Origin of the sequence: Pseudobutyrivibrio sp. (assembly GCF_015057185.1) — a bacterium.
Taxonomy (GTDB): Bacteria; Bacillota; Clostridia; order Lachnospirales; family Lachnospiraceae; genus Pseudobutyrivibrio.
The window spans coordinates 1-41,600 of sequence record NZ_SVEV01000030.1 but is presented as its reverse complement, the minus strand read 5'-3'; the positions used below and the strand labels follow the sequence as shown (position 1 = coordinate 41,600).

The window sequence follows — 41,600 nt, the reverse complement described above, 5'->3', positions numbered from 1 at the left end:
AGTCTTTAGACTCCAGTGCCGGTAACAAGCCCTTATAGGGCTAGAACAAACCACCGGCTAAGCCGGTGGTTTTGATTGTGCTTTATTTTAGTCATCCTCAAGTTCATCAGATGAAAGCTCAAGTACTGTACGCTTACGAGCCATTTCGTCTGATTCAAGGTACTCATCGTATGTTGTCATCTTATCGATCATCTGTCCGTTAGGAAGAATTTCGATGATACGATTTGCTGTTGTCTGTACGATTTCGTGGTCACGAGAAGAGAAGATGATAACACCTGAGAACTTCTGGAGACCAGTATTAAGTGCTGTGATTGATTCCATATCTAAGTGGTCAGTAGGCTCATCAAGCATGAGAACGTTAGAGTTTTCAATCATCATACGTGAAAGAAGAACACGAACTTTTTCACCACCGGATAATACCTTCATTTTCTTAGCGCCGTCATCACCAGCGAAAAGCATACGGCCAAGGAAACCACGTACATAAGTAGCATCCTTAATCTCAGAGAACTGTGTAAGCCAGTCAACAATAAGAAGATCTGTGTTAAAGATTTCTGTATTGTCCTTAGGGAAGTATGACTGTGAAGTTGTAACGCCCCACTTGTAGCTTCCTTCGTCTGGCTCCATTTCTCCAGCAAGAATCTGGAATAATACTGTCTTTGCCTTTTCGTTTGAACCAACTAAAGCAATTTTATCCTCACGTCCTACATTGAATGAAAGGTGGTCAAGAATTAACTCGCCATCAATTGTCTTTGTAAGGTTTTCAACTGAAAGAACTTCGTTTCCGATTTCACGAGCTGGTCTGAAATCGATGTATGGGTATTTACGGCTAGATGGACGAATGTCATCAAGCTGAATCTTTTCAAGAGCACGCTTACGAGATGTAGCCTGCTTTGACTTAGAAGCGTTAGCAGAGAATCTCTGAATGAACTCCTGTAATTCCTTGATTTGCTCTTCCTTTTTCTTATTAGCTTCCTTACGCTGCTGAATAATGAGCTGTGATGACTGATACCAGAAATCATAGTTACCAGCGTAAAGCTGAATCTTGCCATAATCAATATCTGCTGTATGTGTACAAACCTTATTTAAGAAATAACGGTCATGGGATACAACGATAACTGTATTTTCAAAGTTGATAAGGAACTCCTCTAACCAACCGATAGCGTCTAAATCTAAGTGGTTTGTAGGCTCATCGAGAAGAAGAACATCTGGTGAACCGAAAAGTGCTCTAGCAAGAAGGATTTTGACCTTTAAAGCACCAGGAAGCTCAGACATCTGTGTGTAGTGGTACTCTGTGTCTACGCCGAGTCCGTTAAGAAGAGTAGCAGCATCAGATTCTGCATTCCAACCATCCATCTCTGCAAACTCTGACTCTAACTCAGCAGCACGGATACCGTCCTCATCAGAAAAATCTTCCTTCATATAAATAGCGTCCTTTTCCTTCATGATATCGTAAAGACGCTGGTTACCCATGATAACAGTATCAAGAGCTGTGAACTCATCATATTTAAAGTGATCCTGCTCTAAGAATGAAAGTCTGTTGCCAGGGCTCATTGTAATTTCACCGCTAGTAGGCTCTAACTGACCAGATAAAATCTTTAAGAATGTAGATTTACCAGCACCGTTAGCACCAATGATACCGTAGCAGTTACCCTCAGTAAATTTGATATTAACTTCTTCGAAAAGAGCCTTTTTGCCAAATCGAAGAGTGACGTTATTTGCTTGAATCATTTAACTTCCTTTCTCTATACAAAAAAACAAGTTGGAAAACAAGGCAAGCCAATGAAGTCCAACTAATAATCAAACAGAGTAATGATATCAAAAAAATGTGGTTTTGTACAGACGAAACATAGTCTAGAAAAGCATGTATTTGAAAAATTGCCTATAAATCATGGAATTTAAGTTCATTAGTATTATTGCATTTTCCCCTGTTAAATTATATAATGTTTAATAAAAATTTTATGGGAAAGGCGGTGAAATCATGGCTATTCATACAGAAAATGAATTAGAGCAGCTTGAGAACAAAATTGGCATTGAAAACCATGGTGTTATCGCTACAGCAGATTTTGTTGACCCAGACGAATTATACAGGGAGCTTATTGACAGAGTTCGCAAATATCATCCAAATGCTGATATTTCCATGATTGAAAAGGGATATATGGTTGCCAGAAATGCCCATGAGGGCCAGTGTCGTAAATCTGGAGAGCCTTATATTATCCATCCACTTTGTGTGGCTATTATTCTTGCAGATTTGGAGCTAGACAAAGAGACAATAGTAGCAGGCCTTCTTCATGATGTTGTGGAGGACACCATCTGCACTAAGGAAGAAATTGCCCAGGAGTTCTCAGAAGAAGTAGCAGAGCTTGTTGATGGCGTTACCAAATTGGGACAGTTGAACTATGATGCTGATAAAGTCGAGATTCAGGCTGAGAATTTGCGAAAAATGTTCCTTGCAATGGCAAAGGATATTCGTGTCATTCTTATTAAGCTTGCGGATAGACTTCACAATATGCGTACTTTAAAGTACATGCGACCTGAGAAGCAAAAGGAAAAGGCAAAGGAGACAATGGAGATTTATGCTCCACTTGCTCAGCGTCTTGGTATCAGCAAGGTCAAAATAGAGCTTGATGACTTATCACTTAAGTATTTAGAGCCAGATGCCTATTACGACCTGGTTGAAAAAATAGCACTTAGAAAGAGTCAGCGTACCGAATACATCAATTCATTGGTAACTGACGTTGCAAAGCACATCAAGGCAGCAGAAATCAAAGCTGACGTTTATGGTCGTGCAAAGCATTTCTTTAGCATTTATAAAAAGATGGTCAATCAAAACAAGACCATTGATCAGATATACGATTTGTTTGCAGTTCGTATTATCGTTGATTCCATAAAGGATTGTTATGCAGCCCTTGGCGTTATCCATGAGATGTACACACCTATCCCTGGACGCTTCAAGGACTATATTGCTATGCCAAAGCCTAATATGTATCAGTCTTTGCATACCACAGTTATCGGTCCTAATGGTGCGCCATTTGAGATTCAGATTCGTACCTATGAGATGCACCGCACCAGTGAATACGGTATCGCTGCCCACTGGAAATACAAGGAGAGTGGAGAGGGCTCTACAGTAGTAGGCGAGGAAGAAAAGCTTTCTTGGCTCCGCGAGATACTAGAGTGGCAGCAGGAAATCTCTGATAACAAGGAGTTTTCATCTTTATTAAAATCAGATTTAAATTTATTCTCGGATACAGTATTTTGCTTTACTCCATCCGGTGATGTTAAAAACTTGCCTAATGGTTCCACACCTATCGATTTTGCCTACGCTATTCATTCAGCAGTAGGAAATCGTATGATTGGTGCCAAAGTAAACGGCAAACTCGTGCCTATTGATTATGTCATCCAAAATGGTGACAGAATTGAGATTGTTACATCTCAGAATACAAATGGCCCTAGCCGTGATTGGCTCAGCATTGTCAAATCATCTCAGGCCAAAAACAAAATCAATCAATGGTTCAGATCTCAGTCTAAGGATGAGAATATTGCAAAGGGCAAGGAATTAATTATTAATTCTGCCAAGCAAAAGGGCATTGATATAGGTGAGATTAATAAGCCTCGTTATCAAGAGCTTATCAAGAATAAATATGGTTTCCACAGCTGGGAAGATACTCTTGCAGCCGTTGGACAGGGTGCCATCAAAGAAGGTGCTATAATCAATCGTATGTATGCAGCCTACCAAAAGGATCACCCAGTCAAGGTTACTGACGCAGAGGTTCTTGCAGAGCACTCAGGGAACGGCGAAAAAATCAAACCAAAGTCAAAGAATGGTATTACAGTTAGTGGTTTATACGACGTTTCTGTACGTTTTTCAAAATGCTGTAACCCAGTACCTGGTGACGAAATCGTTGGATTTGTTACAAGAGGACGTGGTGTTTCTATTCACAGAACAGACTGTATTAATATGATAAATCTGCCTGATTTCGAGAAAGAGCGACTTATCGAGGCAGAATGGGCTCAGGATGCTACTGAAGAAGGAAAACGTGGTGGCGTATACCTAACTGAGATTAATATTTATGGAAACAACCGAACAGGACTTTTGGTTGACATCACTAGAATATTTACTGAAAGAGAAATCGATATCGACTCTATTCATTCCAAAACTAGCAAGCAGGGCGTTGCTACCATCACCATCAAATTTGGTACACAGAGTCGCGAGCAGCTTAGATCACTTGTTGAGAAAATCAAGCAGGTTGAGTCAATTATCGATGTAGAAAGACCTAGAGGCTAAAATGAAAGTAATGCATGTACTGTTGCCAGTTTGCGCTATGAACTGTTATCTGGCAATTAATGAAAATACAAATGAATCAATCATTATTGATCCAGGCTCATCACCGGACCGAATCAAAAAGGCTGTTGCCCAGTCAGGCACAAAGCCAGTGGCAATCCTTATCACACATGGCCATTTTGATCATATCGGAGCTGCCGATGAAATCGCCAAAGAATACAAGGTCAAAATCTTTGCATATAAGGGCGAGCGAGAGACTATTGAGAATCCTGGATTGAATTTATCTGGTGATATGATTTTTAAACCAGCTTCATATCACGCAGATGAATATCTTGATGATGAGCAGGAATTGGATTTGGGTGGACTTCACTTCAAATGTTTAGCTACACCAGGTCACACTGCAGGTGGATGCTGCTTCTACTTTGAAAAAGAGGACATTTTGTTCACAGGCGATACACTATTCTGTGGGTCCGTTGGACGCACAGATTTCCCAGGTGGTTCGATGTCTGATTTAATTAACAGCATCAAAACCAAAATTATGATTTTACCAGAGGATACAATTTGTTACCCAGGACACGAGAGTGCCACTACAGTTGGTGACGAGAGGATGTATAATCCCTACTTATAAAAGCTATGATATATATAAAACTTAATGAAAATAATTTTGAGTATGACATATACTCATTGGTTAAAGCCTTCTACCCTAAGCAAGAGGTTAGAATTGGCACAGACGAGGCTCCTTTGGATGAGGAGCTTTTGTTTAGCATGGATGTAGAATATTCCCAGCAAAAATTGACTCTTGATGGCGAGGAAATCGAAATTGATTACTCTAATCGTCCTGACACCAAGAATCGTCTAAAGCTTGCTATTTACAAGAGTCTCCATGAGCGTACAGGCAAGGACCTTCCATGGGGAACACTTACAGGCATTCGCCCTACTAAAATTTCCCTCGGAATGATAGAAGAGGGCGCCAGCGATGAGCAGGTTGCCGAATACATGAAAGATACCTATCTGACATCTCAGGCTAAAATCGATTTGAGTCTTCAGGTTTCCCACAAGGAACACGAGCTGTTATCAAAGATTGATTATGACAATGGCTACTCGGTGTACATTGGCATACCTTTCTGTCCAAGCACATGTCTTTATTGTTCATTTACTTCCTATCCAATAGGGCTTTGGACTAAAAAGCTTGATGACTATATTGATGCATTGGAAAAGGAAATGGCCTTTACCGCCGAAAGCTGCAAAGGCAAGAGCCTTACTACTATTTATATTGGCGGTGGCACACCTACTTCTCTTGATGCAGAGCATTTAGATAGACTTCTTACTTTGATTGATAAATATTTCGATACTCAGTCGTTGCTTGAGTACACTGTGGAGGCGGGACGTCCTGATTCCATTACCCTTGAAAAGCTTCAGGTAATGAAGAAGCATCCAGTTACTCGTATATCCATCAATCCACAGACCATGAATCAAAAAACACTTGATTTGATTGGCCGTTTTCATAAGGTTGAGGATATTCACAAAGTGTATGGTTGGGCGCGAGAACTAGGTTTTGAAAATATAAATATGGATTTAATTTTGGGGCTTCCTGGCGAAACTATAGAGGATGTTCAGTATACATTATCAGAGGTAAAGAAATTAGCTCCTGATAACCTTACAGTTCATTCTCTTGCGCTTAAGCATTCTGCGAGACTCAATTATGACAGAGAATCGTACGAGGATTACTTAATCGAGAATTCTCAGAAGCATATGGATATTTGCCTAGAAGCAGCCAAGGAAATGGGAATGGCTCCATATTATTTGTATCGTCAAAAGAATATGGCGGCTAATCTCGAGAATATTGGATACGCTACACCTGGCAACGAGGGCCTTTATAATATCTTGATAATGGAAGAGAAACAAACTATAATGGCACTTGGTTGCGGCACAGCCTGCAAATTCGTTGCAGACCATGGCAAAACCGTTACAAGATGTGAAAATGTCAAGGATGTACAGCTCTATATGGATCGCATTGACGAAATGATAGATAGAAAAAGAGAGAGACTTAGAGAGGATTTAAAATGGCTTTAAACAAGAAACCAGTTAACGGAATGAAGGACATTCTCCCTTATGAGATGGAGGTTCGTGATTACGTTACATCTATTATCAAAGATACTTATCGTTCATTTGGATTTACACCAATTGAGACACCAGCTATGGAGTCTATTGGCAATCTTTCAAATAAGCAGGGTGGAGAAAACGAAAAGCTTATTTTCAAAGTGATGAAGCGTGGAGAAAAACTCAACATTCCTGAGGCTACTACAGAGGAGCAGGTTGTTGATTTTGGTATGAGATATGACCTCACAGTTCCACTTTGCAGATTCTATTCAAATCATGCTAATGAGCTTTCATCACCTTTTAAGGCTCTTCAGATTGGTTCTGTATGGAGAGCAGATAGACCACAGCGTGGACGTTACAGACAGTTTACACAGTGCGATATCGATATCCTTGGTGAGCCTAGCAACTTAGCAGAAATCGAGCTTATCCTTGCAACAACTACTACACTTGGACGTATCGGATTTAAAAATTTCGAAATTAGAATCAACGAGCGTCGTATTCTTAAGGCTATGGCAGCATATGCTGGCTTTGAAGAAGCAGACTATGATTCTATTTTCATTACACTTGATAAAATGGACAAAATCGGTCTTGAAGGAGTTTCAGCAGAGCTTCTTGAGGCAGGATATTCAAAAGAGTCTATCGATAAATATGTAGGTCTTTTTGCTGCACTTGAAAATGTAAAAGATGTTGCAGCCGGAATGGATGTTTTACTTGAAAAGCTTGGCGAGTTCCTTGATACTGAGGTCGCTGATTGGATGCGTGAAATCGCAGCAGCAGTTAACGCCACAAAGGAAGCTCAGTTCGAGCTTGTATTTGATCCAACACTTGTACGTGGTATGAGCTATTACACAGGTACAATTTTCGAGATTGCTATTCCTGAATTCGGTGGAAGCTGTGGCGGTGGCGGACGCTATGACAAAATGATTGGCAATTTCACAGGCCAAAACACACCAGCTTGTGGATTCTCAATTGGATTTGAGCGTATCATCCTTCTTCTTATGGAGCAGGGCTTCAAGGTTCCTGGAGCTAGTAAAAAGGTTGCATACCTTGTAGAAAAGGGCTATCCAGCAGAGAAGCTAGCCGAGGTTATGTCTCAGGCAAAGGAGGCTCGTGCAGCCGGTCAGACAGTATTAGTTGTTCGCATGAACAAAAACAAGAAGTTCCAAAAGGAACAGCTCACAAACGACGGTTACGAAGAATTTGTAGAGTTCTTCAATCGCTAAAAATTCAATTTAAAAAGTAAAGTTGATTTAAAATAGCCATCTAGTAGTTATCAAGCATAGGTACAGTGTATAACTACTAGGTGGCTTTTGTTGAGTGCAGAGTTTTAGACTTTTTTCACAGAATTTACTCAGATATTGGGTATAATTGCTTTGTTGGTCACACTTGCAAAGTTGAGTATTACGGTCGATCAATTTAGGGAGATATTACTTAACCGTAAGGAGGTTACCTCATGGAAGAAAAAAGCAGAAAGATGTCCCTTAAAATTTTCCTGACCGGCATGGTTATGCTGTCAATGATTTTAGTGGGTGCGGCATCAACTATTGTAGGTATTTGGAATTTGCGTGTTGGTATGGAGGATGAGGTAGAGCAGGGCGTAAAGGCTGCTTGTCAAACATATGCAATGGTATTGAAGTATACCGCCAGCGATGCAGAGTCGGCTGCTAATTTGGAATCTGAGATGAAAGAGTCCACTGGCTATGACTACACATTTTTTGTCGGAGATACTAGAGAACGTTCGAGTATTGAGGGTGTAGTTGGAACAAAAGCTGGTGATGCAGTAATAGAAGAAGTATTAAATAATAAAAATAGTTATCAGGCAAAGGATGTAGTTATCAATGGTGAGAAGTACTATGTTGCTTATGAACCACTCATCAATGAAGAGGATGGTAGCGTTTTTGGAATGGCTTTTGTTGGTCTTCAAAAGAAAAATATTAGTACCTATATCAGCTATCGAATCAGAATTATGATGACTATTGCAGGTATATTTATTATTGTACTTACAATAGCAACCATCCAATATGTGCTCCGTATGGTTAGAGCATTGGATGAGAATGTTAGAGCTGTTCGTCAAATGGCTACTGGTGATTTGGCTATTCAGTTGAGCGAGAAAGTTAGAAATCGTCAGGATGAATTAGGTGAAATGTCCTCTGCTTTATTTGATATGGCTGCAAAAGTTCGCAGTGTAATCGGTAATGCCAGAACCTCTTCCAATGAAGTTGATAATTCTGCAGGTTATTTATATAACACTGTGCAGACGATAACACAAACTGCTGAGAGCGTTACATCATCTGTTGCACAGGTTGCATCCGGTGCTTCTACTCAGGCGGAATCATTGCAGGCAGCAGTAGAGTCAGTTAATGATATTAATGAATCAGTTAATCTCATTACTGTAAATACAGAGGAAATGCAGGGACTTGCAGATTCTATGCAGGAGAATTCCTCAGCCAGCCAGGAGAAGCTTAATGAACTTAGAATGTCCACAAGAGAGAGTATTGCAGCAATTGATGGTATTGTAGAACTCATTGGAAATACAAATACAGCAGTAACGACTATTAGCGAGGCAGTTGCTATTATTGATGCAATTGCAGCTCAGACCAATTTGCTTTCCCTCAACGCTAGCATAGAGGCAGCACGAGCAGGAGAGGCTGGAAAGGGATTTGCAGTAGTAGCTGATGAGATACGTCAGCTGGCTGACCAGTCTGCTGAGGCTGCTAGAAATATTCAAGAGGCTATGAAGGGATTGGCATCTGACTCTAATAAGACAATGGAAGAGGCAGGCACAGTTCAGGAAAAAATCAGCAAACAGCGTAGCACTATTCATAGAACAATCGAACAAGTTGATACTCTTATTGATGAGATTAATAAATCGATTTCTCTTACAAGAGCAATTGTCGAAAATGTTGATAAGACAGAGGCTGCCAGTGCAATAATCTCAGATACAATAAATAATCTATCTGCTATATCTGAAGAAAATGCAGCAAGCTCAGAAGAGACACGTGCTTCGATGCAGGATCTCTCCAATACCATGGAAGACCTTTCCGACAAAGCAAACGGGCTCAACGTCATTGCAAAAGAGTTGGATGACGAGATGGCATTCTTCCACTAAAAGTGCATAGTTCTCGATATTAGAGCAATAGATGTTTATATGCAATAAAATAACCACCTTATAGCTATCAAGCTCTTAGTGTTCCCGAAGGCTCACGTTTCAGTGACCGAAGGGAATATCTAAGGCTTGATAGTGTAACAAGGTGGTTTTTTAATTTAATTTTATCTTGCTCTAATATCGAGAATCTCTCCTATATACATAGTATGGAAGTCATCTAGGTGACGGTTTGTATAGTGCTCGTCTAGAATCTTTGGGTCCAGGATGGTGTTTTCTGTCATAGGTACAGCTGCAATTTTGCGGCAGAAGATAATGAAGTTGGCATCGTCAATGTAAGGACAGTTAAGATCGTGTGTAACTGTAACCTTGCACTGAGCAAGTTTATCTTCGCTACGTCCACTGATTTTATCAAGAATCTTCATAAGCTGTACGTTGTTTTTGTCGTTCATATCAAAGAAGCAAGCTGAGAAATATTCTGACTCATCTATAAGCTCCTTGGTATAGCGAGTATTGCGTAGGAAAGCATATACTACATTTTTGCCCCAAATATGCCCAACGCCGCCATTGTGTGAGGCCATTGCGTTGACCTTTCCGTTTGCTTCGGCAACAATTGCTATACCGTCCTCTGCAAGCTTTTTAATTGGGTTCCACTCTAACATATCGATTGGATAAGGTTGAAAAGTATGCATGTGTATTCTCCTTTACAAATTATGCTGCTGAATGAAACGTAGAAACTCGTGCTCTGGCAATGGCTTTGAAAACAGGAAGCCTTGAATATAGTCAACGCCTAATGCCTTCATTGCATCTAGTGCATCGGTGGTTTCTATTCCTTCTGCAACTATTTTAATACCCATTGAATGGGCCATTTCTATAACAGTTTTAACAATAGCCTCAGCTTTTTCATTTATAAAATATTCATCGGTTAGATGTTTGTCTAATTTTACAATTTTGACAGGCAAATCGATGATGTAGTTCAGATTAGAAGATCCATAACCAAAATCATCAAGAGAGAATGTTAGACCAAAATTCTCTAGCTTTTTCATGTTGGCTAGAAGATTATCGGTATTGCTAAGTAAACTGGTTTCTGTAATTTCTAGATTCAACTGGTTAGGAGATATATTGTGCTCCTTAATCAAGTCAATAAAACGTGATGCAAATAAAGGATGCTCACCTTGTTTTACAGAAAGATTTAACTCGATATGTTTAACGCCGATTCGTTCCATCTTGTAGGATTTCATGAAGGAAAGAACTTTTTTATAAATTGTATCCGAAAGTGGAATGATGCGGCCTGATTCCTCAATAATAGGAATGAATTCATTTGGTAGAACCAAAGTGTCATCGGCAAGTCTGATTCTTACCAAGGCCTCAGCGTAGGAGTAACTATTGTTAGCAATATCAAAAATAGGTTGATAGTGAACTTCTATACGGTTTTCTTCCATAGCTTCAACAACCATTTTCTCCACGATTTTCTTATTGCGAAGCTCTTTCATAATATCTGTATTAAGTACTATTTCATTTCCAGGTAGCTTATTGGTATTGTTTGGAATATAGCCTGATAAAAGGTAAAGCAATTCATCGGCATTTCCTGCAATGCTACTATCTGGAACGATAGTAAAGAACGGACTCATTAATGTGATGGCATTTGAAATATCTGGATTGTCTTCGACAGATTGGAAATATGTGGAAATCCTAAATTTAGTGCTTTCCATGAATACATCTTTTTCAAATACCAGTAAAAAATAACCTTCTGCAGTATCGAAGACCTTAGCAGTATCTATGCTGAAAAGGAAATCTGAGAGCATAGAAATGGTTCGTCTAAGTAATTTGTTTTCATTAGAAGAATCAGCTACGGTTCTAAAAGAAATCATCATTACTGAGAATTTCTTTCTTGTTTTGTATAGATAATCAAAATATTCTCTGATTACAGCAGAACTGAAATGACCAGTTCTTCTAGAAATTGAGCTTTGAGGGTTTTCAAGCTCAAAGTACATAATCAGCGCACCAAGGCATGATGCAAAGCTAACAATCAAAAACTTTGGATAGAAATATTGGAATACTGCAGCTGCAATCCAAATGGACATCCAAACAAGCAGTGCAGAAATTTTCTTGCTTTTGATATGGTTCTTTAGGATCACTGTTGACCCAATGGTGGATGCAATGTAGAGTCCAACAAAGCCGTAGGTAATCAATGTAGCAGGACCATAGGAATAAAGCTTAATTCCATCGTAGTAGGTGTATATCGGAGCATACATGGTGAGAATCAGTCCTATCAAACATACCAGCTGGAAGAATAGACCTATCATTTTCTCATGCTTGCTGCCGAAAGTTTCTAGAATATCGGCTATGGCGTAGGCCAGTGCTAAAAAAGCCACTAGCTGCAAAAATACAAGATAGATTTTGCAAACTAACAATACTAGAATTTCGCTATATCTAGTTGAGTTGACAATAAAATAGCAGGATGCAATATCCGACAATACACACCCCAATATTACATATAAAGTTAATCGAAAATAGCGCTCTGAACCTAGACCCATAGTGGGTTGACGGCTGTAAAAGAATAAGAGGATTGCAATAATTGCTAATCCGCATAATTGAGTGTAAATATTCATATTTATTGACCTTGCTAGATGTATTTGTCTGAATTATAACATTTATCGAAGGATATAGTCCATGCAATTGGCATAGTTCACAAAATATTAAACAAATATACATTTTTTCTTGTAACCGTCAAGGATAATTTAACACACTAAAGTGTTGACGTGCTCACAAAAAAGGTGGATAATGATAGAAATTATTTAAAAACAACAGATTATGTTCGGAGGCTACTATGGAAATCAGATTTGAAAAACGCGAAAAATTAAAGGAAAAGCCAGATTGGAACAACCTTGGTTTTGGAAAGTACATGACTGATTACATGTTTGTTTGTGATTGGGATAGAGAGATTGGATGGCACGATGCTAGAATAGTCCCAGAAGGACCAATCGAACTTGATCCAGCATGCATGACACTTCATTATGCCCAGGAGACATTTGAAGGATTAAAAGCTTATCGTCGTGAAGATGGCAAAATCCAGTTATTTAGACCAGAGATGAATGCCAAGAGAATGATTAATTCTAATGAGAGACTTTGCATGCCAGCATTCCCAGTTGAGGACTTCGTTGCAGCTGTAAAGGCGCTTGTTAAAACAGAAGAAGCTTGGGTTCCATCTGAGAAGGATACATCACTTTATATTAGACCATTTATGTTCGCTACAGAGGCTGCTCTCGGTGTACATATGGCAAAATCTTACAAATTTATGATTCTTTGTTGTCCAGTTGGCGCATATTACGCAACAGGACTTGACCCAGTAAAGATTTTAGTAGAAAATGAATTGGTACGAGCAGTTGCAGGCGGTACAGGATTCACAAAATGCGGTGGTAATTATGCAGGTTCTATCGCAGGTCAGGTTAAGGCAGAAAAGCTTGGATATTCACAGGTTTTATGGCTTGATGGTAATGAGCGCAAATACGTAGAAGAAGTAGGAACTATGAATATCATGTTCAAGATTGACGGGGAAATCTGGACAGCTCCTACAGTTGGAACAGTTCTTCCTGGTGTTACCAGAGATTCAATGATTCATCTTCTTCGTGATTGGGGCTACAAAGTTCGTGAGGAGCGTCTTGCAATTGATGACCTTATGAAGGCAGGCCACAATGGCAAGCTAGAAGAGGTTTTCGGTACAGGAACAGCAGCAGTTATTTCACCAGTTGGTGAACTCCGTTTCAAGGACGATGTTGTTGTAATAAATGGAGGTAAAACCGGAGAGCTTACTCAGAAGCTTTACGATACTCTTACAGGTATTCAATGGGGTAGGCTTGAGGACAAGTATGGATGGACTCAAATAATAGAGTAGCAATCGAATTAGAAGTTAATAATGAGGCAATGCAGTCTTTGCAGGACTCATTTTGTAAAGCCAACAACTTATATCTCATGTGTGTTGGCAAATCTCAGGGTCAACTTACAACCTTCTCAGGCACAAAGCCTGAGGAGAACTTTGTTGACTACAATTTCACTGCAGAGCTACGCAGGGAAATTATAGATTCCTTTGTGGATGGTAATGTTGAAAATGTTATTGAACGTTACGGCACAGAGGAATATTTGTTATATAGAGGTGTAGCTATCCGTGGCGGAGCGGGAGAATGCATTGGAGTTTGGCTATGCTTCGGCGTTGACAAGGAGAAGCTTCCTATTGGAATTCAGCTTCCAGAGGAGATTCGACTTACTACAGCGGATTCTTTTGATAAATCTATTTCTCTCATTGAAAATCTTACAAAGCATTATTTCGCAGAAAAAATTAAAGCACAGGCATTAAAGCTGAAGCTTTCAGATGAAAAACAGGCCGAGATAGAAATTGAATCTCGACTTAAGAAAAATGAGATTATGACAGAAATTCTCAGAGATATGGAGTCTGAGGATTCTTTTGCTGATATTGCTAATAATATCCTTGGGGCAGCTGGACGTTATTTAGAGTGTACAAACACAGCTCTTTTACAAATCAATCCTGACGGTGTGGATGCAGACATGATTTGTGAATGGGTGGTAAAAGGAAGAGAAGCTCTTAGTCCAAAGTTTAAGCAGGTTCCAGTAATAAGCTTGCCATTTATGAATGGAAAGCCATACACCATTTCTTCAGATGCAGTTCTTCCAGAGCTATTTGAAGTATTCTTCATAAAGCATGAGATAAAGGCAGGTATTTTCCTTCCTATCAATGTAAATGATTCAGCAGCCATGTATCTTTGCTTTATCTCAAGAGGACAGGAGCGCAAATGGAGTGTAGAGGATCTTAGATTCGCCAACGACATCAAGCGAATCCTTCACTCTGTTTTACTTAAAAAGATTACTGCAAATTCACTTGCAAGTTCTTATTCTGCTCTTGAGGCAATTCTTCAGAACGCAGGCTATGGAGTTGTGGTAGCTGATTTAGATACCAAGGATTTACTTTATAAAAACGAGACATTCTCACGAATGTTTGACAATGAAATTGACAGACTTGCTATAGAAGAAATCATTTTTGATAAGCGTTATACCTTATCTGAAATCAATGGCTACTCAGCTAATGGTTCAGGAAAATGGTTTGATATTTCTATAGCTGCTATTGAATGGGTAGATGGCAGAGAGGTTAGACTCCTTACCTTCTACGATACAACAGAACTTAGACTCTATCAGAAAAAGGTAGAAAAGCAGGCCCAGGAGGATGTTCTTACTGGTCTTTACAATAGACAGGCATGTGAAAAGGACATTTCTTTAGAGTTCCATGTGGCTAAAAAGCTTAACAAGGAATTTGCAGTTCTTATGCTGGATTTAGATGATTTTGCCAGCGTAAATGAAGGTCTTGGATATCAGATCGGTGATGATTTGCTAGAGTACATTGCCCATAGCATCAACGACATTTCTTATATAAATGGAAAATGCTATCGAGTAGGCGGCGATGAATTTGCGGTAATTGTTGACCACGCAAACTTTAAGAACCTTGATATGATAATAAAGAGAATAATGACTCTCTTTGACAATCCATGGACATTAAACGGCCAGGAATACTATTGCACAGTTAGTATGGGCTGCGTAAAGGGTCCTGGAGACTTAGAGGATTCTTCAGCTATTCTCACTCGCCTAAATATTGCCCTTCATGGTGCAAAGAATCGAGGCAAGAACAGATTCGAATTTTACGATGCCAATTCTGATGCAATAGTAGCAGAAAAGGTTAAATTAGAGCAGGCTCTCCGCAGAGCAGTAGAGGATGGTTGCAAAGAGTTTGAGGTTTACTATCAGCCAATTATGGAGTTTGTAAATAGCATTCCAACATGCTGTGGTGCAGAGGCCTTAATTAGATGGAACTCTTTGGAATATGGTCTTGTTTTGCCTGACCAGTTTATTCCTCAGGCAGAAAAGCTAAAACTCATAAATACTATAGGCCAACATGTTTTGGAAGAGGCCACTAGAAGCTGCAAACATTGGAATGACTTTGGTCATCCAGAGTACAAGGTTAATGTTAACCTTTCTGTTGTACAGCTTACTCAGGTAGATTTCATAGATAAATTGGATGAGGTACTAAAAGAAACTGGAATCAATCCAAACAATCTTACACTTGAGGTCACAGAGTCTCTTGCCATTAATGATATGGATAGGATGGTTGCTATTTTAGAGGGGATTCGTTCCAGAGGCTGCAGAGTTGCTCTTGATGACTTTGGCACTGGCTACTCATCGCTTAATTACATTAGAACAATGCCACTTGATACAATCAAAATTGACAGGGCATTTGTTTCAGATATGAACTCTGATCATTTTTCTGAGCTTTTTGTAAAGACTATTTCAGAGTTAGCAGATTCACTTGATGTGGATGTTTGCGTAGAGGGAGTTGAGTTTGATAAACAAATTGACATGATCGGAAAGTTTTCCGTAAATCTTGCGCAGGGCTTTTTCTTTGACAAGCCACTTTCGAAGGACGACTTCGAGAGTAAATATCTTTAGTGATTACCGAGCAATCGGTTCACATATAGGAACTATAGAAAGAAGTTATAGAAAGGGAAAGTAATGTACACATTAAAGGACATCAAAAACACAGATTCAGAGGTTGCAGAGGCTATTGTAAAGGAGTACAACCGTCAGTCAGAACACATCGAGCTTATTGCCTCAGAAAACTGGGTATCACCAGCCGTTATGTCAGCCATGGGCTCAGTTCTCACAAACAAGTATGCTGAGGGTTATCCAGGAAAGCGTTACTACGGTGGCTGCCAGGAGGTAGACGTAGTAGAAGAGCTTGCTAGAGAGCGTGCCAAGGAATTATTTGGTTGCGAGTATGTTAACGTTCAGCCTCACTCAGGTGCTCAGGCTAACATGGCGGTTCAGTTCGCAGTTCTTCAGCCAGGAGACACAGTAATGGGAATGAATCTTGATCACGGCGGACACCTTACACATGGTTCACCAGCAAACTTCTCTGGAGTTTATTTCAATATCGTACCTTATGGTGTTAATGACGAAGGTGTTATCGATTATGATGACGTTGAGCGTATTGCCCTTGAGTGCAAACCTAAAATGATTATCGCTGGTGCATCAGCATATTGCCGTAAGATTGATTTCAAGAGATTCAGAGAAATCTGTGATAAAGTTGGCGCTGTCCTTTTTGTAGATATGGCTCATATTGCAGGCCTTGTTGCTGCAGGCGTTCATGAGAGCCCAATTCCTTATGCAGATATCGTAACAACAACTACACACAAGACACTTCGTGGTCCTCGTGGTGGTATGATTATGTCTACTGCAGAAGCAAATGAGAAATACAATTTCAACAAAGCAGTATTCCCAGGTATTCAGGGTGGTCCTTTAATGCATGTTATTGCTGGAAAGGCTGTTTGCTTCAAGGAGGCACTTGACCCTTCATTTAAAGAATATGGAAAGCAGATTGTAAAGAATGCTCAGGCACTTTGCAAGGGACTTCAGGATAGAGGCATCAAAATCGTTTCTGGCGGTACAGACAATCACCTTATGCTCATTGACCTTACTCCATTTGAGCTTACAGGTAAGGTTGTTGAGAAGCTTCTTGATGATGCTCACATTACTGCAAACAAAAATACAATTCCTAACGATCCTAAGTCTCCATTTGTTACTTCTGGTATCCGTCTTGGTACACCAGCTGCAACAACTCGTGGTCTCAAGGAAGAGGATTTCGATAAGGTCGCAGAGGCAATCTCAATCGTTATCAAGGAGCAGGAAGCAGGAGTTGAAAAGGCTCGTGCAATCATCAAAACTCTTACAGACAAGTATCCACTTCCAGGTGATGCTGAGTTCAGAGCTGAGATGTAGATTGTATTTTTTATGTATTTAGATATGATTTGATACAATTGAATTACATTAATTTTGGGGAGATGTTCGACGTTGCCGGACATCTCTTTTTTTGTGTAGAACTTTCGCGAAACTGGTTTACTGAATGTCAGTTTTTTGCTATGTTAGTATACGTTGGCTTTCGAGCTGATGGGATATGATATAAATAATTTTGACTGGAAGGATGAGACAATGAAAAAGAAATTCATGGCAATGCTACTGGGCACATTGGTATTGCTAAATACTTTTGGAACTGACTTTGTCTCCTTTGCAGAAGGGGATGTTGAGTCTGTAGATGTTGTTGATTCAGCTGATGAGGAATCAGTGGAAATTGAGTCAGCAGACAGCATTGAGACAAAAGATGAAGCTGAATCAGTTGAGGAAAATGAAGAAGTCGCTGAATCAGGTGAAGAAATTAACGAAGAAACAACTGAGGAGATTACTGAGGCTTCCGAAGAGGCAAAAGAAGTAGTTGATGCTTCTGAAGAGGTAATTGAAGCAGTTGAAGAGACGGTAGCTCTAGAAGAAACCGAAGAAGAAACTGAAGAAGCTGAGGTTTCATTTGAGCAGTCCAAGACAATAAATGGAGTTCAGGTTACTCTTACAGCAGCTGAGGGCGTTTTGCCTGAGGGAGCGTATTTTAATGTAACTGAGCTCATTGATTCAAATACTGTTTCTTCTATAGAAGATGCAGTTGAGAAAAAGCTTTCTGATTCTCAGGAGATTACAAAGGTGCGCGCCTTTGATATCACAATAAGGGATGCAGAGGGTAATGAAATACAACCAGATTCTACAAAGGGAAATGTTACAGTTTCCTTTTCTAACATAGATACATCAGAAGCCAAGAGTGACGACAGTGTAGACATGGATGTTTACCACGTAACTGATGATGCAACGTCTGCCTCAGATATGGGGGCTACTGTTGGAAATGGTGAGGTCAGCTTTGATACCGAGCATTTTTCTACATATGCAGTCGTTTCTATTGAGGACAATGAAGCAGACCCTACTAAAGAAATCAATGAAAATGATTTGATTAAATCAGTAACTGTATCAAAGGTTGATAGTAATGGAAATGAAACTGCATTGACTTCAGATGGAGATAATGTCATTTCAAAGGATGATACAATCAGAGTTAAATATGTATTTAATGATATGAGTATTGTCCTTTCTGGTGACGAAAAATACGCTGCTTATAACTATGTATACCCAGGTAAAAGCTACAAGATTCCTGGCATACCAAGTGAGTGCGTAAGGTCGGATAATGCAGATATTACCGTGACAAATGGAACCACCACATTGGGAATCATCAGTTTTGATTCGGATGGAAATGCTATATTAAAGATAGCTGATTTTACAGAGACTATCGAGTCTGTCACAAATGCAACTGCAGGTTTTGACCTAAAGCTTGATATTTCAAGTGATGGTTCTAATGCCAAATCAAGCTATGATTTATCATTTGGTGGTACTACTATTACAGTTAATGTAGATGAGTACATGGCTAAGGCGCCTACAGTTACAAAGACTGCTAGTGACCCTGATGCTAATGGAGTTGTTACTTGGACAGTTACACTAAAAAATAACAGCAATCCAATCGAATATGTAGATGGTTATTCTTTTACAGATACATTTGGCTCAGGACAGGATTATGTTGCAGGCTCATTTACAGTAAATGGAACAAAAAGCGATATTGCCACAAATGACGGCTCTACATTAACTTGGACTTACAAAGATAATGAGGCGAGCGCAACAAATACATTCACATATCAAACAAAGATAGATGTTATTGCTAAAACTAGTAGCATCAACGAATCTAAAGAGATTAGTGAATCAGTTAGCAACAAGATTGTAGTTACAGCACCAGCTACTGATGATTATGATGCTTTAAATATTTCAGATTCAGCATCATCTACCTTTACTCAAACCATGGTTAAATGGATTGACAAAGAAGGCGGTCAGGTAGATAGCAATGGTGTTGCCAGCTGGACAGTCACAATCCAAAACAATGGATTTGATTTATATGATGTGGTCCTGACAGACAAAGTTATTGCTGATTCAGGTGTTACAATTTCCATTTCAGATGTTAAAGTTGTGGACAGTGATGATAAGGCTGTTACATATGATTATAGCTATAGCGATAACACTCAGACATTCAATTTCGGTAAAATGAGTGGCACAGCTAAATATGTTGTGACTTACCAAACTACAATTGAGGATTTTGATACATATATTAAGGAAAATCACACCATTCCTAAAAATCAGGCAACTATTTCATATAAATATAAAAATGGAAATGGTGAGTATGTATCTGCACCAACTCCACCTACAGTAGGTAAAAGCTTTGTTAACGAAACACTTCTAGTTACAAATGCTGCTATTCAAAAGGAAGCAGGCGGTTATGATGCAACAAATCATACTATTAAATGGAATGTTACAGTTAATAAGAGCAAGCAGTCCCTTACAAATGTAAGGGTGACTGATATATTGCCAGCTGACAATGACTATGTGAGCATTTCAGATGTTAAGTTAGGCGATACCACACTTAGTGGTGAGTCAGATTATTCTATAGATGAATCTACTAATGGAAAAGTTGTATTTGATTTTAGTAAGCAGAACATTGAAGATGTTCTTACATTTACAGTTACAACACGTCTTACTAATAAATCGGTTTGGGCAAGTAATGCTACCCAAAGTTATACAAATCAAGTTAACCTACATTATGGAGATACTGATGCGGTCAAAGCCACACACTCAGCAACTCAAAGCTGCACAAGTAATGTAATCAAAAAGACTGCAGGTTCATACAACTATGCAACTAGAACTATTCCATATACATTAGTTGTGGATACTAATGAGATGCCTATGGATGGTGTTAAAATTACTGATGTTCTCGATAGCAGATTAGAATATGTTGATGGCTCTGCTACAGGTGCAACAGTAGATTATGACACTGCTTCAAATACTTTAACTTTTGATCTTGGCTCTATTACAGGAAAATTTACTATCACATTTACAGCAAAGGTTAAAGATGGCGAGACATTTAAAAATACTGGTGATGTAACTATCAGTAATACTGCATCCCTCGTAAGTACACAGTATGCTACAGCCACAACATCTTCAGCTACTACTAAGTTTACTAACACAGTAATTGCAAAAACAGGTAGTCAGAACGAAGAGGTTATTGATTATACTGTTTCATTGAATCCGGCTCAGCAGACATTGTATTCAGATGATATTGACGAGGTTGTTATTCAAGATACATTAGGAGCGAGTCTTTCATTAGATGAGGATTCGGTTCATTTATATGAGGCTACAGTAGCTCAGACTGGAACGCTTACAGCAAGTACAGAAATCACAGGTGTGACAGTACGTGTTAACACGGTAGACGGCAAAACAGTTCTTGAGGTAGTAGTACCTAAGGGATATGACGGTAAGGCATTTGTGCTGAAATATACAGCCTACATGCTTAATAAAGATGCAGGAGATTTCACTAATGATGTAAAACTTGTTGGTTATGGTTCTGAAGAAACAAATAATGCAGTTGTTTCTTACAGCCAGTCTGATTTTTCTAGCGTAGATTTTACAAAGTATACATATTACTTCGCAGAGTTGAGAGATGACTATGATAGAACAATTCTGTTAAAAGAGGGACATTTTAAATTAGTCGATTTAGAAGGTAAGGTTGTTGCAGAAGCAGATATCGATAGTGATGGGGAAATTATTTTTAAGGGACCATCTATTCAGCCTAATACTGAATATAAAATTATACAGACAACAGCTCCTGATGGATACATTATTCCAGATGAGTATCAGACTGGAAAATCTGTAACAACAGGCGAAAAGGGGCTTACTGCAGCTAGAAAACAAAAAGAGAATAATACTCTTTATAATGCTAAGCCTAAGAAGGAAATCAGTATTTTAAAACAAGATGGCCTTAACAACTATGTGGCAGATGCTGGGCTTGAAATTACTTGGGTTAACTCTGATAGTACTGCTGAGTCAGCAGCTGCATGGACTACAGGTAATAGCAGTTATGAATTTACAGCCAGCGAGGATATCGTATATACGTTAACAGAAACAACAACACCATTTGGTTACAATACTGCAAATAATATCGTGTTCAAGGTGGAAGATGACCAGCTATATCAGAGAAATACTGATAATACATGGGCTGCTGTTGACTCGATTCTTATGATTGATTCTATTAAGGATACTTTTTCATTTACCATTAGCAAAATCTCTGATGGTCAGGGAAATGACCTTATAGGCGCAGAACTTATTCTTAGTGAAGAGAGTGATGTGGATGCAGCAAAGGACAATAACATCTCTTCATGGACTACAGATGGAAGTGCCAAGGAATTCGCTCTTCCAGCAGGAGATTACTATTTACACGAAATCGTAGCCCCAGCAGGATATGATGTGGCAGATTCTATACACATTGTAATTACAACTGATGGTGAGATTGAAGTAGATGATCAGGTTATTGATGATGCTAAAATCACAATGGTTGATTCATATAAAACTAAGACAATCACCGATGATAATGGTGATGAGATAGAAGTGCCAGACAGCACTGCTACATTTACAATCAGCCCAGATACACTTGGTATTGACCCAACTATTTTTGAGGAAATGAAGTTTACTTTATTCACACTTGATCCTATAGCAGGCAAGCTTGTAGAAGTGACACCTACTACAGTAGATGAGGATACATTAGAGTCGGTTTACGATTTGAAATATCAGGAAGAATATATTCTTAAGCCAACTGCTGAGATAGAAGGTTATGATCCAGTAGACCCTATTACAATCAAAATTGTTGGTACTACTAATGAGGATGGCGAGGTAGAAACATCACTTCTTACAAAGCCTATGGGCTCTACCGTATTTACGAATTCAACAATTACTGAGTTGGGCAAGAATGTTACACCAAAACTTACACCTGTCATTGTTCCTGAGGAGCCTACTACAGAGGTAACAGATCCTGTAGATACTCCAACTGAGGAGCCTTCAGAGACACCAGTCAAAGAGGCTACAGAGTCTTCGTCATCAACCAATGGTAGCCACCATTCACACTATGGAGCAGCACCTACTACTGATGTGGCTGATGAAGATTTGACAATTAAGGAGCATGAGATTGTTGCTTTGACAGATGATCAGGATTCAGCACCAACACTTGCAAAAACTGGTGGATTTATCGGAACCTTGATTGCATATCTTGCAGCAGTTATCCTTATTGCATGTGGATTGTTTCTTGTGTTTGGAAAAGAAAAAAGAGTTAAATAAATGAAAAAGCAAGTTATTAAAAAAGTAATTGGACTTGTTCTTATAGCATTGGGGCTAGGCTTATTGCTTAGCTCTATTGCTTTAAATATAAGACAGTACCATGAGAAAGAAAAAACTATATCAGAGTTTAGGGAATACATCGAAAGTGGAGAGGTCTATTCAGATATAGACAATGAGCCAGTAGTTGATGGCGACATGTTATGCATTCTTAGAATCCCATCCATTGACTCAGAAAATCCTGTTCGTGAAGGCGTTACCAGAAATGTTCTTTCTGAGTCCTTAGGACATGACTCCACTACTGTACTTCCAGGAGAGCAGGGTAATTGCGTTATAGCAGGACATCGCAATTACAATTTTGGAAAATATTTCAATCGACTTGATGAAGTAGAAGTGGATGATTTGATTTACGTGGACACAGCCAAAGGAACCTATACATACGCTGTGACAGAAATAAAAGTAGTGGACCCAGAAGACTTGTCAGTCCTAGAATCCACACCCGGCAAGGAGCAGCTTACGCTTTATACCTGCACACCTATTTACGTTGCGACCCACCGTTTAGTAATTGTCGCAGATAGAATACAGTAAGTTCGTAGCTATCATTCTCTGACTCTTACTCAAGCGAAGCATTTTAGCTGAGCGGAGTGAGATGTCAGGATTGAGAGCGTAACGAACGTGATATTTAATTAGTCTACGCAGCTTACAAGCTGTGATGATAACGCTGACCTAGAATGATCGAGAGAGAATTCTAGGTCATTTTTGTTGAAGTAATAGTATGAATTATAGCCTAGTGTTTCGCTGAGGCAATCATCCCAGGTTAAATCTACATTGTAGTATTTGCCATCGATTTGCACGATGTTCCATGCATGATTTTGACCTCTGGATGTTCCCGTGACATAGTAGCAAGGAATGCCTGATTGAAGGCAAGCAATCTGAAAGGCTCTTGCATAACCTGCACATACTGAAGAGCCAGAGGTCAGTGCAGAATAAGCACTCTGATTCATGGCGCTACATTCATTGTAGGTGTTCATAGAGCATATTTTGTCGTATATATATTTTTCTCTGTCCACTGCTGATGAGTATGCAGCAGCTTCTGAAACAATTGTTTTTACTGCATTCTCATAGGACGCCTGCACATTTGTAAAATCAGATTCACTGATTCCAAAATTAAGTTGGATTTTGTGAACCACATTATTTGAATCCACTGCGTATTTATATGCGGTATTCACCCAAAACAGCTCTGGATGATCGTTGAAAAGCGCATTCATAGTGTCTTCCAAATCTGATTCCAAAAGAGGTTCTTCTAATCTAAATAGAGATGAATTGTAATCCAAAATAGCGGAATAAACTTGATTATAAACAGCTATTTCTTGGGCACTTAATAGATTTTTATAGGCGCACAAAGTGTTTGAATAGCTTTCGCTGGCTTGGACCACTATAGACATAGGGGAATAAAGCACTAGGAGAGCTAGTACTAGCGAACATATTATTCTTTTCTCTTTTAAAAGTTTAACCAATTTTTTCATGGTTTAATTTTAAAAATTAAATGTGTATAAATTCTTAAAATGTGCCTTGTTCATAAATAATTCACAATTAGAATTGTAGTAAATTGTGCATACAAAATAAGAAAATGTCAATTAATATACTCATATGTGGCATAATATTGTCTAATGATAGAATATATAGTGATTTGAAGTGGGTTTTGATTGACAATAATTTTCAAGAAATAGTATATTATAGAGAAGGAAACTGATTTTTAAAATTTAGTTTGCAGCTGTAAAATAATCCACACTAATTAAAATTTGAGAGTAAATTATTGTGTTGGATTTTAAATAGTAAACAGGAGAGAATTGATGGGGAGAAACATTCTAAATTATAACAAAAAGTTCAAACTTATTTGCATATTACTAGTGGGTCTTGTTATATCATTATTTCAGGATCCACTTTTTTCTAGTGCGGCTGATTCACAGCGGAAAACCGTCAAAGTTGGATATTACGAAAATGGGATTTTTGAACGCGGTGCCGCCGAAGGGGAGATAAAAACTGGATATGCATATGATTATTACCTCAAGCTATCTGAGTACACAGGATGGAAATATGAGTATGTATATGGCAGTTTTGCTGATTTGTACCAAATGCTTGTTGATGGTGAGATAGATCTTTTGGCCGGCCTAGCTTACAAAGAAGACCGCGCAGAGCTTATCAGCTATCCAGATATAGCTATGGGTAGTACCATTTATAATTTGGTGAAATTGGATGACAATTACGAGATTACTTCGGAAATATCATCAATTAGCGGACATACTATCGGAGTTCTTGATAGTGCAGTAGCTGATTCTCTTGAGAATTATTTGAGCGAACATGATATTAGAGCCACGGTTATTCGATATGATGATTCCGGCGAATTGTTCGATGCTTTTGATGCAAAGGAAATCGACTTACTTGCTGCCGAGGGTGAGGGAACTGACAGTCGTAGTAATTATCAGGTATTAGTGACCTTTGGACAGAGTGATTTCTATCTTGCTGTAAATAAAGAAAGACAGGATCTTTTAGATGAATTAAATGAAGCACAGATTAGTTTATATTCTAATGAACCTTACTTTGTAAATGATTTGCGTACAAATTATTATGCCTCAAGTGTTTCTGCAAAGGCATTGACTGCAGATGAAATTCAGTGGCTTAGTGAACATGATTCAGTTACAGTAGGTTATCTAAACAATTATTTGCCATATTGCGGCAATGATGAGGATGGCAAAACTACAGGAATTATCAAAGAACTGATTCCAGCGATTTTCAGTGCGATTGATGTTGAAAATATTAATATTAACTATGTAGGATATGACAGCTATGATGACGTAATTGCTGCCATTAATAATGGTGAGATAGATATTGCATTTCCAGTTGGTGGTGGAGTTTATTATTCAGAACAAAATGAAATTTATCAAAGCAGTCCATTTATATCAGCAAGGTCGGATTTGATTTTTGAAAAAGTAGTAGTTAATCCTGATAATGCTACATTTGCAGTAAACGGTAACAATAGTTTACAAATCTACTATATAAAATCAAAATATCCAAATGCAAAAATAGTTGAATATGCCGATATGGATGAGTGCTTAAAAGCTGTTTTGAATAAAGAGGTGGATTGCACCACATTAAACGGCCTGCGCGCTAATGAAATTCTTAGAAATTCCAAATACAAAAAGCTTTCTATTAGGCAGCTTTCTGATGGAACAGATGGATGCTTGGGAGTTAGCTATGGCGATATGGGACTTCTTAGATTGATTAATAGAGGAATTCGTGTATTAGGCCCAGATTACGCAGAAAACATAGCTTATAAATATACAAAGGGCTTGTATACCTATTCCTTTGCAGACTGGGTTAACGACAATTTGGTTGCTTTCCTAGTGATAATAATCGTATTTGTCCTTTCAGTTATTATTCTACTGACTGTTCAAATCAGGAATTTGAAGTTAAGCATAGCAGTACTTTCAAATGCTAATAAAAATCAAATCATGTTTATTGATAGTATTTCAAATATTATCAAGGAGCCAATTGATAAGATAGTAGGTATTTCTGATATGGCTATGCAGGTATCAGATGACGAGATACTTTTAAAGGATAGTCTCGAATCTATTCATGATTCTAGTAGTCATATGTTGTCTGTCATTGACGATATGGTTGCGATGAGCTTGTTAAAACAGAAAAAGGTTACATTAGAGCATGACAAAATTAACATCATCGATTTTGTTAATGAGCTTGATAAGACCATGTCTAAAAAGGCAGAAGAAAAGAATATTTCCTTGAAGGTTGAAATGAAGGAATTATTAAATAAGGACCTTATTGTAGACGAGGCAAGATTGCAGCAGGCACTTGTAAATCTTCTTAACAATGCAATCGAATATACTGCAGAGGGTGGCCACGTAAATCTTACAGTTGAGCAAAAGCCTTCTAAGATATTTAACATTGCCAAATATGAATTTACTATAAAAGATGATGGAATAGGAATGAGTGATGGATTCCAAGCTATTGCCCTTGAACCTTTTACCAAAGAAGATGTTTCTCCAGAAGGATTATTAAAGGGCTCTGGTTTAGGATTGGCTATCTCTAGAAATATAATTGAACTAATGGGTGGTAAAATTTCCCTTAGCTCAAAAAAGAATCATGGCACAACTGTATTGGTAAAAGTTAATTTCAATATTAATTATAATTCTACAAAATAAATAATACACACGTGTGGCAGTACGTCGCTTTGTACTAGATTTCATACGACTTCCGAGGTGTGTTCTAATTGACAAATTTTTATCAATTAGAGTATATTATTATCAAGGAAACTAATCTTCTTGGTTAGAGTTTACTAACGTAAGCGACCAACAACAGATGTGTAATGACACTGATGGGAGGATATATGTTGGACTACAAAATAATCGAAGTAAAGCAGAGCATTTTTGAAGACAATGATGCTGATGCTAATCGACTCCGAGAGGAGCTAAAGGCGCAGAATACAGTACTTATTAATCTGATGTCCGCTCCAGGCTCGGGAAAGACCACCACCTTATGCCAAACAATCGCTAGACTTAAGGATTCGATTCGAATTGGTGTAATGGAGGCTGATATTGATTCTGATGTAGATGCCGCTACTATTACAGAGGCTGGTGCACCTGCAATTCAGATACATACAGGAGGCATGTGCCACCTTGATGCTGACATGACTCGCCAGGGACTGCATGAGTTAGGCACTGAGGATTTGGACTTAGTTTTCCTTGAAAATGTTGGCAATTTGGTTTGCCCAGCAGAATTTGATACCGGTTCATCAAAGAATGCAATGATTCTCTCTGTTCCAGAGGGAGACGACAAACCATTCAAATATCCACTGATGTTTTCAGTTTGTGATGTTGTTCTTGTCAACAAATGCGACACACTTCCGGTATTTACAGAGTTTTCAAAAGAGCGAGTTGTTCAGAGAATTCACGAATTAAACCCTAATGCAAAGGTAATCTTTGTATCTGCAAAAACTGGCCAGGGTTTTGATGAGTGGACTGATTGGTTGAGGGGCCTAGTTGAACAACATCAGTAGAGTCTTTTTTGAGGGTAGTATTTTTAATTAATTGAGGAATTAAAGGAGGAAATAACTAATATGGGAATTGGACCAGATCGTTTAGGTGATTTTTATCCAGACTGGGTTAAGGATTTAAAGGACGAAGATATCCGTCCAGAGATTCTTAAGCTTGGAAAAGTCATCACTGACCGTGCTAAAATCAAGCTTGGTCTTCAGAAGATTACAAAGTATGACCCAGAGTACTGGGCAGTTGCAAATCTTGCACCAACAAAAGAAATCGCAGAGCTTGCACTTTCTATGGGTGGCATCAGAAAGCCAAAAACTTTTGAGCAGCTTCTTGCAATCACAGGACTTGACGAAAAGACTCTTTCAGAGAGACTTGAGCAGGCTAGCTACACAGGACTTATTGAGTGGAATTATGAGAATGCTGCTCATGAGAAACAGTGGGTACTTCCAATGTTCGTACCAGGTTCAGCAGAGTTCTCTAACATGAATCAGGATTTCCTTAACGAGCATCCTGAAATGGGACGTTTCTTCGAGCGTATGAGCCGTCTTCCACTTGAGGGACTTACACACATGGTACCACCAGGAGGCGCTGGTATCGGTATGCACGTTATCCCTGTAGAAGAAGCTATCGGCATGGAGCAACAGGCTATCAACCTTGAAAAGATTTCTTACTGGCTTGATAAATACGAAGGCAAATACGCTAAATCACCATGTTCTTGTCGTCTTTCTAGAAAGACATATGATGAGGGCTGTGCTGATGATCCAGAAGGATGGTGTATTGCTGTAGGTGATATGGCTGACTATGTTGTTGAGACAAACAAGGGCGGCGAATATATCACACGTGAAGAAGCTCTTGCTATCTTCAAGCAGGCTGAGGACAACGGTTTTGTTCACCAGATTACTAATATTGACGGCGAAAACAAGATTTTTGCTATCTGTAACTGTAATGTAAATGTATGTTATGCACTTCGTACATCACAGTTATTTAATACACCAAATATGTCACGTTCTGCATACGTTGCTCATGTTACAGCAGAGGACTGCGTAGCTTGTGGTAAGTGCGTAGAGAATTGTCCAGCAGGTGCTGTAAAGCTCGGACAGAAGCTTTGCAAGGCTGATGGCTCTCAGGTTCAGTATCCAAAGCATGTTCTTCCTACAGAGAAGAAGTGGTCTACTGACGAGTGGGATGATGACTACAGAGATAATAATAGAATTAACTGCTATGAGACAGGTACAGCTCCTTGTAAGACAGCTTGTCCAGCTCATATTGCTATTCAGGGATACCTTCGTATGGCAGCTCAGGGTCGTTACAAAGAAGCTCTTGCTCTTATCAAGCAGGATAATCCACTTCCAGCAATCTGCGGTCGTGTATGTAACAGACGTTGTGAGGCAGCTTGTACACGTGGCACAATCGATGAGGCTATCGCTATCGATGAGGTAAAGAGATTCCTTGCTGAAATGGATCTCAAGGCTGAGACACGTTACATCCCTAAGAAAATTGTTCCTTCACAGAAGGGTGAATTTACAGAAAAGGTTGCTATTGTAGGTGCAGGTCCTGCAGGTCTTTCATGTGCTTATTACTTGGCACTTAAGGGTTACAAGCCTACAATCTTTGAAAAGAGCAACTATCCAGGTGGTATGCTCCGTTATGGTATTCCATCATTTGTTCTTGAAAACAACGTTATCGACGCAGAAATCGACATCATCAAGGAGCTTGGTGTAGAGATTAAGTGCGGCGTTGAGGTTGGTAAGGACATCACTCTTGATGAGTTACGTAGCCAGGGCTACAAGGCATTCTACGTAGCAATCGGTTGTCAGGGTGGTAACAAGCCAGGTGTTCCAGGTGATGATGCTATTGGTACAGCTACAGCTGTTGATTTCTTGCACGAGTGTTCAGAGAATGAAGCTTATGACATCAAGGGAGACCTTGTTGTTATCGGTGGTGGTAATGTTGCTATCGATGTCGCACGTTCTGCTAGACGTGTTGGTAATGAAAAGGTTTCTATGTTCTGTCTTGAGAGCAGAGATATCATGCCAGCATCTCCAGAAGAGATCGAAATCGTAGAGGCTGAGGGTGTAGAGCTCAACTGCGGTTGGGGTCCAAAGGAAGTTCTCGTTGATGAGGCTGGTGCTGTTAAGGGTATCGTTCTCAAGAAATGTACTCGTGTTAAGGATGAGACAGGTCGTTTCTCTCCACAGTACGATGAGAATGACCTGGTCACAGTAGAGTGCAAGCACGTTATCTTCTCAGTAGGACAGCGTAGTGTATACGGCGACCTCTTCAAGGGTTCAAAGGTTGTTATCGAGCGCGGACCAAAGGCTGATGCTCTTACATACCAGACAGACGAGCCAGACATCTTTGTTGGAGGTGATATGTACACAGGACCTAAGTTCGCAATCGACGCAATTGCAGCTGGTCGTGAGGGTGCAATCTCTATCCATAGATTTGTTCAGCCACACAGCTCACTTACAATCGGACGTAATCGTCGTGATTTCATCGAGCTTAACAAGGATGACCTTCGTATTGATGATTATGATCACAGCCCACGTCAGATCCCTGGCGTATCAAAGACTACTGTTGACGGAGAGCTTACATTCCGTGACAAGACTGTAGAGCTTACAGAGGAGCAGATCAAGAAGGAGACAGCTAGATGTCTCAAGTGTGGTGCTTCTGTAGTTGATGAGAATAAGTGTATCGGCTGTGGTGTATGTACAACTAAGTGTGAGTTTGATGCTATTAAGCTTTACCGCGAGCATCCAGAGTGTTCAAAGATGACTCCATCTGAGGACAAGCTCAAGTATGTACTTCCATACGGATTCAAGCAGCGCGTCAAGGTTACATTCAAAGGCAAGCGCTAAACGTAATAAATAAATACTGCATAATATATAAAATATGTGGTAGAATAAAGCCTGCTGGGTAGTTATCAAGCTCTTGGCGTTACTTTCTGAGACATTTTAGTCGAAGAAAGCAATGTCCAAGGCTTGAGAGCGTAACCCAGCGGGCATTTTGCTATTTTGGAGGATGATATGCATTTTTATTTATTTGCGGAGGGCTGCGCCGAAGCCATTCGTACTATAATTCTGGTTTATTTTATTTTGACCTTCGTATTTACGGTTTATTCCTTGGCTAGAATGTTTTATATTGCCCACATTTCAAATGATGTTAAGGGCGGACGCGCCAGAGTAAAAGAACTCAGACGCAAAGGCAAATTTATTCAGATGCCAGTTTACTCGATGGAAGAGTTGGCACAGGAGAAACATAAAAGGGATGTAAGACTAATGTTTTTCCCAGCAGATGAACCTAGAGACAAGCGATTCGCTATGGTTCTTCCTGGTGGCGGCTATGCCCATGTATGTACTAGAGAAGAAGGATACCCAGTTGCTGCAGAGCTTAACAAAAAGGGAATCAATGCTTTTGTTTTAGAGTATAGAACAGGAAGAGAATGTGCTCCTTTTGCTCCTATGGAGGATTTGGGTATGGCTCTTCGTTTGATTCAGGAAAACTGCGATAAATTTGGAATCACAATGGAAAACTACAGCTTGATTGGATTCTCAGCAGGTGGAAATGTTGCTGGTATTTTTTCTAGCCACAAATTTGGATATCTCGATTATCAGGTTCCAAAACCAGGAGCTTTAATTCTTGGGTACCCATGGACTTGTGTAAATGATTGGCTCCATCATCCATACTGGAATATTTGGATCGGACTGCTCGGAATATGGCTTAGCAATAGAGGCAGTATTCATATGTTCGGTATCAGAAAACATAGAAAGGGCAAGAAGCTTTTGGATGTTCAGCAGTATATCGAGGCTGACTATCCAAGGACATTCATGTATTCAGGCAGCTGGGATGTATTAGTTCCTGCTAGTAGACATGCTGATGTGTTTGATGCAGCCCTTACTCAAAACAATGTTGAGCACAAATACGAAAAGTATTTTGGAGTTCCTCATGGTATTGGTCTTGGAAAGAGAACCAAGGCTCACAATTGGCTTTCAGAGGCGATTGAGTTTTGGGATAAATAATATTAAAAAAAAACTACAGGTAACTGTAGTTTTTTATTTACAAAAACAATTTAGTGTGATAAAGTACTAAAGTATAAAACGGAATTTTAATTTTCAATTTTGTGAGGAGATAGATATATGAAGAAAAAATTATTAGCACAGTTAATGGCGCTTACTATGGCAGCTTCTTTTGTTGCTTGCGGTAGCAATGGGGGACAGAGTGAATCACCAGTTGCTGACAGCTCTACAGAGAGCGACATCGCTTATATTCAGGAGAAGGGTACACTTATCGTAGGTATTACTGATTTTGCACCAATGGACTACAAAGATGAGAGTGGCAATTGGATTGGCTTTGATGCTGATATGGCAGCTGCTGTTGCTGAATCACTTGGCGTTGATGTAGAATTCGTTGAAATTGATTGGGATAACAAAATTCTTGAGCTTGAGAATAAATCAATTGATGTTGTTTGGAATGGTATGACTCTTACACCAGAGGTTACAAATGCTATGGAGACAACAAAGGCATATTGCAACAACGCTCAGGTAGTTGTAGTTAACGCAGAGGATGCTGCAAATGTAAATAGCGTAGATGATGTGGCTGATATGTCATTTGCTGTAGAATCAGGTTCTGCTGGTGAAGAGGCTGCTTCTTCTAACGGATTTGATTATGTGGCAGTTAAAACACAGTCAGATGCAATTATGGAAGTTGCTGCTGGTACATCAGATGCCTGCATAATCGACTTACTTATGGCAGGTGCTATGATTGGAGAGGGAACTAGCTACCCTACATTATCACACACTGTAGAGCTTACAACAGAAGAATACGGTGTTGGTTGCCGAAAGGGTTCAGACTTAGCAGAATACATTAACGACCAGTTCAAAGCACTTTATGATGATGGCACAATGGAAGAGATAGCTAAAAAATATGGTGTACAAGAATCACTTGTTGCACAGTAGGATGGTATAAAATGTTCGGAACAGTTACTTTATCATTGCTTGGGGGTTTCTTAGAAACTCTCAAGCTATTCGCGTTAACACTAGTTTTTTCATTGCCGCTAGGATTAATCATATGCTTTGGATCAATGAATAGAAACATTGTGGTTAGAGGACCCATTCGACTTATTATTTGGGTAGTACGTGGTACACCACTTATGCTTCAGCTTCTCATTATCTTTTATGGTCCTGGAATATTTCTTGGGACAAATATCTGGGGTTCAGGAGAAAGCGGTAGATTCTTAGCAGCACTTGTAGCATTTGTGTTTAATTATGCTTGCTATTTTAGTGAAATATTCAGAGGCGGAATCCAGTCCATTCCTAATGGACAGTATGAAGCGGCTGCAGTTCTTGGTTTAACAAAACGACAGACCTTTTTCAAAATCATTCTTCTGCAGGTAATCAAGCGTATAGTTCCACCGATTTCAAATGAGGTTATTACTCTGGTAAAGGATACTTCTCTTGCCAGAGTTATTGCATTCTATGAAATCATTTGGGAAGGTGAACGCTTTATCAAAAGTGCAGGTATCATTTGGCCGTTATTCTATACCGGCGTGTACTACCTTTTATTCAGTGGACTTCTCACCTTATTATTTGGAAGAATAGAAAAAAAGCTGAATTATTTTAAATAGTAGGATAAAAATATGGCGATATTACGAGTTGCAAATTTAAAGAAAAAGTTTGAAAATACAGAAGTCCTAAAGGGCATAGATTTCACAATGGAAAAGGGCCAGACCCTTTCTATTATTGGTAGCTCAGGCTCAGGTAAAACTACATTGCTTAGATGCCTTAATTTCTTGGAGACGCCAGACGAGGGAATTATAGCAGTAAAGGATGAGCTACTTTTTAATGGGAGGGTAGGACATAAAAAAGGAACAGACTTAAGAGAAAAACGACTTCATTTCGGAATGGTTTTTCAGCAGTTTAACCTTTTTCCACAGTATACTGCTTTAGAAAATGTGGTGCTTGCCCCCAAGCTTGAAAATAATGGTAAAACTGATGAGGAGATAATTGCCGAGGGTAAAATGCTCCTTGAAAAAATGGGATTATCTGATAAGATGGACCTCTACCCACATCAGTTGTCTGGCGGACAGCAGCAGAGAGTTGCTATAGCAAGAGCACTGGCACTAAAGCCCGATATTTTATGCTTTGATGAGCCAACATCTGCTTTGGATCCAGAGCTTACTGGTGAAGTGCTAAAGGTCATTAAGGAATTGGCTCAGCAGCACACAACAATGATTATCGTTACCCATGAAATTGGATTTGCCCATGACGTGTCCGATGAGATAATATTTATGGATGGCGGAGTAATTGCAGAACAGGGCACACCTGCTCAGGTAATTGATAATCCTAAGAACGAACGCACGCGACAATTTTTAGCTAATTATATTGGTTAGCATGGAATAAAGAAAGGGAGCAATAATGAACACAGTCTGTATTGTAATTGCGATTTTAATCTATTTGGCTGCGCTGCTTATAATGGGTGTCAGCTTTGCAAAAGAAAATAACACAGTTGATGACTACTATTTAGGTGGTAGAAAGTTAGGACCATTTGTTACGGCCATGAGTGCTGAGGCATCTGATATGTCATCATGGCTTCTTATGGGATTGCCAGGTATCGCTTATGCCGCAGGTATTTGCGATGTATTCTGGACAGCTCTTGGCCTTGGTATAGGTACCTACCTTAACTGGCTTTTAGTAGCGAAAAGACTTCGTAAGTATTCTGAAAAAAATAACTCAGTAACTGTACCAGATTTCTTTGAGCACAGATTTAGAGATAAGAGCCATACATTAATGGTTATATCTTCAGTAATAATTGTTGTATTTTTCATCCCATATGTAGGCTCAGGCTTTGCGGCATGTGGAAAGCTTTTCTCATCACTATTTGGAATGGATTATACAGTTGCAATGCTTGCATCAGCAGCAGTAATTGTCGGATACACAGCTACAGGTGGTTTTCTTGCTGCATCAACAACAGACTTTGTTCAGTCTATTATCATGACAATTGCACTTATTGCAGTTGTAGCATTTGGACTTCACACTGTTGGAGGTATTGGAACAGTTAGCACATTTAGCATGTCCATTGATGGCTATATCGATTTATTTGGCTTCCACGATTTCGCAACAGGCAGCAGAGTAAGCTATGGCGGAATTATTACTATCGTTTCTACAATGGCATGGGGGCTTGGATACTTTGGTATGCCTCATATTCTTCTTAGATTTATGGCTATTGAAGACCCTAAGAAATTAAAACTCAGCCGTAGAATCTCAACTGTATGGGTATTCATTGCAATGGGAGTTGCAATTTTTATTGGAGTAATGACTAGAACAATGGTACACGCGGGTGTAATCGGAGAGTTAGCTGATTCAGAAAGAGCAATCATTTCAATAGCTCAGACACTTTCAGAAACAGGTATTCCACAGGCTTTTCTTGCAGGAGTTATTCTTGCTGGTATCCTTGCCTGCACAATGTCTACTTGTGATTCACAGATGCTTGCCGCATCATCCTCTGTATCTGAAAACATCATCCATGAAACATTTGGAGTAGAGCTTTCAGAACACATGCAGATGGTACTTGCACGTGTAGTACTTATCGTTATTTCGGCAATTGGAATTTTCATTGCACGTAATCCTGATAGCTCAGTATTTATGATTGTATCCTTCGCATGGGCAGGCTTCGGAGCAGCCTTTGGACCAATCATGTTACTTGCGCTTTTCTGGAAGAGAGCCAACAAATACGGTGCAATAGCCGGAATGCTTGGTGGCGGTGCCATGGTCTTCATCTGGAAGTTCCTTATCAAGCCTTTAGGCGGTGTATTCGGAATCTACGAATTGCTTCCAGGCTTCATTGTAGCCCTTGTGCTTTGCGTAGTAGTCAGCCTACTTACACCAGCTCCAGAGCAAGAGATAATCGATGAATTTGAATCTATAAAATAATATATTTATATCAATTATACTTGGAAAAAGACTATTTCTGTCGTTTTCCAAGTATTTTTTTATCTATTTAAGCACACAGAAGTATTGTGTATATATCGATTATATATTAAAATAATCCCGTATAGGTAGCGTTAAGCTACTGATGTAAAATGTTATAATGATATATTAGGGAGAACGGAAAATGTATAAGAATGAATTATTTTTAGATAATGCACAATTTACTAATATTGTGAATGCAATAGAGGCTAAAGCATCCGACTTAGTTTTCGATGAGACTCCGTTATCTATGAAAAAAGAAATTGTAGGAACTGAATGTATGATGACACTTTTTGAAGGTACTGAGTCAATGATAAAGTTGACAAAAGATTATAGACCTTTCGTATGCGATTCGTTGGTGCCATACATGAGAAAGATGCAAAAGTCTTTTAATATATCAGCTGATTATGTAACAAAATCTTTGAGTCTAAATTGTACATGTTATTCGAATCAACACAATTCTTCAGGGAATAAATCATCGGTTACACCTTCAGTTCAAATGTTTATGGATCAGTATGGCTATACAAAAGAAGAAGCCGAATTAATAGTGAAAACTATTGATTTGTTAAATACATATTGTGAGTGTGCTTTCGATAATAAATATGCTCGAATAGCCTTTACATATGGAGTTTTATCATCATTGTGTATAAACTACGATGCTAAAAGATGGAGGTTAACAACGGGACAACCATTTGAATCAGTCTCTATATTTTATTTGAGAATGCTAGGTTTATCAGAACAAGAAGTTACTGATTTACAAGTTTTACTGAATTTACAACATGCAGATTTTACTTATGATAAATTAAGAGAAGAAGGAATTGATATTGATAATTCTTCATTTAAAGATGAAACATATACAAAGATAAAAGAAAGGGCTAAAGATAAGAATAATGATTTCGCGCATTCGATAGTTCAAATTGCAGCATTTGCCCATGGAGATAATATGTATGAAGAACATATTATAGATTTAGGGAGATGGGCAGTTGATTTGTTTAACTCACCGATAAATTCAAACTTCAGTTTTTCATATACTGATTTTGAAATTAGTTTCAAGGGAGATATAGATTCTGGAAGATATTCTGAATCAGATTTTCAGTCTGACATAGATGCTATAAATATCTATCATAGAATGGTAGAAAATGATGATATAGGATTAGATGTTTTCTCAGAATATTATAGCGATGTTGAAAATGATAGTAAACAACGTGCAATAGAGTTCTTTGAGATAATGGGTAATGGATATGCTGATATAGGTATTCTGAATACAGCGGAAGTTATCGAAAAGGAAACTTATGGGAGTGAATATATTCAACAGGGAAATGATACAGATGTTGAAAAAGCTAAGAGCATTTTTATACAATGGATTTTGTCTATTTATGAGGGGGTTGATTATGAATTTCCAAATTAGAAAAACTATATATTGGGGTTTTGTTATTTGTGTGTTAGTTACAATTCTTTTGGGGTGTGGAAATAACGAAAGTGTTCAACAAGAGTTCTCTGTAGAAAAATGGCAAAAGGCTTCCAATGAAGATAGATATCTTATGATTGAGGATTTGCAGGAAAAATATGAGTTGCTTGGAATGACGGATGATCAAATCAAAGAATTACTAGGTGAGCAGAGTTTGACATATGATCCAGATAAAGATGGTGATAATGGTAATTATTATCTTGGATATGATATTAGGTATGACGAGTTTGAAGGGGATGAAGTATTACTAATTAAATTTGAAGATTATAAAGTTATTGCTGTTGAAAAAGAGTATCTAAGTAATTTATAAGAATGTAAAATAAGCTCCATGTACATCTCAAAGCCCTAAAATTATTCGGTGAGTAATTTTTAGAGATTTGAGAATATAACATGGAGCTTTATTATGTCATATCTAATTAGCCGTCTACTGAGTAGTTTGGAGCTTCTTTTGTGATGTGAATATCATGTGGGTGAGACTCCTTGAGGGAAGCAGCGGAAATCTTAACGAACTTGCCACGCTCCTGAAGCTCTGGGATAGTAGGGCAACCACAGTAACCCATACCTGAACGGATACCACCAACGAGCTGGAAGATAACGTCCTCAAGAGAACCCTTGTATGCAACACGTCCTTCAACACCCTCTGGAACAAGCTTCTTAGCACCTTCCTGGAAGTAACGGTCCTTAGAACCATTCTCCATAGCAGCGAGAGATCCCATACCACGGTAAACCTTGTATTTACGACCCTGGAAGAGTTCGAATGAACCAGGAGCTTCGTCACAACCTGCAAACATTGAACCCATCATACATACTGAACCACCAGCAGCAAGAGCCTTTGTCATATCGCCTGAGTACTTGATACCACCATCAGCGATGATTGGAATACCATATTCCTTAGCTACAGCGTAGCAATCCATGATTGCAGAAATCTGAGGAACACCGATACCTGCAACGACACGTGTTGTACAGATAGAACCAGGTCCGATACCAACCTTTACAGCGTCAGCCCCTGCTTCGATAAGTGCTCTAGTAGCCTCGCCTGTAGCGATGTTACCAGCAACAACCTGAAGATCAGGGTAAGCAGCCTTAACCTTTTTAACTGCCTCAATGATGTTCTTTGAATGACCGTGAGCTGAGTCCATAACGATAACGTCAACCTGTGCGTTAACTAAAGCCTCAACACGCTCCATCATATTTCCTGTGATACCAACACCGGCACCGCAGAGAAGACGACCCTGGTCATCCTTAGCAGCGTTAGGATATTTGATTTGCTTTTCAATATCTTTGATTGTGATAAGTCCCTTGAGTTTGAAATTATCATCAACAATAGGAAGCTTTTCTTTGCGAGACTTAGCAAGGATAGCCTTTGCTTCCTCTAAAGAAATACCTTCTTTTGCAGTGATGAGTCCTTCTGAAGTCATAGACTCGCTGATTTTCTTTGTGAAATCTGTTTCGAATTTGAGGTCACGATTTGTAATGATTCCAATGAGTGTACCATCTTCTTTTGTAATAGGTACACCTGAGATTCTGAACTTGCCCATAAGCTCGTTAGCTTCTGCAAGTGTGTTGTCTGGTCCAAGGAAGAATGGGTCAGTGATAACGCCATTTTCTGAACGCTTTACTTTATCAACTTCTTCAGCCTGTGCTTCAACAGACATATTCTTGTGAATAATACCGATACCACCCTGACGTGCCATAGCGATTGCCATGCGGGATTCTGTAACAGTATCCATTGCAGCACTCATCATAGGAATGTTAAGTTTAATTTTTTTAGTAAGATTTGTGTGAAGATCAATAAGATTTGGAGTTACTTCCGAATACTGAGGAACCAGTAAGACGTCGTCGAAAGTAATACCATCACCGATAATCGATGCCATAACGTAACCTCTCTTTCTTTAATTGACTGTAAATTTTTTAAAATTATATTTAACAAAGTGACAGTTGTCAATGAAAGTTTCTTATTAAAAGTGCTGATTTTTTTATGCGTTTTTGCATGTTTTTCTACATGTAATTCACGGAAAGACATATGTCCGTGTGGATAGAATAGTATGTCCAAATTGTTAAAAAATTATTTTGTACTCCAAAATGAACAGAAATGGGGTTTAGTTTTATTGAATTTTTTTCTCAATAGTTCTATTATAAAATCACGACATTATGGGAACGGGAGCCGGTTTTTCTCCCATTTCCTAGTAACTATAAATGTCCTATTTAATAAGGAGGAATTAGAAATGCCAAGAGCAAAACAGTCTATGGATGGAAACCAGGCTGCAGCACACGTAGCTTACGCGTTTACAGATGTTGCTGCAATTTATCCTATTACACCATCCAGCCCAATGGCCGATTTCGTTGACCAGTGGTCAGCAGCAGGCCTTGAAAATATTTTCGGAAATCAGGTAAAGGTTGTAGAGATGGAGTCTGAGGCAGGTGCTGCAGGTGCCGTTCACGGTTCACTTGGTGCAGGTGCACTCACAACTACATTCACAGCTTCACAGGGTCTTCTTCTTATGATCCCTAATATGTACAAGATCGCTGCAGAGCAGCTTCCTTGTGTATTTGATGTATCAGCTCGTACAGTTGCTACACAGTCACTTAACATCTTTGGTGATCACTCAGATGTATATGCTTGTCGTCAGACAGGTTTCGCTATGTTATGTGAGACAAATCCACAGGAAGTAATGGATCTCGCTCCTGTAGCTCACCTTGCAGCTATCGAGGGTAAGGTTCCTGTACTTAACTTCTTCGACGGATTCCGTACATCACACGAAATCCAGAAGATTGAGAAGTGGGATTATGCAGATCTCAAAGAGATGGTTAACATGGATGCTATCAACGAGTTCAGAGCTCGTGCACTTAATCCAGAGCATCCTACAATGCGTGGTTCACACGAAAACGGTGACGTTTTCTTCCAGCATAGAGAAGCTTGCAATACATATTATGATAACTTCCCAGCAGTTGTTCAGAAGTATATGGACAAGGTAAATGCAAAGCTTGGTACAGATTACAAGCTTTTCAACTACTATGGTGCTGCTGATGCAGATAGAATCATCATCGCTATGGGTTCTATCAACGACGTTGCAGAAGAGGTTATTGATTACCTCAACGCACACGGCGAGAAGGTTGGTGTACTTAAGGTACGTCTTTACAGACCATGGTCTTCAGAGGCATTCCTTTCAGCACTTCCTAAGACAGTTAAGAAGATCGCTATCCTTGATAGAACAAAGGAGCCAGGTGCTCTTGCTGATCCTCTTTACCTTGATGTTGCTACAACACTTCGTGAAGCAGGTCTTAACGACATCACTATCTGCGGTGGTAGATATGGTCTTGGATCAAAGGATACTCCTCCTTCATCAGTATTCGCTGTATACAAGGAACTTGAGAAGGACGCTCCAAAGTCTAGATTTACAATCGGTATCGTTGATGACGTTACAAACCTTTCACTTCCAGAGGTTAAGCCAGCTCCTATTACATCAGCTCCTGGTACAAAGGAGTGCAAGTTCTGGGGTCTCGGTGGTGACGGTACTGTAGGTGCTAACAAGAACTCTACAAAGATCATCGGTGATCACACAGATAAGTACATCCAGGCATACTTCCAGTATGATTCAAAGAAGACTGGTGGTGTTACAATTTCTCACTTGAGATTTGGTGACAACCCAATCAAGTCTCCTTACTATATTAACCAGGCTGACTTCGTAGCTTGCCACAACCCTGCATACGTTACACAGGGCATGAAGATGGTTCAGGATGTTAAGCCAGGCGGAGTATTCATGATCAACTGCCAGTGGTCAGACGAAGAGCTCGAAGAGAAGCTCAACGCTGAGGCAAAGAAGTACATCGCTGACAACAACATCCAGCTTTACACAATCAACGCTATCGACAAGGCTATCGAGATTGGTATGGGTAAGAGAACAAACACAATCCTTCAGTCAGCTTTCTTCAAGCTTGCTGATGTAATGCCTATCGATCAGGCTGTTGAGTACATGAAGGCAGCTGCTAAGAAGTCATACGGCAAGAAGGGTGACGATGTTGTTCAGATGAACTACAACGCTATCGACGCTGGTGTTGATGCTGTACATAAGGTAAATGTTCCAGATTCATGGAAGAACCCAACTCCAGATGCTGCTAAGCCAGCACTTGAGGGTCGTCCAGAGGTTGTTAAGATGGTTAAGAACCTCCTTGAGCCTATCTCAAAGATGGATGGAGATTCACTTCCAGTATCTGCATTCTCAGAGAATCCAAACGGACAGTTCGAGCTTGGTGCTGCTGCTTACGAGAAGCGTGGTACGGCTGTAACAGTTCCTACATGGGATCCAGAGAAGTGTATCCAGTGTAACCAGTGTGCATTCGTATGTTCACACGCTACAATCCGTCCTTACATGCTTTCAGAGGATGAGGTTAAGGCAGCTCCAGCAAACATTAAGCTTGCTGATACAAAGCCAAAGGCTTCTGAGTACAAGTACACAATGTCTGTATCTCCACTTGACTGTATGGGATG

The 41,600-nt window shown here is 39.3% G+C and carries 26 protein-coding genes; 21 read left to right on the top strand and 5 right to left on the bottom strand.

Annotated elements, in window-relative coordinates:
* Positions 1-87 precede the first annotated feature (87 nt).
* Entirely contained in the window at positions 88-1,728 is a 1,641-nt protein-coding gene (locus E7276_RS11990; RefSeq protein WP_294217936.1) for an ABC-F family ATP-binding cassette domain-containing protein, read from the bottom strand.
* A 250-nt stretch (positions 1,729-1,978) separates the two neighbouring features.
* On the opposite strand from E7276_RS11990, the gene E7276_RS11985 reads away from it, so the two are divergent.
* From E7276_RS11985 to E7276_RS11965, 5 genes are all read left to right on the top strand, one after another.
* On the top strand, positions 1,979-4,282 hold the full coding sequence (locus E7276_RS11985; RefSeq protein ID WP_294217933.1) for a RelA/SpoT family protein: 2,304 nt from the start codon (positions 1,979-1,981) through the stop codon (positions 4,280-4,282).
* A gap of 1 nt (position 4,283) precedes the next feature.
* Positions 4,284-4,907: an MBL fold metallo-hydrolase gene (locus E7276_RS11980; RefSeq protein WP_294217932.1), complete on the top strand. Its 624-nt coding sequence runs from the start codon at positions 4,284-4,286 to the stop codon at positions 4,905-4,907.
* 5 nt (positions 4,908-4,912) lie between these two features.
* On the top strand, positions 4,913-6,352 hold the full coding sequence (gene hemZ / locus E7276_RS11975) for a coproporphyrinogen dehydrogenase HemZ (protein WP_294217930.1): 1,440 nt from the start codon (positions 4,913-4,915) through the stop codon (positions 6,350-6,352).
* Positions 6,343-7,602, top strand: a complete 1,260-nt coding sequence (hisS, locus tag E7276_RS11970) for a histidine--tRNA ligase (protein WP_294217928.1) — start codon at positions 6,343-6,345, stop codon at positions 7,600-7,602. The genes hemZ and hisS overlap by 10 nt, the downstream gene beginning before the upstream one ends.
* A gap of 230 nt (positions 7,603-7,832) precedes the next feature.
* A complete protein-coding gene (locus E7276_RS11965) occupies positions 7,833-9,488 on the top strand; it encodes a methyl-accepting chemotaxis protein (RefSeq protein ID WP_294217925.1) in 1,656 nt (551 codons plus the stop codon).
* A gap of 161 nt (positions 9,489-9,649) precedes the next feature.
* Here E7276_RS11965 and E7276_RS11960 read toward each other — a convergent pair whose 3' ends face one another.
* Positions 9,650-10,174, bottom strand: a complete 525-nt coding sequence (locus tag E7276_RS11960; RefSeq protein ID WP_294217922.1) for a flavin reductase — start codon at positions 10,172-10,174, stop codon at positions 9,650-9,652.
* A 12-nt stretch (positions 10,175-10,186) separates the two neighbouring features.
* Entirely contained in the window at positions 10,187-11,959 is a 1,773-nt protein-coding gene (locus tag E7276_RS11955; protein WP_294217919.1) for an EAL domain-containing protein, read from the bottom strand.
* Between the two features lie 353 nt (positions 11,960-12,312).
* On the opposite strand from E7276_RS11955, the gene E7276_RS11950 reads away from it, so the two are divergent.
* The 5 genes from E7276_RS11950 to E7276_RS11930 all read left to right on the top strand — a co-directional run bounded on the left by E7276_RS11950 (position 12,313) and on the right by E7276_RS11930 (position 23,204).
* Positions 12,313-13,377 (top strand): branched-chain amino acid aminotransferase, encoded by a 1,065-nt coding sequence (locus E7276_RS11950; protein ID WP_294217916.1) that lies wholly within the window; start codon positions 12,313-12,315, stop codon positions 13,375-13,377.
* Complete coding sequence (locus E7276_RS11945) at positions 13,356-15,992, top strand: putative bifunctional diguanylate cyclase/phosphodiesterase (RefSeq protein WP_294217913.1); 2,637 nt, start codon at positions 13,356-13,358, stop codon at positions 15,990-15,992. The genes E7276_RS11950 and E7276_RS11945 overlap by 22 nt, the downstream gene beginning before the upstream one ends.
* A gap of 63 nt (positions 15,993-16,055) precedes the next feature.
* Complete coding sequence (glyA, locus tag E7276_RS11940; protein WP_294217910.1) at positions 16,056-17,321, top strand: serine hydroxymethyltransferase; 1,266 nt, start codon at positions 16,056-16,058, stop codon at positions 17,319-17,321.
* A gap of 210 nt (positions 17,322-17,531) precedes the next feature.
* Positions 17,532-22,619: a SpaA isopeptide-forming pilin-related protein gene (locus tag E7276_RS11935; RefSeq protein WP_294217908.1), complete on the top strand. Its 5,088-nt coding sequence runs from the start codon at positions 17,532-17,534 to the stop codon at positions 22,617-22,619.
* Positions 22,620-23,204 (top strand): class D sortase, encoded by a 585-nt coding sequence (locus E7276_RS11930; protein ID WP_294217905.1) that lies wholly within the window; start codon positions 22,620-22,622, stop codon positions 23,202-23,204. It begins immediately after the preceding gene.
* Between the two features lie 98 nt (positions 23,205-23,302).
* Here the strand turns inward: E7276_RS11930 and E7276_RS11925 are convergent, their stop codons facing one another.
* The gene (locus tag E7276_RS11925; RefSeq protein ID WP_294217902.1) at positions 23,303-23,908 is read right to left on the bottom strand and encodes a transglutaminase domain-containing protein; all 606 of its coding nucleotides are present in this window, start codon (positions 23,906-23,908) and stop codon (positions 23,303-23,305) included.
* Between the two features lie 561 nt (positions 23,909-24,469).
* On the opposite strand from E7276_RS11925, the gene E7276_RS11920 reads away from it, so the two are divergent.
* The 10 genes from E7276_RS11920 (at position 24,470) to E7276_RS11875 (ending at position 37,421) form a co-directional block, all read left to right on the top strand.
* A complete protein-coding gene (locus E7276_RS11920; RefSeq protein ID WP_294217899.1) occupies positions 24,470-26,836 on the top strand; it encodes a transporter substrate-binding domain-containing protein in 2,367 nt (788 codons plus the stop codon).
* A 185-nt stretch (positions 26,837-27,021) separates the two neighbouring features.
* Positions 27,022-27,690 (top strand): hydrogenase nickel incorporation protein HypB, encoded by a 669-nt coding sequence (gene hypB, locus E7276_RS11915; protein WP_294217896.1) that lies wholly within the window; start codon positions 27,022-27,024, stop codon positions 27,688-27,690.
* 60 nt (positions 27,691-27,750) lie between these two features.
* On the top strand, positions 27,751-30,537 hold the full coding sequence (locus tag E7276_RS11910) for an FAD-dependent oxidoreductase (protein WP_294217895.1): 2,787 nt from the start codon (positions 27,751-27,753) through the stop codon (positions 30,535-30,537).
* Positions 30,538-30,705: 168 nt separating this feature from the next.
* A complete protein-coding gene (locus tag E7276_RS11905; RefSeq protein ID WP_294217892.1) occupies positions 30,706-31,698 on the top strand; it encodes an alpha/beta hydrolase in 993 nt (330 codons plus the stop codon).
* Positions 31,699-31,815: 117 nt separating this feature from the next.
* The gene (locus E7276_RS11900; RefSeq protein ID WP_294217890.1) at positions 31,816-32,634 is read left to right on the top strand and encodes a transporter substrate-binding domain-containing protein; all 819 of its coding nucleotides are present in this window, start codon (positions 31,816-31,818) and stop codon (positions 32,632-32,634) included.
* Positions 32,635-32,645: 11 nt separating this feature from the next.
* A complete protein-coding gene (locus tag E7276_RS11895) occupies positions 32,646-33,302 on the top strand; it encodes an amino acid ABC transporter permease (RefSeq protein WP_294217887.1) in 657 nt (218 codons plus the stop codon).
* Positions 33,303-33,314: 12 nt separating this feature from the next.
* Positions 33,315-34,067 (top strand): amino acid ABC transporter ATP-binding protein, encoded by a 753-nt coding sequence (locus E7276_RS11890; protein ID WP_294217884.1) that lies wholly within the window; start codon positions 33,315-33,317, stop codon positions 34,065-34,067.
* A 25-nt stretch (positions 34,068-34,092) separates the two neighbouring features.
* Positions 34,093-35,607 (top strand): sodium/proline symporter, encoded by a 1,515-nt coding sequence (locus E7276_RS11885; RefSeq protein ID WP_294217881.1) that lies wholly within the window; start codon positions 34,093-34,095, stop codon positions 35,605-35,607.
* Positions 35,608-35,788: 181 nt separating this feature from the next.
* Positions 35,789-37,051 carry a hypothetical protein gene (locus tag E7276_RS11880; RefSeq protein WP_294217878.1) on the top strand — a complete coding sequence of 421 codons (1,263 nt, stop codon included), beginning with the start codon at positions 35,789-35,791 and terminating at the stop codon, positions 37,049-37,051.
* Positions 37,035-37,421, top strand: a complete 387-nt coding sequence (locus tag E7276_RS11875) for a hypothetical protein (protein WP_294217875.1) — start codon at positions 37,035-37,037, stop codon at positions 37,419-37,421. The genes E7276_RS11880 and E7276_RS11875 overlap by 17 nt, the downstream gene beginning before the upstream one ends.
* 106 nt (positions 37,422-37,527) lie before the next feature.
* Here E7276_RS11875 and guaB read toward each other — a convergent pair whose 3' ends face one another.
* Positions 37,528-38,985: an IMP dehydrogenase gene (gene guaB / locus E7276_RS11870; protein WP_294217872.1), complete on the bottom strand. Its 1,458-nt coding sequence runs from the start codon at positions 38,983-38,985 to the stop codon at positions 37,528-37,530.
* Positions 38,986-39,336: 351 nt separating this feature from the next.
* Between guaB and nifJ the strand changes: the two genes are divergently transcribed.
* A partial coding sequence (nifJ, locus tag E7276_RS11865) for a pyruvate:ferredoxin (flavodoxin) oxidoreductase (RefSeq protein ID WP_294217868.1) occupies positions 39,337-41,600 on the top strand: 2,264 nt, incomplete at its 3' end.

What these genes read in the sequence shown, in the direction of transcription:
- E7276_RS11990 (WP_294217936.1), bottom strand. Translation starts at nt 1,728, where the DNA reads ATGATTCAAGCAAATAACGTCACTCTTCGATTTGGCAAAAAGGCTCTT.
- E7276_RS11985 (WP_294217933.1), top strand. Translation starts at nt 1,979, where the DNA reads ATGGCTATTCATACAGAAAATGAATTAGAGCAGCTTGAGAACAAAATT.
- E7276_RS11980 (WP_294217932.1), top strand. Translation starts at nt 4,284, where the DNA reads ATGAAAGTAATGCATGTACTGTTGCCAGTTTGCGCTATGAACTGTTAT.
- hemZ (WP_294217930.1), top strand. Translation starts at nt 4,913, where the DNA reads ATGATATATATAAAACTTAATGAAAATAATTTTGAGTATGACATATAC.
- hisS (WP_294217928.1), top strand. Translation starts at nt 6,343, where the DNA reads ATGGCTTTAAACAAGAAACCAGTTAACGGAATGAAGGACATTCTCCCT.
- E7276_RS11965 (WP_294217925.1), top strand. Translation starts at nt 7,833, where the DNA reads ATGGAAGAAAAAAGCAGAAAGATGTCCCTTAAAATTTTCCTGACCGGC.
- E7276_RS11960 (WP_294217922.1), bottom strand. Translation starts at nt 10,174, where the DNA reads ATGCATACTTTTCAACCTTATCCAATCGATATGTTAGAGTGGAACCCA.
- E7276_RS11950 (WP_294217916.1), top strand. Translation starts at nt 12,313, where the DNA reads ATGGAAATCAGATTTGAAAAACGCGAAAAATTAAAGGAAAAGCCAGAT.
- E7276_RS11945 (WP_294217913.1), top strand. Translation starts at nt 13,356, where the DNA reads ATGGACTCAAATAATAGAGTAGCAATCGAATTAGAAGTTAATAATGAG.
- glyA (WP_294217910.1), top strand. Translation starts at nt 16,056, where the DNA reads ATGTACACATTAAAGGACATCAAAAACACAGATTCAGAGGTTGCAGAG.
- E7276_RS11935 (WP_294217908.1), top strand. Translation starts at nt 17,532, where the DNA reads ATGAAAAAGAAATTCATGGCAATGCTACTGGGCACATTGGTATTGCTA.
- E7276_RS11930 (WP_294217905.1), top strand. Translation starts at nt 22,620, where the DNA reads ATGAAAAAGCAAGTTATTAAAAAAGTAATTGGACTTGTTCTTATAGCA.
- E7276_RS11920 (WP_294217899.1), top strand. Translation starts at nt 24,470, where the DNA reads ATGGGGAGAAACATTCTAAATTATAACAAAAAGTTCAAACTTATTTGC.
- hypB (WP_294217896.1), top strand. Translation starts at nt 27,022, where the DNA reads ATGTTGGACTACAAAATAATCGAAGTAAAGCAGAGCATTTTTGAAGAC.
- E7276_RS11910 (WP_294217895.1), top strand. Translation starts at nt 27,751, where the DNA reads ATGGGAATTGGACCAGATCGTTTAGGTGATTTTTATCCAGACTGGGTT.
- E7276_RS11905 (WP_294217892.1), top strand. Translation starts at nt 30,706, where the DNA reads ATGCATTTTTATTTATTTGCGGAGGGCTGCGCCGAAGCCATTCGTACT.
- E7276_RS11900 (WP_294217890.1), top strand. Translation starts at nt 31,816, where the DNA reads ATGAAGAAAAAATTATTAGCACAGTTAATGGCGCTTACTATGGCAGCT.
- E7276_RS11895 (WP_294217887.1), top strand. Translation starts at nt 32,646, where the DNA reads ATGTTCGGAACAGTTACTTTATCATTGCTTGGGGGTTTCTTAGAAACT.
- E7276_RS11890 (WP_294217884.1), top strand. Translation starts at nt 33,315, where the DNA reads ATGGCGATATTACGAGTTGCAAATTTAAAGAAAAAGTTTGAAAATACA.
- E7276_RS11885 (WP_294217881.1), top strand. Translation starts at nt 34,093, where the DNA reads ATGAACACAGTCTGTATTGTAATTGCGATTTTAATCTATTTGGCTGCG.
- E7276_RS11880 (WP_294217878.1), top strand. Translation starts at nt 35,789, where the DNA reads ATGTATAAGAATGAATTATTTTTAGATAATGCACAATTTACTAATATT.
- E7276_RS11875 (WP_294217875.1), top strand. Translation starts at nt 37,035, where the DNA reads ATGAATTTCCAAATTAGAAAAACTATATATTGGGGTTTTGTTATTTGT.
- guaB (WP_294217872.1), bottom strand. Translation starts at nt 38,985, where the DNA reads ATGGCATCGATTATCGGTGATGGTATTACTTTCGACGACGTCTTACTG.